The following is a 55,321-nucleotide window of genomic DNA, read 5'->3' on the forward strand; positions in this document are numbered from 1 at the left end:
TGACGTCAGCGGCGCCCTGGAGGCGGCGTTTGAGAGGGCCTGCCGCCTTGCGGCGGGCCCTTTGGGTGCGCGCCACAGTGAGGTGGGTTTAACAGGGCAGTGGCCGTGGCCTCGGGCGGGGCAGGCCAACGGAGGTGCGCGCCCTTCGACGGCTCCCCAAATCGAGGCGTGAAGCTCGCCAGCGCGGCGCTTTCGACATTCTTCGGCGCGAGTATTGGCGCAATGGCGGGCACAGCCGGATTTTCAGCCGTCCGCCTCTGGTCTGGCCCCGCCTCGCCAACCAGCGGCACGCGCCGCTGGTCGGGTTTAGGGAATTTGGGAGCGAAGATATTTGCCGATCAGCCTGAGGCCTTCGACAACGGTGACGGCGCCATACTCCGGGGCGGCCTTGAGCCACTGTAACGCCCAGGCCTTCGCGGCTTCGTCATCTCTCGCGCTAATATGTGTTGATCTGGGCGGGACCCAATCCGGGTCGTGCAGATGGATAGAGTAGTCCGGCAAGGCGTCGTCTCGAGCGAATAAACCATTTGATGATAAGCCCGCCGCCAGCAGGGGGGCAGAAAAGGCGGCGGGCTTACGCAGATGGGCACGCAACTCGAAGCGTTCGGCTTCGGTCCAGAAAAGCTGAGGCGGAACAAAGGTTCCCGCCGATTTTGCATGGTCGTGGAGTAATCTTCCTGTCAGCGTATTGAGATGTCGAAACATGCGCCCACCGCTGAGACCCCCGAAGAGCATTGGGATGAGCTTCAGGGGCCGCTCGGCATGCTGATGCGCGCAGCGGGCGAGGTTATGGCCAGTCGTCTCAAGGCGGACGCCAAGGGGCTCGACGCGCTGTCGGATGAGGAGATGCTCGACATGTTCTACAGCGCTGTCCGGCAGGCCGCGCCAGCGATCTACCCCCAGATCCCTCAGCACCGGATTGAGGCCATGCTGGACCGGATGTTCGCCGAGGCCCGGATGGATATGGCGGCGACCGCCGCTTCAACCGAAGCGGTGAACTAGGACGACCGCCCGCCGCTTCTGGAGAGATGCTCGGCCGGGGATGTGAAATCCGGATTACCGACCAGGCCACGCGTTACTGCCGCGGCGCCGTCTCCAGCGTGCGCGGGGGAGGGGAGCCTTCCACCCTGGTTGCCGCTTGTGGCCGCGAACCTGTCCCCGAATTCATTTGAGCCGTCGGGTCGTGATCGGCAGATGGGGACGGTCCCCGGAGAAGACCAGCATGACCCGCCTGCCGCTTGCCGCGATCCTTGTCTTCGCCGCGGCGCTATCCACCTCGGCCGTGGCGCAGGAAGCGGTCGCGCTATCGGATAACCCCCGCATGGCGCAGATTTTCCAGGAGGACCAGGCGATCCGCGAGGGGATTTCGGCCGCCCGGCGGCCGGATCGCGCGTTTGTCGAGCGCATGCATGCCGAGGATGCGGCGCGACGCGCCGAGGTCCGCACGCTGCTTGACCAGGGTGAGCTCCGGAGCGCCGAGGACTTCCGTAAGGCCGCCTTCGTCTTCCAGCACGGCGTCCAACCGGATGACTACCTGCTGGCGCACAGTCTGGCCGTGGTCGCGGCCTCCCTGGGAGCCGACGGCGCCGCCTGGATTGCGGCCGCCAGTCTGGACCGCTACCTCCAGATGAAGGGCGAGCCCCAGATCTACGGCACACAGACCATCGCCCGGTCTGGAGAGGCGCCGATCGCCGATCCCTACAATCGCGACCTCGTTCCCGACAGTCTGCGCACGGCCATGGGGGTTCCGACCCTGGCCGAACAACAGGCCAAACTCGACGCCGTTCGAGCGGCCGTCGAGGCGGCGCGGACCTCGCAATAGGGGGCGATCGCCCCGGCGCCTGGCCCCGGCGCTGGACGCTTCCCTCCGCCCGCGCAACCGACATGAGGGGGCGGTCGGGCGCGACGTGTCGCGCCGAACCCTGCCCGCGTCCGTCCGTTGCAGCCTTTTGCCGCATCGCAGCATTCTGTTGGGGTCGTCGGTTAAGCCAAGCTCCGATGACCGGCGGCCCGCCCCGAACCTCCACTGGCTCAGGACGGGCCGCTACCCCTGAAAAGCCGAGGGCCGATTGGAGATAAGCCCCTCGGGCCCGCCGCGTATGTCGATCTCGAATCCGGGCGGTGGACGCATGCCCGATCGAGGTGGCGAGCGCGGCAGCCCGGCTATGTCGATGGCGCGAAGCAGCCGACGCTGACCGTCGGCGACCTCAACCACGGCGGCGACGCCAAGGGGACTGTCGCACTCTGGATTGGACCAGGCGCCCTGACCCATTTCAGCGGCGTGCGGAGCACGCCCCGAGGCCCCAGCCCTGAGCAGGCGAACTGCGCGAGTTCTGCCATGAGGCAAGGGCGGGCTGAGCCGGGCGGTGCGACGCGGGCAGCGCGTAGAGCCGCCCGCGTCGATAGCCTAGGGGCGGCGCGACGTGTCAGAGCCGGCCTGCCGCGAGGAGATCGCGCGTCCGTGTCAGGGTCGACAGCAAGGCCGCCTTGTAGCCTTGCTCGCTGTCGAACCTGGCCTGCTCCGCCTGTTCCTCGGGGCCGCCCGGCGCGCCGTCACGCAAACCGAGATAGCCGTAGAAGCGCAGCTGGAGCGCGCCGGCCTCGTCCTCGAAAATCTCGTTGACGATGGCGCCTTCGCGCGGCCCCGTGGCTTGGAAGAAGGTGACCTTGTGTGCGGGCTCCAGGGTGATGATCTCGCGAAGGTCAGCGCCGCCGATAGTGGCCTCGCGCACGAGATGGGTCGCGCTCTCCTCGGTCACCTCGCAGCGGGTGCACAGACCCTCCGGGAGAAAGAGGCGGGCGTCACGCGCCTTCAGCTCTAGCCCGGCCCAGACCTGGGCGCGGGTGAGGGGCGTTTCGTCGGCGGGATTCACCGGCACGGTGGCGGTTGAATAGATCATGGTCGCTTCTCCGGTCGAAAGGGGTCAGCGGGCGGTGGGGCTGGATGCGGTGAGGGAGACGGTGGAGGCGGCGAGGCGGGCGGCGAAGTCGCGATAGGTGTGAAGCGGCCGGCCGAGCAGGGCCGTCAGCCGTTCCACGCCGCCCGGCTCGGGGATCATGCCGTCGCCGACATAGCGTTCGGCCATGAGCCGCATCTCATAGGCCATCCAGTCCGGCATCAGGTTCGCCAGGTTCTGTTCGAAGGCGGTGGGATCATCGCCGCCGTAGACGACGGGACGGTCGAGAACCTCGGACCAGATTTTGGCAAGCCCCAAGCCCGTAAGAGTGTCGGGACCGACGAGGTTCAAGGTGGTGAGGGGCAGCAGGACGTCGCTCGCGTCGCGGCGGATGAGCTCGATCGCGGCGACCTCAGCGATGTCGCGGGCGTCGATCATGGCGACGCCCTTGGCGCCAATCGGCATCGGGTAGACGCCGTGGTTCAGGATCACATCCTGGATCATGACCTCGTTGTCGATGAAATAGGCGGGTCGAAGAACGGTGGCGCTGAAGCCCATCTGCTCCAGCATGCGCTCGCCGCCCGCCTTGACCGCGAAATGCGGAACATTGACGGAGCGATCGGCTCCGAACACCGATAGATAGACGACCCGCTCGACGCCGGCTTCGCGGGCGATGTTGAGGGCGATGATGGCCTGGGTGAATTCGTCGGCGGCGACGGCGTTCAGCAGGAAGAGGGTGCGCACACCGCTCATGGCGGCGCGCAGGGCGTCGAGATCGAGCAGATCGCCTTGGGCGACCTCGATCTGGGCCGGAAAGTCGGCCCGGGCGGCGTCGCGCACGAACACGCGTACGGCGGCGCCGCGATCGATCAGGTTCTGGACGACGTGGCGGCCGACACGGCCGGTGGCGCCGGTGACGAGGATGGTCATGAGGTATCTCCGGTTTGGGGTGGTGGACAGGCCGCAAGATCAGTGATCCAAATCCGATCCGATAGGCGACGATTTGGAACGTGCCGTCTCGCAGGTGGAACAGATGGATTTGCTGGCTCTGGCGGACTTCACCCTCGTCGCCCGCAGCGGCGGCTTCGGCCGGGCGGCGCGCGCCGCGTCCCGCCCCAAGGCGACCCTGTCTCGCCGGGTCTCGGACCTGGAGGCGAGCCTGGGCCTGAGGTTGTTCGAGCGGGGCGGGCGCTCGCTCAAGCTCACCCAGGATGGGGAGCTTTTGTTCATGCGGACCTCCGCCCTGCTTACCGAGCTGGAGGAGACGACCGCCGCCGTGGCCTCGGGCGGGGAGGCGCCCCGCGGCCGGATGCGGATCAGCGCGCCTCTGCTCTTCTCCCAGATCGCCATGGGCCGGCTCGCCGCCGATTTCGCGGCGCGCTACCCGGAGGTCCGGCTGGAGGTCACGACCGAGGACCGGCCCGTGGACATGGTCGAGGAAGGCTACGACCTCGTCATCCGCGTCAATCCGGATCCGGACGCGGCGCTGGTCGGCCGGGTCATCCTGCGTGACCGCCTGGTCGTGGTCGCGGCGCCGGGACTTGCGCGCCCGGAGAAAGACCGGCCCGCGCAGGCCGTCGTTCGGGGCCCCTTGGAGCCGTCACCATCCTGGACGATGCTCACCCTTTCGGGCGAGCGATCCGTCGTTCCGATCACGCCGACGCTGAGCCTGTCGTCGATGATCATGGTCCGGGATGCGGCCCTGGGCGGCGCGGGCGTTGCGCGCCTGCCCATTTCCCTGGTCAGTAAGGACCTGTCGTCCGGACGGCTGGTGTCCTGGGGGGATGCCGATGCGCCGGAGATCGCCCTATGGGCCCTGTATCCCTCGCGCCGGCTTCTCAGCGCCAGAGTGACCGCCTTCCTGGATCATCTGAAGCGAGCCTTCCCCACCGGCGCCCCGGAAGAGCTGGCCGCCTACGCCGCCTAGTCGAGGGCCTGCGGGTCGGTCAGCGTGCCCACTCGGCCCGTTGCGCGAAGACCTGCTGGACCGTGTCCATATTCTCCGTCCCCCAGGTGCAAAGCGGCACGAGCGCCAACGACAGGCTCAGGCCCAGCGGCGTCAAGCTGTAGTCCACTCGCGGCGGGATCTCCTTGTAGTCCGTCCGTTTCACAAGGCCATCGCTCTCCAGCTCCTTGAGCTGCTGGATCAGGACCTTGTCGCTGACGTCGCGAATGGCGCGTCTCAGCTCGCCGTACCGCCTCGGCCCGTCCTGGGCGAGGAAGTAGAGGATCAATGGTTTCCACTTGCCGGAGATGACCCGCAGCGTCGCGTCCAGACCGCAGGTGAACCCGGGCAGGGTCGGAGTGCAGGCGGGGCCGGTGGGAAGGTCGTCAGAGTTCGAGGGCATCTCAGGTTTCACGAATTTAGGCACTTACCAAAAGGTGCATACTTGTCGAAAGGTAGGCGTCTCGCCAGCTTCCTGCAACTCAAGCAAGGAGCACGAGCATGATCAGACTTCAGGGCAAGACCGCCGTCATCACCGGAGGCGGCACCGGCATCGGCCTAGGGGCCGCGAGACGGTTCGTCGAGGAAGGCGCGTTCGTCTACCTCTTCGGACGACGGGAGACGCAGCTCCAGGCTGCCGCGGACGAACTGGGCGGCAACGCGCGCGCGGTGGTGGGATCGATTACCGAAGCGACCGATCTGGACCGCCTGTACGAGACGGTGAAGGCCGAACGCGGCGGGCTCGACATCCTGTTCGCCAACGCCGGCACGGGCGATTTCGCCAAACTGGGCGAGATCACGCCGGAGCACTACGACCAGATCTTCGACGTCAATGTGAAAGGCACGGTCTTCACGGTGCAGAAGGCACTGCCGCTGATGTCCGACGGCGGCTCCATCATCCTGACCGGCTCAAGCACGGGGGTCATGGGTACGCCGGCCTTCAGCATCTACAGCGCGACCAAGGCGGCCATCCGCAATCTCGCCCGGACCTGGGCTCTCGACCTCAAGGGCACCGGCATCCGGGTCAATGTTCTCTCGCCCGGACCGACGACGACCGAACTGGCCCGCGACGTCCTGGGCGAAGAGGGGCTCGCCGCGATCAGCGCCTCCACGGTTCTGGGCCGCATGGGCGATCCCGCGGAGACCGGCGCGGTCGCGGCCTTCCTGGCGTCTTCGGATTCCAGCTTTATGACCGGCGGAGAGGTCTTCGTGGACGGCGGTCTGGCGCAGGTCTGAGACCTCGGAGGCGCCGGCGGCCGCCGGCGCCTCCTGTCGTCGTGTCTGGGTGTGACCGAGGTCGTGGCTCTTGCCGGACGGGACGCCCGCCATCCGGGCGACGAATTGTCCGGATGTCGTGTCGAGATTCCGTCAACGCGCCGAGGTCGACCGGACACTAACAGCGGGGATCCGGTCGGCGGCTGACAGCTTGCCTGCCGTACACGCCGGGACGCCCGGCGCATGCGCCGGCGCCGGCCGTAGCCAGACAGGGGCTGGTTATGCCGCGAGGGGGCGGGACGGACCGGCGCGCCGGCTGTTTCGCCTCCGGCGGGCTGAGCGCATTGTCTGGAGCGGGGCGGCCTCTAGCCCGCTCCGCCGTTGTCCGGGGCAGGGCGGGCGGCGCCCGTCTTGCCGTCCTGGTCCCGCTGCCGGCGAGAGTCTCGCGGCGTCGCGATGCGCGGCGATCAGGCCGCTCGCTGCCGATCATACTCGGCGCTGGCGCCTTCCACGGTTTCGGCATTCTCCAGCGCCCAGGCGCAGAGGGCTTCGAAGGGCTGGCGCAGGGAATGGCCCAGGGGGGTAATGGTGTATTCCACCCCGATGGGGGCGGTCAGCAGGACCGTGCGTGTCACCAGACCGTTGCGCTCGAGGCGCTTCAGAGCGTCCGCAAGGGCCTTATGGGTGATGCCGTCAAGGCGCCGCTTGATCGCGTTGAAGCGGGCTGGCCGCGGACAGAGAACCGTCAGGATCAGGATCGTCCATTTGTCGGCGATCCGGTCAAGCACGGGGCGGACCACCTCCATGTTGGCGAAGGCGGCCTCGGACAGACAGTCGAGCTCGGTATCGTGGGGCATATCTAGGCTATCCCAGGTGCGTTCTTGCTACTTGATACACGAGGTATATCTGGCCTGCCATCACAGGATGAAGGACATCACGATGGTTCGCATGACAGGCAAGATCGCGTTGGTGGTCGGAGGCGCGAAAGGCATCGGACTGGCCACGGCTCAAGCGCTCGCGAACGAAGGCGCGACGGTGTTTCTGACCGGGCGCGACAAATCCGAAGTCGAAGCCGCCGCAGCCCTGGTGGGCCGCGGCGCACGGGGTCTGGTCGCGGACGCGGCCAGGCAGGAAGACCTCGATCAGGTTGTCGAAACAGTGGTTCAGGCCAAGGGCCGGATCGACGCCCTCGTCCTCAATGCCGGAATCTCCGAGCCCGGGTCGGTCGGCGAGGTGACGGCGGACCATTTCGACCGGCTCTTCTCGGTCAATGTGCGCGCGACTGTCCTCGGCCTGCAGAGCGCCCTGGGCGCGATGGGGCAGGGCGGTTCGATCGTGCTGATCGGATCCGTCGCCGGTTCATTGGGCGTCGCCGGCTACGGGACCTACGCCGCCACCAAGGCCGCGTTGCGATCCTACGCGCGCAGCTGGACGGTGGAGCTGGCTCCGCGCGGGATCCGGGTCAATGTCGTGGCGCCCGGGCCGACCGACACCGCAATGATGGCGGCCGTGCCTGCAGACGTCCGGGCCGCGTTGATTGCGCCGATCCCGCTCGGGCGCATGGCGCGCCCCGAAGAGGTCGCCGCGGCGACGGTCTTCCTGCTGAGCGACGAGGCGAGCTTCATCGCCGGGTCGGAGCTGCACGTCGACGGCGGGATGGGACAGGTCTGACCGATGGGCGGTCAAGCTGACGCGCCGGGAGGAGGCTTGGCCGGGGATTTTCAAGCCGCGGCCGCAAACGCTTGATCGCAGTGCCCCGGGGCCTGGCAGACGTCGTTGACGACCGTCCCGGATCGGACGACGCGGGTGCGTCATGTGCGCTTCCACGCCCGGACAAGCGTCAGCTGCCGGAGCGAAGCGGTTCTTGAGAACGTCTGCCCCGGCAGGCGGATACAGATGAAAGGCGCCCTCGCCGACGGCTGGCGGGCCATTCCCTAGATGCGCTGCGGAGGCGCAGGCCCGGCCCGGCGGCCGCTCCACGTGATCGTGGCGTGAGGAGACACTGTGAGCCGGAGCGGTTCGCTCTCTGAGGATAGAAGCTCCACATTCCGTCCCGTCTGACGCACCTGTCCGGCGGTCAGGCGGCGGCCCTCGATCGAGGCGGAGAGGACACGACCGCGGCGGATCCGCACCGTGAAATCTCCGGCCGCATCTCGCGCCTCGATCGAGACCGTCGGGCCGAAGGCGCTCGCGACGAACAGGCCGTTGACGATGGCGTCGCGCGAAACCGCATAGCTGGGAAGGATGAGCGCCAGGGCGACGGCTCCGTAGCGGAGGGTCCTGGCCACGACACACGGCGGGCGGGTCGCCACGATCCGCTCCGGGCGCGTCTCACGCGCCGCGACAAGCCGGCGGACCCGTCGCGCAACATCGCTCTGCGACAAGCCTGGCCCGTCCAGGGCCATGGCGCTGGAAGCGCGAGTGAAACCGGCCTGAGCGGCAAGCCCGACAAGCGCGCGGGCGAGCGCGGCGGGATCGGCGCCGGCGCGGACGGCCATCGCATCGCAACAGGCTTCACGGCTGTAACCGATCCGCCGATAGGCGAACCAGGCGACAGGCTGGAACCACAGGACCGCCATCAGCACGCGCTGCAGGAGGTTGGCGGCGAAGTCCCCACGGCGGATGTGCGCAATCTCGTGAAGCAGGATCGCATCGCGCTCGGGGGCTGCCAGGTCTTCGCCCCACCGGAGCGGGACCAGCATCACGGGTTGGAAGACGCCCGCCACCTGAGGCGATGCAATCGGCGCCGCCCTGATCACGATGGCCAGGTCCGGCGCGAGCCGGGCGACCGCGTGGCGCACAGACGTCGGAGCCGGCGACTTCGGCGTCGAGACGAGACCGAGGGCCTCGAACGCCAGCCGGCCGAGCATGAACGCGACCCCGGCGCTCCAGACGGCGGCGATCACCGCCGTCAGGCTCGGCAGCCCGCCGTGGGTGAGCAGCAGTTCAGGAAGATCCGGCGAACTTGCGCCCCGCGTCTGCGTCCCCACAGAGAGCATCATTATTTGGGCGACAGCCACGGTTGCGGCCGGGGCGAGGCCGAGGATCACGAGGCGCCGACAGGCCTGGCGATGATCGGTGCCCGGATTCTGCGCCGACGCCTGCGGCCTCCGGCGCCAGAGGGCGCCCAGCACCACCCCCTGGGCCGCGGCTCCGGCGACAGCCCAGGCCAACAGTTGCAAAGCATAGGCGAAGGTATGGCCGGTCATGCGGGGCTGTCGCGCTCCAGTCGTTCGATCAACGCCTTGAGCTCGGCGAGCTCTTCGGGCGGGACAGGGCGTGCGTCGAGCGCCTGCATGGCCAGCGCCGTCGAGGACCCCCGAAAGGCGACGTCGATCCATCCGCGCACCAGCCCGTTCAGGGTCGGTCGTTCGGCAACGGCCGCGGCGTAGATGTGGCGTTGGCCCTCGGACATCCGCGTCACCAACCCCTTGGCGAGCATGTTCTGCAACAGCTTTAGCGCCGTCGTATAGCCCGTCTCCGTGCCCCCGTATGCGTGTTCGTAGATCGCCCGCACGGTCGCAGGCCCGCGCGCCCACAGCACCCGAAGGAGCGCCAGTTCGGCGGCGGTGGGAGCAGGGGTGGTCATGATCACGGGTCCGTCGCCGGAAACAGCAAAGTCGGAACGATCCTACATCTTGACACCTACGATGGCCATCGTAAGTTGCTACGATAACTGTCGTAGGGTGGTGTTATGCAGGGATTTCGAGGGGCGGTCTTGGCTGCGGCGGCGCTGTCTCTGGGAGTCCCGGCCGGTGCGCGGGCAGAGCCTGACCGGGCGGAGGCCTTGCAGCTGTTTTCCGAGGCCGACCACATCTGTCGGCGCGACGACGGCGCGCTCTGGGGGCGTTCGATCTGCGGCCCGATGATCGTCGTCGATTACACCGACAGGCGCTTCATCGCCAACCGGCAGGCGCCGTCCGGGACGCTGCGACAAGAGGGTCCCATCTTCCACGGCGTGCTGCCGGAGGCGGTGATCGTCGCCAACACCCCGACGGACTGGGACGGCGAAAGGTGGACCCAGATCGTTGCGCCGGTCTCCGACGATCCGGCGGCGAGAGCAGTGCTCGTCGCTCACGAGCTGTTTCACCGCATCCAGCCGGCGCTGGGTTTGACGCGCAACGAAGTCGGCAATGCGCATCTGGATGAACTCGAAGGCCGCTACTGGCTGCAACTTGAGTGGCGCGCGCTGACCGCCGCCCTGGAGGCCCGGACGGCTCTCGTCCGACGCTCGGCCCTTGAGGACGCCTTGGCGTTTCGTCAGGCGCGATACGACCTGTTCCCGTTGGCCGCGGCTGAGGAGCATGCGCTCGAGATCAACGAAGGCGTGCCCGAATACACCGGGGTGCGGCTGGGCCTGTCCTCGGCCGAGGCGCGCCGCGCCTTCGCCGTGCATGATCTGTCGGCCTTTGTGACTGCGCCGAGCTTCGTGCGTTCGTTCGCCTATGCGACGGGTCCGGCTTACGGGCTGCTCCTGGACGAGCTGGATCCCGACTGGAAGAGCAAGATCGGGGAGCAGAGCTTCGACGCCCTGGTCAGGGCGGCCTTGCCCCAACCGACAGGCGTGGCCAGACGTCTGGAGGATCGCGCCCGGCTCTATGACGACGGCGCCCTGCGTCTCGCCGAGGTCCGCCGCGATGAGGAGCGGCGTGCGCGACTTTCTGCGATGAAGGACGCTCTGGTGGACGGGCCAGTGTTGGTGCTCCCGCTTCGGCACAGCAACTATCAGTTCAATCCGCAAACCCTTGTGCCTCTGGCCGGCTATGGCGTCGTCTATCCGACGATGCGGTTGACCGACGACTGGGGGTCTCTGGAGGTCGAGCACGGCGGGGCCCTGGTCTGGACCGAGGGAAGGCGAGCGACGGTCATTGCTCCCGCCGACGCGACAGGATCGTCGGGCGAGGGATGGCGTCTCACACTGGCCAAGGGATGGGCGGTCGCGCCCGGGGATCGCCAGGGCGATTATCAAGTGGTGTGCGCGGGAGAATGCGGTGACTGAGCCGGCGGCGTATCCTGACGCTTCCTGAACCGTTTGCGCGACGGCGGGGAGGGTGGGCGACACGCGGCAGCGCGTCACCTTTCGGTGCCTTTGGACGGGATCAAGCTCGACCTAGGAGAACGGTCACCAGTCTGGACGTCGTGGATCGAACCCAGTCGTGACGGCCGCCCGGCTGCGTCACTCCATGATGAGGCGCTTGATCCGCTTCCGCGTGATCTTGAGTGTCTGACTTGGGCTCTAAGCAGAACTTGCGAGCGTCCGCTTTGCGCAGTGAGGCGTGCTAGGACAAGCGCCGTGAAGTTGAACAGGCGTCCACCGCCGGGCACTAGATCGAACTAAGGCGACGCTTGTTCGAAGAAATGGATCGCTCTGCCGCCCGTCATGGACCGCAGACTGTGCCCACAGCATGCTTCCGCGCCCAGAGTTATGGCGTCGCGTCATCGCCGGAAGCCTCGGCTTCGGGGGCGGATTGCGGTTCAAGCACGCCCTCAAGCAGGGCGGCATGCCGTTCCTGAAGGTACTTGAGGGCTTGGCTGTCGTCCGCGCTGTGTTGCAGGTGCTCTTGGAAGAATTGGAGTCGCGCTCGGTTTTCCTCGATGATCTCGCCCCAAGTCTTGATCGCGACCGTGGTAGTGGCGGTCCGGGCGATCAGGCGGCGATCTGGATCCGGCCCGCTGTCGATTTCGCCTTGGGCGTAGGAATCGTAGGCGTTCGAAACGACGACGAAGTGCCAGCGGACGCCCGGCACCGTCGAGAAACGCTCATCGCCCACGACCGCCTGCTGATACTTCTTGGTCTGGACTATCTCGTCGGAGCCGATGACGACCCTAGGGGCCTTGAGCTCGACGATGAGGTTCTCAACGTCGTTGGTTCTGTGCCGCCGGGTGCTTCGGGAGAACATCAGATCGACGATCGCGGTCTTTTGGCCGTAGACGGCGACCGATCCCTCGATGTCGATTGCCGGGTCGAGCTTGTCGCGATGCTTCTCGAGCACCTTGCGCAGTCCCTTGTCGCTGACCCAGAGATTGAACTCCTCGCCGAAGATCCAGGTGTTCTCTGCCAGGATCTTGTGGAGCTGGGTGCGCTCCTTGAGACGCGCCTTCTTCTCCGGATCGAAGACGATTGCCTCCAGCGCATCTAGGAACTTCAGCCGGTCGCCCACCACCCGCGCCGCGGTGATGATCGCAGACAGCGTGGTCTCCTGCAGGAGGGCCGCCAGTTCCTTCTGCTTCTTGACCGGAAGGCCGAGGACCTCGCGCAGGATCGTCTGCAGCTCCTCCGGGCCGCGCTCGAGCGCGTTCTTGAGCATGCGCAGATGCAGCGCCTGTCCCTTGTGAGACGCGCCGCCGAGATCGGGCGCGAGCTGCTGGACCTGGGAGGCGACGATGTCGAAGACCTGACGCTCGGCGCGTTCGACCGACGAGGCGGGCTCGCCCTCGAAGGGGTAGACCCGCGCTTCCTTCCATTCGTCGACGATGGAGCGCGCCTGGGCTGCGGCCCTCTCACGGAAATAGTCCTTAATGGCGTGACGGGCCTGATCGACGACGGGCGTCAGACGGGCATCCAGTTCCGCCAGTCCGAGCCGACCGTCTGCCTGCAGCGCCTCGATGTAGGAGGACTTCAGATAGGCGGAGAAGGAGAAGCCCGGGATCTGGAAACGGGTCTCGACCTGATCGAGCGGGAAGCCGTCCCGGGAGCACAGGTAGAGGGTCTTGCGGGTCTCGGCCCGCCATTCGATGATCTGGAGCTCCGCCGGGTGTGAAACGCCTGCCTCGTCGGCGATCCCGGACAGTTGGACCGTGTGCTGGCTCGCCACCGCCGAGGCCGGGTCGAGCGCCCGCCCAGCGATCTCCACCGTCACATTGGCGTAGTTGATCAGATAGAGGGCGAAAATCTCCGCTAGGTCTTGGCGACCCTCATCCGTCTCGAAGACGCGGAAGTCGTGGTTCAGATCGTCGATCTCGACGGAGACGCCCCGCGGCTCCTCGGTCTCCACATCTTCGCTGATCAGGACATTGGTCAGATCCGCCTGACGGAGCCGGACATCGAACCTTCGCGCCGAGCCCGGCTCGCCGTGCACAACGGTCCAGGTGACCGCCTTTCCGAGTGCGAACGCCTTGTAGCGCCCTCGACCTTCTTGGCCATGGATACGCCGGTGTCCTTCGGCCGTCTCGCGCGTGAGGCGTTTCCAAGAACCGCCGAGATTGCCGAAAAGGGTCGCGGCTTCGTCCCGACGAATCCCGGTTCCGTTGTCATTGACCAGGATCCGCGACAGACCGCCTGCCAGATCTCCGTACATCAGCTCGACCTTGACCCGGGTCGCGTCCGCGTCCAGCGCGTTCCAGATCAGCTCCGCCAAGGCCGGCACAGGCTTGGCGCGCGTCTGCCGGGCGACGAAGTCGTCCCGCACCGCCACCGAAACCTGTTCTCTTCCCGCCATGGAGCGCCCCTCTCGCAGGCGTTGTGCGCTGGGCACGCACCGACAGCAACCCCTTCACTGACACAGGTCGAGGAGCGCGCCTAACGCCGTCGGCCGATCCAATGAGAGGTTTCAGAGGCGAGGCGCCAATCAACACTTTGCGAGAACATTGTGTGAACTACCGATTTGGGGGAGGATAACCGTCGAGAGATTTCGAGAGGGTCCCATGCGTCCTACGGTCTGGTACGGCACCGCCGAATTGATCGCAGATGACTTCCGCGCAGGCGCCGCCGATCGTGAGCGAGACGCGCTGTGGTGGGCGGCGGACGGTGAGCCGTTTGCCGAGGTGCTCGACAGGGCGGGGCGGGCGCGCATGGCGAACGGCAAGCGCCACCCTCACCAACGGCGCCTCACCCGCGAGGTGATCGATCAGTGCGCCGAGGCGCTCCTCGCCATCTCCGCAGACCTTGAGAAGACCACCCGGTTTCATGAGGTGTTCGACCTTGTGCACAAGGCGTTCGCGCGGATCCGCGGGGCCGGCGAGCTGGCGGTCTATGACGCCGCCGATCGCATCTGCCAACGACTGGGCCATGTCTCGGAGCACGTGATCTATCTGCATGCGGGCGCGCGCGTCGGGGCGCGCCGGTTGTTGGGCGGCCGTCTCCCGAACGGCGACGCATGGGGCATCATGTACCACCAGGTCCCGGACAGTTTTCGTGCCTTCTCCACCCACGAGATCGAGGACATCCTCTGCCGCTACAAGGACGACTTTGCGCTGGAGCCCGAGGCGCTTCGCGCAAAGTGGACGGCCGCATCGACGGCGGCGTGCGGGGGCGGTCGATCGCCGCTCTGCTAAAGGCCACTACGGCCAATCATAGGCGGCTGCAGCCGTCCGCCAGCGTTCAGCTCACGCGGAAGAAGGCGTGGAAGATTTCCGGAAACAGGAAGGCCACCCTACGTGGGCACGCCTCGCGCTGCGGTAGGTTTCGGTCGCAACGATTCAGCATGGCGAGGGGCCTCAACGGAGCCGACGTTCAGCAGATCAAGGTAAGCTTTCAATTCCGCCGTCGTCATTTGATGCATCGCCCGACGGGTTTCATGATCGATCTCGGACACTAGCATCGGGATCGCGGTAACAATGGGCACCTTCTTGGCAAACCCGTCCGGTTGAGTCGGAACTTGGTAGGCCCAGACGGAAAGGCCATACCGATCACGAGCGCCCAACGCGCCTATCAGCTTGATGTCGTTCCTCCGGAGCGCCTCGTTCGAGATCGAAACAACGACCGGGTTGCGCCCCCCGATCTGGTCGCCGAGCCAATACAGCGTCTCGCGCATCAAAAGTTCAGTGTCGAGATTCGCCTCGGCCTCCAGTAGCGCGAGGAACTGAGCCTTAGAGGCGAGGCGCCGGCTCATGCCGGACTTTACCATCTGGACGTAGGTCGACTGAATTATCTGGATCTCGTCGGTGTCATAGTCACCGAGGTGTGGCACGTCCCACACTAGGCCGAACTCGGCATCTTCTACGACCCGGTGGTTCAGGCTGGCGTTCTTCATCAGCTTGATGCTGTCAGCTCGCCAGGCGTCGCTGATCCTCCGCCGGCGGCGCGCAGGCCTTTGTAAGAAGGCGCGAGCGGACCAATCGCGCTGCCCTTCCAAGGGCTCACTGAGCGGAGAAAGGCCGACCTCGCTTAGGTCTGTCGCGAGGATCTGTTTAGCGCGCTCTACGCCTTCATGTCCGACCTCGCTGTTTCCCCAGCTGACGAAGAGCTCCCGCATAAAGTCGGACCAGAAGGTCTTGAAACACTTCACATCACCGTCGATCGCCGCGAGGACGAAGTAGAACTCCATGATCGAACGGTGGGAGAACTTCACGTTGCCCTCACTGTCGCGATTGAGGAGAGAGCGCGCCGACAGATGATCCCAACGATCCTCCGGAATGTTTATTCGCCTGAAAGCCCGGCCCGACGAGGCCGGACGACAGCAACCCCGGTTCGAGTGGGTATCGCGAGATCGTTCTTGAAGAATTGGGAGCGGCAGGTGACGATTGCGGTGCCAAACTCGGAAGCCGCGCTCAAAAGTTCAACATCGCGCTGGATGCCAAGCTCCGCGGCTGCGATCTCGTGAAGCTGCGTCTGTCCGACGTCATCCACGGCGGTGAAATCCGCCAGCGGTCCGTCGTTGTCCAACAGAAGACGGGCAGACCAGTGCCCTTCGAGATTACAGAGCCGGCGCGCGAGGCGCTTCGGGCTTGGATTGAACAGCGCGGAGCTCGCTCCAATGATTGGCTGTTCCCGAGCCGGAGCCGGGACGGGAGCCACATCGGGACACGGCAATACGCGCGTCTCGTTGACCAATGGGTTCAGGCAATATCGTTGGACCCTGCGGGATACGGAACTCACAGCCTGCGCCGTACCAAGGTCGCCCTGATCTACAAAAAGACCGGGAACTTGCGCGCATGTCAGTTGCTGCTCGGGCACGGCAAACTCGAAAGCACCGTGCGGTACTTGGGCATCGAAGTGGATGATGCGCTCGAGATTTCTGAGCAGATCGACCTCTGACGTCAGGCCCCTAGCGGACGTTCACTGTGGCCGAGACGGGTGGGGATCGTCGAGCGCTTCCGGCAGCAGGAAAACGCGCCGTGCGATATCCGAATTCAAGCGTTCTGGGGAATACCAACGCTTGAGCGCAGTCTTGTCCAGCAAGTCAGGGTTGGCGCGGGCGAAAGCATCGAAGTCAGCATGGGTAGCGCCCGCGGCGCGCTCGGCGATCAGGGCGAGGAACGCCAGGGTTATAGTCTGGTGATAGCCATCTGGACGTCCGGAGCGGATTGCGAGAGCCTTCAAGCCGCCGCTGAACAGATGGGCGGCCGTCGAGAAGTCGTGGGCGCGCAGAAGTTCAAACCCTACTTGCAGGTGATCTGCATGATGGAAATTCGTCGGGTAGAGCGTGCCTTCCAGGAACCTCTCCGTCAGCGACCGGTCAGGCGTCATCGGAGGCCTCCCGCAATCGGTGTGCGTCGGCGGCGGTCAGGTCGAGGCCATAGACCTCCTTCAAGCGGCCGATCTGCTTCAGCGTTTCATCCGAGAACGGGGGCATTCCTTCGAAGGCGTGCAGAACGATCCCTTCGAGCAGGTCGCCCAAGGACAGGTCGAGATACTCCGCCAACGACTTAAGGACTTTCAGCGTGCGCTTCTCGATGCGCACCCCTGTCTGTGAACGTTCAACCGGTTTCATACGGAGTATGGTACATTGGTACGCAGGTAACGTCAAGCTGTTGGGCGGCGGGTTGCGACCGTTTTCGCCGGTGACCACGAATAACGTGCAGCGCTGCCGCTAGGCGCGCTTCCATGGCGTCAGGGGAATATAGGTGGCCGGCTCGGTCGAGCCTGACCGGCTCACCGCCACCAATCCGCGTCGCTTCAGGCTCTCCACCGCATATTGCACCGTCCGGCGAGATTGCCCGGTGCGTTCGGCCAGTTCAGCATGGGAGAAGCTGGCTCGGCCGTCGCTGTGGGCTGCGCTGATGACCACATAGACCAGGAAGGCGGACGGCTTGCGGTCGTGTCCCACGAGATCTGCCATCAGCGTGTCCACGACATAGCGGTCGAAAAAATAGGTTTGCATACTTCCTGCTATAGCACTGTTTGCGCGGCTTCCCGGATGGCCGCCCCATGGCTACCGAATGGGTGCGGCGGCCAAGGAGACCTAGTCCATGAGCGTGATCAGCAAACTGAAGTTCGTCGGCATTCCCACGCGCGATCAGGACCGGGCGCTGGAGTTCTGGACCGAAAAGGTCGGGTTGCGTGTCGCAACCGACCAGCCAATGGGAGATCAACGCTGGATCGAGCTCAGCATTCCCGGGGCGGAGACGGGTCTGGTGCTGTTCACGCCCGAGGGGCACGAGAACCGTATCGGCAGCTTCTTCAACGGTTCACTGGCCTGCGCTGACGTTGATCATGCCTACCGCAAGCTCTCTGAAAACGGCGTGGTGTTTGAAGGTCCGCCGGAAAAGCAGCCGTGGGGAACATTCGCCAAATTCAGGGATCCGGACGGCAATACCTTCGTCCTTAGCAGCCGCTAGGTTTGGCCGGAGGCGGGCGCGTTGGCGCCGATGCTGCTGGAGTCGAGGCCGATTGGGGTATTTGCGCCAAGGCGATAGAGACCGTACCGACCGAGATTCGCAAACCCACGCCGCGCTCCGAAATATCCTGCGTGCCATGGTCGACGAAGGTCCGCAACGGGGCAGGTGCGGACGCAGCCGACACGCCTGAGAACTTACCTTCGCCATTCGTGGGCAGACCGGACCCTGTCAACGTCGGCCAAGGGTGGGAAGGCGACATCGCTGGCGGGAATTAGTCTAAGAAAGATCGTTGATCATAAGAACGACAACGCCGATGCCGTTCCAGACCGCATGAGACAGCGTTGGCAGCGCATAGGCATGGAAGCGTCCCAGCCTGCGTGCCCACCCCCAAGAGGCGTACGCTATCAGAGCGAACGCCATGGCTTGGCCTAAGGACCCCGCACTAGCGCCGTGGAGGAGCCAAGCGATCCCGAAAACGAATATGATCACAGCCGTGAGGCCAGTGCTCGGGGCGTCGGCGCGGGTGCGTCGTACAGCCCAGACAACAAAGGGCGTCTCGACAAGAGCGGGGAGTATGACGCCCCATAAAGTGGCGTTCAAAAGCCGGGAAACCTCATCGGGAGCGGCGATCACAGCGTCAGGAGCGCCTGGGCCTGCCGATACGCTGGCCGTAACTATGTCGGCCGTCACTCTGACCACCAACGAGACAGCGAACAGTATCCCGCCAAACAGCACGGCTTGAGCCCACGGATTCGCAGGACGCAGTTGCAGTAAAGTCGGTCCAGAAGTCATTCAGCCATTTGGGGTATCACGAAGAATGTCCGCAATGAGTCGGAAACGGGCTTTGTGCTGCGGCCGGAAAGCAGGCCCGTCGCACCAAGCAAAGATACGGTTTGTCCGATCAGATTTGGTTCCGCTTTGCTCGCACGGAAACCTGATTCAGCCCGCCGGTTTGAAGGTGCTAGAGGTTCAGGTCTAAGCTTGGACTGAAACTGAAAACTTGAAGCCCTACTGGTCATCTCGGTGGGGCTTTGTGCTGGCGTCATCGATAGATGATTGCGCACCACGCGAACCTCAGGTTACGCTGATCGAATGGAAACGCCTGCCCATAAAACGAAGCGTCAGCGAGGCCTTGTCGTTTGGCTTACCGCCATGCTGATCATGTCCGTCCCGTCACTTCAGGGCGTAGGCCATGACTGGTTCGGCTGGGCTGATTGGTCGAATAAAGTGGACTTCGCGATTATCTCAGCCGGCGTGATGTTGGCTATCCTCTCGGTGGCGCTGTTCAAGACACCGTTCGGGTCAAGCAACTAGTCCGTCGCGATTAGGACGCGTCCCACGGATAGAATTAACCTCAATCAGTCTTCAGCCTCGACGAAAGTCCGCAGCCTGTCGATTTGCGACGCTACCGTCAGGCCCTGAAGCAGACTTTGTCTGCCCCGTCCGCGATCGGACGTCCCGAACGTCGGCTAGGGGTGGTTAGCGGACGCTACTGTTGAGGGATCAAAAATAGCGGATCGAATGTCTGGGCGAATGCGACATCGACCAAGCGTGTGGTTCTAAGGACGCCATCGCGACCACGGTCCAGATAGACAGCGTAGGTCTTTCCGGGTTGAGGAGTCTCAATCCCATCCCCGCAACCACTGACGATGATCAGCTCACCGTCACTGGTCGTGAGGTCATCGTCCGGCGCCACCTGAATGATGGGAACCGCCTCACCCTTGAGAACGCGCAGCGTTCTAAGTTCCGCCGCCCATTGCCTGTTATGAGGATAGCTCGGTGGCTCGCCTGTCTCTCGATCGATCGGTGTGCCTGTCTCGTAGCTTAAGCGCCCCCAATCGTCGCGGCGCAATGCGACGGCAACGACCACGACCTCATGGACCTCACTCGCGGGATTAAAGCGATAGGGGACGCGACAGGCGAATGCAGGAGGCGCGAAGCTTCCCACAACAACGGCAAGCGCTCCAAGCACAATCCTGGTCAGATTGATGGGATTTGAGGTCGCGGCCATCCGGCGATGATGACAGGGTGTCGCAACGTCGGCAAAGGGTCGGAAGCGGTCCACGCGTGGTGTCCACTTTACAGACGCGAGCCAATGTCAGCTATTGGCGCTTCGCGGCCGTTTCTCGGCAAAGGTAGTTCTCGACTCCAAGCGGCTGTTCGGAGTGTCCGTTTGAGGGCATCACCCGGCGCTTTTCAGAATACGCTGTGCAGATCGCCAACGCCGGAGGCAAGGACCAGGGCAGTCGCCGCCTCGGGAACGTCGAGAGGCCGGATCAGACGCAGGCTGTCGCAGTCCTGCAGCCTTGCCACACGTATGGCCTCAGCGATCAAGGCGTCCGCGATCTCGCGCGGGCGCATCAGGTCAAAGGCGATCAGGCGGTCGACCTCCAGACTAGGGGGCGACTCGCCCCCGGGCGCGATGCGATAGATCAGCAGCCCGCAGGCGCGACCGGCCGGGCGGCGACCAATCAGGACTCCGCCGTGGGAGATATCGGCCACGCTGTCCAGCACCTCCAGCCGCCAGCGCTCAGCGTCCAGCTCGCTCGAGCCGAGGCGCGCGAGCACAAGGGCCTCGTCCAGCTCCTCCGGTCTCAGCGGGGTAACGCTCACGGCTTCCATGCACGACTATGACCACACCTGCTGCGCGAACGCCTTGATCCAGGTCAAACCCTCACTTGTTGCAATGCGGCACAAGGCGTAGCCTTGGGAGGCGGGATACGACCATGCTTGAGCTGAAAACCTTGCCAGTCGGCTGCGCGGAACGTCGGCGTGACAACGCCTGCGATCGCTGCGGCGCGCGCGCCTTCAGCGTCTGCGGCAGTCTCGATGACGCCGACCTGGGACGGCTCGACGCCCTCGCCGAACACATCGTTCTGGCTCCGGGTCAGGCCCTGATCCGCGAGGGCGATCCGGCCGACACGGTCTTCAACATCACCTCCGGTTCGGTGCGGGTCTACAAGCTGCTGGCCGACGGGCGCCGGCAGATCACTGGCTTCCTGTTCGCCGGCGACTTCCTGGGGCTGGCGACCGGGGACACCTTCGTCTTTTCGGCCGAGGCCATCGAACCGGCGACGGCCTGTCGCTTCCGCAAATCTGAGTACCGGACCCTGATCCGCGAGACGCCGTCGCTGGAAGCCAGCTTACTGGAGCGGGCCAACCACGAACTGGCCGCGGCCCAGAATCAGATGCTGCTGCTGGGCCGCAAGACGGCGCTGGAGCGGATCGCGACCTTTTTGCTGGAGCTGCCGTCGCACGATCCGGCCCGGACCGCGCCCGCCGGCGAGGTCTATCTGCCGATGACCCGCTCCGAGATCGCCGACTATCTGGGCCTGACCATAGAGACGGTCAGCCGGGTCCTGACGCGGTTGAAGACGCGGGGCGTGGTTCGCCTGACCTCGATGACGAACCTGGTGGTCGAGCAGCCCGAGGTGCTCAAGGCCCTGTCCGAAGGCGAGGCCTGACGCTCAGGCGGCGATGGCGTGCGCGGGGATCGGCGTCAGACGGCCGCCGTTCTCCACCCGGTACAGGATCTCGCACCGGGCGCGCGGCGTCTCGCGGTGGCTGATCAGGATCAGGCCTTGACCGGTTCGTTCCAGACGGCGCTGCAGGCGAGCCATGACCAGCGCCTCGGTGGCCGCGTCCAGGCCCTCGGTCGGCTCGTCCAGCACCAGCCAGGGGGCCTCGCGAAGGAGGGCACGGGCCAGGCCCAGCCGCCGCCGCTCGCCGCCGGACAGCCGCTCGCCATTCGGCCCGACGCGGGCGTCCAAGCCTTCAGGCGCCGAGCGGATGCGGTCGGCGAGGCCGGCGTCCTCAAGCGCGACCCAGAGTGCGGCGTCGTCAGCGGGACCTGCGAGCCGCAGGTTCTCGCGCACCGTGCCGTCCAGCAGGCGCACATCCTGGGCCGCGACGGCGAACAGGGCGCGGCGGTCGGCGGCGGCGATTTGCGAGGCATCGACGCCGCCCAGTCGGGCCTCACCGGGGGCGATCTCACGCAGGCCGATCAGCCGTTCGATCAGAGTCGTCTTGCCGGCGCCGGACGGGCCGAAGAGGCCGATGCGGGAAGGGGGCGAGGACCGGGACAGCGCGCCGTCGCCGATGACCGACAGGACGAGGCCGGCATCGCGCGGCGCGGCTCCATGGGCGGGCGCCTCGGTCAAGACGGCGTCCAGCCGGGTCAGGGCCTCCGAGGCCGCGCCGTTCTGCTGGAGAGCGGTTGCCAGACCGGCGGCGGAGTCGATCCCCATAACCGCCACCAGCGCCGCGAGCGCCGTCAGGGGCGGGGGGGCGCCGATCGTGGCCGGGATGCCGAGGCCGACGGCCAGGGCCGTGGCGACCGCCTGCCACACGCCGATCCAGCCACCGGCCCGGGCCAGCGCCATGCGGGCGCGGTCGTGGCGGGCGGCGGCGTCCTGAACTTCGCGCACGGCCCAGCCGTCAAGACCGTAGGCCTTGAGTTCGGGCGCGGCGGCCTCCAGCGCGGCCAGCCGGTCCTTGAGGGCGCCGACGGCGATCTGAACCTCGCGACCTGCCGGGGTGGCGAGGCGACGGGCGATCAGGACGCTGCCGAGGCAGGTCACAGCCATGACGGCCAGCAGGACGGCGCCCGCCCTCGGCGAGGCCAGGGTCGCCAGCAGCCCGGCGGAGACGGCGCCCGCGCCGAGGCTCCAGGGAGCCGAGCGTCGCACGAACAGCGTCTGGACCGCATCCACGTCCTGCACCAGCCGGCCGGAAAGGTCGCCGGACGACAGGGCGAGGGTCTGTGCGGGAGGGCCGAAGGCGACGGCGTCGAACAACTGGGGCCGCAGCCGGGCGAGGGCCTTGAGCGCCGCCTCATGGCCCGCAACCCGTTCGACGTAGCGGGCGCCGGTGCGCAGGATAGCCAGCAGTCGGATGATGGCGCTGGGCATCATATAGTTGAAGCTCTGGGCCGCGGCGGCGCCGGCCAGACCGGCGATGGCCGCGCCCGTGATGAACCATCCGGACAGGCCCAGAAGGCAGACGGCGGCGGCCGCGACGACCGCTCCGCCCAGCGCCGCCAGCCGCAGCCGGTCGCGTTGGGCCCGGGTCTGGGCGGCGATCAGGGCCGTGATCCGGTGAGGCGCGCTCACAGGCGCACCACCCGGTCGGCGAGGGCGGCGACAGCCGGCGAGTGGGTGGCGATCAGGGTGGTGCGGTCGCGCGCGATCTGGCGGATGGCGTCCAGCATCCCGGCCTCCGCCAACAGATCGAGGTTGGCGGTGGGCTCGTCCAGCAACAGGATCGGGGCCCGCTTCAGGAAGGCGCGGGCGAGGCCGAGACGGCGCCGCTCGCCGCCCGACAGCCCGCCGCCACGCTCGTCGATTTGGCGGGTCAAGTCGGGGGCGAAGCCGGCGGCCCGGGCCGCGAGCACCAGTCGGCCGGGACAGGCGCTCCGGTCGGCGAGGGCGATGTTGTCGCCGAGCGTGCCGGGTACGACGACGGGGTGCTGGCCCGCCCAGGCGACGCGACCGGCGAGGTCCTGGTCGATGGCGAGGCGGACGCCGTCGATCTCGATGTGCCCCTCGGTCAGGGGTGAGAGGCCGAGCAAGAGGTGCAGCAGGCTGGACTTGCCGGCCCCGCTGGCTCCGGTCAGGGCGACGATCTGACCGGGGCGGATGTCGAGGTCGAAGCCTTGAATGATCGGCGGACCGTCGTTGAAGGCGATGGCGACATCGGTGAAGCGGATGGCGGGGGCGGCATGGCCGATGTTGAGCGTGGTGGGCTGTGCGGCTTCGGGTGTGATCAGCGACGGCGCGGCGGCCTCGGCGGCCTGGCGGTCGTGATAGGCGGCGGCCAGACGGCGCAAGGGGGCGTAGACCTCCGGCGCCAGGGCGAGGACGAAGAAGGCGCGGCCCAGATCCAGCGTCTCCGGAACCGGGAAGGGCAGGAGGCGCAGCAGGTTGAAGCCGCAGTAGACGGCGATCAGGGCCACTGACAGGGCCGAGAAGAACTCCAGCACCCCGGACGACAGAAAGGCGATACGCATGAGCCGGGCGGTGCGGCGCTCCAGATCGTCGGAAGCGATGACAATCTCGCTCGTGGTCCGGTCGACAGCCTCGAAGGCCAGAAGCGCGGGCAGGGCGCGGATGCGGTCGAGGAAGAGGCCGGACAGTCGTTCAAGCGCCCGGAACTGGCGACGGCTCTCGCCCGCCGCCGCGGTGCCGGCGAGCGCCATGCCGAGGATGAAGGGGATGAGGGTGAACAGGAGAACGCCCGCCGCCATGGAGCTGGCGATCGCCGCCGCCGCGATCAGCAGAAGCGGCGACAGACCGGCGGCGAGGCGCAGGGGAGCGAAGCGGCCGAACCAGCCGTCCAAGGCCTCCACCCCCTCGACGACGGCGGTCATCCGGTCGCCGGAGCGGCCGCCGCGTCCGAACATATCCGTCAGCAGGTCGCCACGGACTTTGGCCTTCACCGCCCGGCCCAGCCGCGACCCGACGATGACGCTCGCCTGACCGGTCAAGCCGCGCAGGATCAGGCTGGTCACAGCCAGCAACAGGCCCGGGACAGCCGCGCCCGGCGACCGCTCCAGCCCGGTCAGGGCCAGGGTCAGGCCGGCGGCGAAGCCGACGGCGGGCAGGACGTCGGCGACCGTGATCAGCCCGGCGACCAGGCTCAACCGTCGCCACGGGCGCCCGACCGCCTTCAACCATTGAGCTGGCGAAGGCGCAGGGGAAGCGGCGTCGAGCGGCGCGGCGGTCATCGGCGGACTCCAGCGCCCGGCCGTCGCCGAACGCCATGGGACAAAACGCCGTTGGACCGAACGTCCAAGGGCGATCCGTCCAATACTGGCGGCCATCCGCGCGGGCTTTGATCCAGATCAAGGCGCCCGCCCCGCCACACTTCTAGGGCCAATGAAACGCGGGTCGTCGGGGCCGGCGTCCTGGAGCATCGCCATGATCGACCTCGCGGTCGTCGACCTGTCCCGGCTGCAGTTCGCGCTGACGGCCCTCTACCACTTCCTGTTCGTGCCCCTGACCCTGGGGCTCAGCTTCATGCTGGTCATCATAGAGTCGATCTATGTGATGACCCGCAGGCCGATCTGGCGGACCATCACGCGCTTCTGGGGCACGCTGTTCGGCATCAACTTCGTTCTGGGCGTCGCGACCGGGATCACCATGGAGTTCCAGTTCGGAATGAACTGGGCGTATTACAGCCACTACGTCGGCGACATCTTCGGCGCGCCCCTGGCCATCGAAGGGCTGATGGCCTTCTTCCTGGAGGCCACCTTCGTCGGGCTGATGTTCTTCGGCTGGGAAAAGCTGAAACCCTCGGCCCACCTGTTCGTCACCTTCATGGTCGCGCTGGGCACGAACCTGTCGGCGCTGTGGATCCTGATCGCCAACGGCTGGATGCAGAACCCCGTCGGCGCCGCTTTCAATCCCGACACCATGCGGATGGAGGTCACGGACTTCATGGCCGTGCTGTTCAATCCGGTGGCCCAGGCCAAGTTCGTGCACACCGTCTCGGCCGGTTATGTCTGCGCCTCGGTCTTCGTGCTGGGCGTTTCGGCCTTCTATCTGCTGAGGGGCAAGCACGTCGGCTTCGCCAAGCGGTCGATGACGGTGGCCTCGGCCTTCGGCCTGGCGGCGTCGCTGTCGGTCGTCGTGCTGGGCGACCAGTCGGGCTACGCCCTGACCGACAACCAGAAAATGAAGCTGGCCGCGCTGGAGGCCATGTGGCGCACCGAGCCCGCTCCGGCCGGCCTGACCCTGGTCGGCATCCCCAGCATGAAGGACCGCCAGACCCACTACGGCGTCCACATCCCTTGGGTCATGGGCCTGATCGCGACGCGCACGGTCAACAAGCCGGTCGAGGGCATCTTCGAACTGGTCGCCACCGCCGAGACCCGGATCGAGAGCGGCGTCATCGCCTGGGACGCCCTGCAGAAGGTCAAGGCCAACCCGGCCGATCCCGCCGCGCGGGGCGTCTTCGAACTGCACCGCCGCGACCTCGGCTACGCCCTGCTGCTCAGGCGTCACGTCGCCGATCCGCGCACGGCCTCGCCTGAGCTGATCCGACAGACGGCGTGGGAGACCGTGCCGAACGTGCCGGCTCTGTTCTGGAGCTTCCGCGTCATGGCCGGGATCGGGATGTTCATGATCGCCCTGTTCGGGACGGCCTTCGTCCTGTGCACGATGCGCAAGCACGAGACGAAGTGGTTCCTGCGCATCGCCGTCTTGGCCCTGCCCCTGCCGTGGGTGGCCATCGAGTTCGGCTGGATCCTGGCCGAGTTTGGGCGCCAGCCCTGGGCCGTCGACGGGGTCCTGCCGACCTTCCTCGGCGTTTCCAGCCTGACCGTGCCCCAGCTGTGGGCCACCATCGTCGGCTTCACCCTCCTGTACGGCGCGCTCGCCGTCGTCGAGGTCCGGCTGATGCTCCACGCCATCAAGAAGGGGCCGTTCCACGAACAGGAGACGTTCGGCGAACCGACCCCGGAGGCTCCCGACGTGCGCCCGCTCGCGCCCGCCGTCGCCTGACCCAGACCTTCCCAGGACATCCGACCATGGATCTTCCCATCGACTTCGCCACCCTCCGCCTGATCTGGTGGGCCCTGCTGGGCGTGCTGCTGATCGCCTTCGCCCTGACCGACGGTTTCGACCTCGGCGTCGGCGCCCTTCTGCCCTTTGTCGCGCGAAACGACGCCGAGCGCCGCATGGTGATCAACACCGTCGGCGCCACCTGGGAGGGCAACCAGGTGTGGTTCATCCTCGGAGGCGGCGCGATCTTCGCCGCCTGGCCCTTCGTCTACGCCGTCAGCTTCTCCGGCTTCTACCTGGCCATGTTCCTGGTGCTGTCCGCCCTGATCCTTCGGCCGGTGTCGTTCAAGTACCGGTCCAAGCGGCCGTCGCCGGCATGGCGGTCGTTCTGGGACTGGTGCCTGTTCATCGGCGGCTTCGTGCCCGCCCTGGTGTTCGGGGTGGCGGTCGGCAACGTCCTGCTGGGCGCGCCCTTCCATCTGGATAGCGACCTGCGCAGCTTCTACGACGGCAACCTGCTGGGCCTGTTCACCCCGTTCAGCCTGATCGCCGGCCTTCTGTCGGTGGCCATGCTGGTGCTGCACGGCGCGGCCTGGCTGTCGGTGAAGGCGGAAGCCGGGCCGGTGCTGGATCGTGCGCGCCGCTTTGGCACGGTCGCCGGCGTTCTGGCGCTGGTCCTGTTCGCCGCAGGCGGCCTCTATGTCGCCTTTGGCGGCCTCGGCTACCGGATCACGGGCCTGCCGGATCCCAACGGCTTCTCCAACCCGCTACGCACGGCGGTCGAGGCCGCGCCGGGCGCCTGGCTGGACAACTACGGCCGCTATCCGTGGATGATGATCGCCCCGGCGCTCGGCTTCCTCGGCGCCCTGACCGGTCTGACCGGGATGTGGCGGCGGTCGGCCCCGCTCGCCTTCGGCGGGTCGTCGCTCGCCACCGTGGGGATCATCTCGACGGTGGGCCTGTCGATGTTCCCCTTCATCCTGCCCAGCTCGGTGAATCCCCAGTCCAGCCTGACGGTGTGGAACGCCTCGTCCAGCCACCTGACCATGTTCATCATGCTGCTGGTCACCGCCGTCTTCGTGCCGCTGATCCTGATCTACACCGCCTGGGTCTACCGCGTGCTCTGGGGGCGGACCTCGACGGCCGCCCTCAAGACCAACCCCGACCTCTACTGAGCCATAGGAGCTTTGAGCGATGTGGTATTTCTCCTGGATCCTCGGCCTCGGCCTCGCTGTCGGCTTCGGCGTGCTGAACGGGCTGTGGCACGAGTTCCACCTGTTCGACGAAGGCGACGCCGGCCTGTCCGTTCCCGATGCGTCGAAAGAGGGCGATGTTCCCCTCTAGTCCCTCCGGCCTGACGACGCGCGACCTGATCGAGCGCTACGACGCCCACGCCCCGCGCTACACCTCCTATCCGACCGCGGCCCAGTTCACCCCGGCCGTCGGAGCGGGGCAGTGGGCGGAGTGGCTGAAGGCGGCGCCGCTGGACCGGGCGGTGTCCCTCTATCTGCACATCCCCTTCTGCAAGCGGCTGTGCTGGTACTGCGGCTGCAACACCCGGGCGATGAACCGGCCCGAGCTGATTTCCAGCTATGTCGACCTGCTGCTCCGGGAGGCCGATCTGGTTCTGGCCCAGGTGGGGCGGCCGGTGCGGGTGGGGTCGATCCATCTGGGCGGCGGCACGCCGAACATGCTGTCGCCCGAGGATCTGGAGCGCCTGTTCGAGGGGCTGAGCGCCCGCTTCGATCTGGGCGACTGCTTCGAGATCGCCGCCGAGCTGGACCCGGAAGTCCTGACGCCGGAGTGGGTCGAGGCCGCGGGCCGGATCGGGCTCAGCCGCGCCAGTCTGGGCGTTCAGGACCTGTCGCCGCGCGTGCAGGCGGCGGTCAACCGGCCCGAGAGTTTCGAGACCATCCGCTGGGCGGCGCAGGCCCTGCGTGAGCAGGGCGTGACCTCCATGAACCTCGACCTGATGTACGGCCTGCCGCTGCAGGCGGTGGAGCATGTGGTGACGACCCTGGGGCAGGTCACGACGCTGCAGCCCGAGCGGATCGCCCTGTTCGGATACGCCCACGTGCCGTGGATGAAGCCGCATCAGAAGCTGATCCACGACGAAGACCTGCCCGACGCCGAGACGCGGTTCGCGCAGAGCCAGGCTGCGGCGCGCTATCTGACGGCCAAGGGCTGGCAGGCGATCGGCCTGGATCACTTCGCCCTGCCGCACGATGGCCTTGCCGCCGCGGCGCGGGCCGGGCGGCTGCACCGCAACTTCCAGGGCTATACGACCGACGAGGCCGGGGTCCTGATCGGTCTGGGCGTCTCGGCCATCAGCCGCACGCCGGCGGGCTTTGTCCAGAACGCGGCCAATGAGCGCGACTGGCGCGCAGCCGTGGGGGAGGGGACGCTGCCCGTCGCCCGGGGCGTAGCCCTGACCGGGCGTGACGGCTTCATCGGCGAGATCATCGAGCGGCTGATGTGCGACTTTGCCGTGGACGTTGCCGAGGTCTCGCGGCGTCGCCGTCGGGATCTGTCCGAGGTCGCCGGCGCCTGGCCCCTGCTGCGCCGCTTCCGCGCCGACGGACTGGTCGCCGTCGAGGATGCGAGGGTCGAGGTCACGCCTCTCGGGCGGCCCTTCGTGCGGGCCGTCTGCGCCGCCTTCGATCCGGACGCGACCCGCTTCCGCGAGAGGCACGCCCGGGTCGTCTAGGGGGACAGCTCCGCAGGACAGATTGTCCACCCCCTCAAGGGTTTGCTCTGGATCAAGGCCGGTCGTTCGGGATGGGCGCATCATCCGGCCAAGGCGCTCGCCACCGGCCGCATGAGGCGGCCCCGGGCGTCGGGGATAAGACCATGACCCTCAAGACCCTGTTCCTGACCACCCTTGCCGCGACCGCCGTCGCGCTGCCCGCCATGGCCCAGACTGCTTCCGATGACGCCGCCTGGACCGCGCCCCGCAAGGGCGACTGGCTGGTCACCGGCCGCGTGACCGACGTCTTCTCCGGCGCCGACGACGCCATCCGGACCAGCGCCGGGGCGGACAGCAGCCTGCACGTCGATGTCGGCGACAGCGTCATGCCGACGCTCGGCTTCACATACTTCCTGACCGACCACTGGGCGGTCGAGGGCATTCTCGGGACGACGAAGCACGAGATCCGCGCCCAGGGCGGAACGACCGACGTCGCGGTGCACGAGACCTGGGTCCTGCCGCCCGTCGTGACCCTGCAGTACCGCCCGCTGACCGGGGGCCGCGTCAGCCCCTATGTCGGTGCGGGCGTGAACTATATGCTGTTCTACGGCGGCGACGATCAGAACGGCTTCAAGGTCCATCTGAAGGACGGCTTCGGCTATGCGGCCCAGGTCGGCGCCGACGTCGGTCTGAAGGGGCCGTGGAGCCTGAACCTCGACGTCAAGAAGGTCTGGTTCAACACCGACGCCCGCATCAACGACGGCGCCCTGAACAGCGATGTCGATCTGGATCCGTGGGTGGTGTCGGTGGGGGGGAGCCGGCGGTTCTGACAACGAAGGCCTGGCAGGCCTTTACGCCATACGGTCGTTTCGTCGCGACCGTGTGGCGTGTCCGACCAAGATTTGGAGCCTTCCACGGCCATGGCGGACCGCCAGGCCTCCTTCGGGCGTACTGGCTGGCCAGCTCGGAAGCGCTCGGCGCATCATGTCCAGTTTGCGGACACGAGCCGATGACCGCTGTTGGCGCCTTGCGGGCATCGGACGCCGGGACAATCTCGAGATCTTCGGATCGCTTCCGCTCGTGGCCAAGGATGCGACGACGAATCCATTGAGGACTTTGACGCGGTGTCCATCGTTGTCCCGAGGTCACAAGGCAAGATCACCCGGCTTGGCGTTCGCCCACCCGGCCAAAGCTATCGCAGGCCTTTGCAGGCGAAGCAGGCATCAGGCGTAGCTCATCAAATGACAACGTCATGCTGAGGGATGTCGTGAGGCGGATGGCGGAAACCCCTTCTGCCGTACCGGCTCCAAAACACGCGAGGGGAACAGTCAAGGTGGTCCAGCCTGGCTCCGCCTTCAGGGCCTCGCCGATCCGCACCCCGCGCGAGCCCAGCCAGAGGGTCGTGTCCTCCGCCGGAGCCCCATCGAGGTGATAGCGCAGCGTTAGGGCCAGACCCGCATCAAAGCGGGTCGGGGCACCTCCAATCACAGCTGAAGCCTCGCGACCGGCCGCAAACGTGAGGCGCCGCGCGGATTCCTGGGATTGGCCATCGACCGGCGTCAGGGTGACCCCGCCGCCGGGGCTCGACGCCGGACCGGGCGCTTCGACACGGAAGTTTCCGGTCTCGTCCCGCAACGTCAGGGCCCAGGGGGCGACGAAACGGCCGTTGGCGAAGAAGCGAGGCGGTCCTTCTGCATCGGGCGACAGGCCTGCATCTTCGGACAGGACGGGCGTGGGCGCAGAGGCGGCATAGGTCAGGCCATAGCCATAGGGGAACTGGGGGTCATAGTCGGGCTGGCCGACGTTCTGCGGCGGTTGGCCCGCGCTGCGGGGCCAGGAGAAGCCGAGGACGCCCTGGAAGTCGCGGCGGGGCTTGCCATTCCCGTCGCCGATCAGGACGTCGGCGACGCCCGCCCCCTCGGAACCGGGCAGCCAGGCGGCGACGAAGGCGTCCGAGGCGTTGATCTCCGGATTGGTCCAGAGCGGGCGGCCGGAGAGGAAGACCGAGACCGTCGGGATGCCCGCCGCCTTCAGCCGTTTCAGGGCCTCAAGCGAGCCCGTCGGACCAAAGTCGAGGGTGTCGAGGTCGCCGTAGGTCTCGGCATAGGGCGTTTCGCCGAAGACGACGATGGCGACATCAGGCTTCCCGGCGGGCGTGTCGGTGAAGGCGCCGTCGGGGCTGAGGGTCGCGGAACCGCCGCTCGCCGTGACCGCGTCGCGGACGCCCGCCCAGATCGAGGTCGCGCCAGGGAAGTCGGCGTTTGTGTTGCCCGTGCCCTGCCAGGAAATGGTCCAGCCGCCTGCCGCCTGACCGATGTTGTCGGCGGCCTCTCCGACGACCAACACACGGGCGTTGGCGCGGATCGGCAGGACGGCGTGGTTGTTCTTGAGCAGGACGAGGGATTCGGCGACGGCCTGTCGGGCCAGGGCGCGATGATCGGCTGAACCGATGACGGCGAAGTCGCCCTCGGCGGGGTTGGGAGCATCCAGGACGCCGACCGCGACCTTGACCCTCAGGATTCGGCTGACCGCCTCGTCGAGACGGGCGGCGCTGATCTCGCCGGATCGCGCCTCGGCCAGGGTGTTGTCGTACAGGGCCTTCCAGGCATTGGGGGCCATGAACATGTCGAGCCCGGCGTTGATCGCGGCGGGACAGCTATCGCGGCGACAGCCGGGGACGAAGGCATGGGCGTCCCAGTCCCCGATCAGCAGGCCGTCGAAGCCGAGCGGGCCACGGAGCACCTCCGTCAGCAGCGACCGGTTGCCCGTGTGCTTGACCCCGTTCCAGCCCGAGAAGGAGACCATGATCGACAGGACGCCCGCGTCGATGGCCTCGCGGTATCCTGACAGATGGATGTCGATCAGCTCGCGTTCGGAGATGACGGCGTCGCCCCGGTCGCGGCCGTCCAGCGTGCCGCCGTCTGCGAGGAAATGTTTGGCGGAGCCCATGACATGAGCGGGCGCGAGCGGCCCGCCGTCGGTCAACCGGCCTTGAAGGCCCTCGACGAAGGCACCGGCGTAGCTGCGCGCCACCTCCGGGTTTTCGGCAAAGCCTTCATAGGTGCGGCCCCAACGGTCGTCGCGGGGCACGGCGAGGGTGGGGCCGAAGGTCCAGTCTGCGCCGGTCGCGGCGACCTCGGCGGCGGTGGCCTTGGCGATCCGGCCGATGAGCTCCGGATCGCGAGTCGCGCCCAGGCCGATGTTGTGTGGAAACAGGGTCGCCCCGACGATGTTGTTGTGGCCGTGGACGGCGTCGACCCCGAACAACAGGGGGATGCGGGCGCCCGGCCGGGCCAGGGCGGCGGCGCGATAGGCGTGGGACAGATCGAGCCAGGCTTGGGGCGGGGATCGCTCGTCCCCGTTCGGTGAAGAACTGCCGCCCGCCAGGATCGACCCTATCGGGTATTGCGCAAGGTCGGCGGGCGTGATCGCTCCGATGTCGGCCTGGATCAGCTGCCCGACCTTCTCTTCGAGGGTCATGTGGGAAAGGATGTCGCGAACGCGGGTCTCGGTCGCGGGACCGGTCAGGGGCGCGGGGCTATGCGAGCGTGGCCAGAGGTCCCGATGGGCGGTCGCCCCGTCTGCAGTCTGGGCCTGGGCGGACTGGGCGGCCAACAGGGCCGCGGCCGCGAGCCCGGCCAGACATGTGAAGGAGCGAACTACCAATTGAACATCGTCCCGTCCTGAAGCCGGTTCACCGGCAGATAGGCGCGGCTGTAGGGATGGCGCGCGGCCAGGGCCTCGTCCAGATCGACGCCGAGGCCGGGCGCGTCGCCGGGGTGCAGCATCCCGTCCTCGAAGCCGTAGTTGTGCGGGAAGACGGCGTCCGTCTCGGGCGTCTGACGCATGTACTCCTGAATGCCGAAGTTCGGCGTCGACAGGCCGAAATGCAGGGCCGCCGCCATCGACACCGGCGACAGGTCGGTCGCCCCGTGACAGCCGGTCTTCACATGATAGAGGTCGGCCAGGGCCGCGATCCGGCGCAGATGGGTCAGGCCGCCCGCGTGCACGACCGTCGCCCGGATGAAGTCGATCAGCCCCTCCTCGATGAGGGTCTTGCAGTCCCAGATGGAGGAGAAGATCTCGCCCACGGCCAGAGGGGTGGTGGTGTGCTGGCGGATGGTGCGGAAGCCGGCCTGGTTCTCGGCGGTGACCGCGTCTTCCAGCCAGAACGGACGATACGGCTCCAGATCCTTGCCCAGCCGCCCGGCCTCGATGGGAGTCAGGCGATGGTGGACGTCGTGCAGCAGTTCAACGTCCCAGCCCAGGGCCTCGCGCGCCGCCTTGAACAGCTCCGGGACCATCCGCAGATAGCGCGGCGTCGACCATTCGTTCTCGGTCGGCAGGGCGGCGTCGGCGGGCTCATAGAACATCTTGTCGCGCGACACGCCGTAGGTGCTCTTCAGCCCCGGCACCCCCGATTGCAGCCGGATGGCGCGGTAGCCGAGGTCGCGGTAGCGCACCGCCTCCTGCACCGTCTCCTCGATCGTCGCCCCGTTGGCGTGGCCATAGACGGTTACCCCGTCGCGGCAGGCGCCGCCCAGCAGTTGGTACAGCGGCAGGCCCGCCACCTTGGCCTTGATGTCCCACAGCGCCACGTCGACGGCGGCAATGGCCGTCATCCCGACCGGCCCGCCGCGCCAGTAGGCGCCGCGGTACAGATACTGCCACATGTCCTCGATCCGGTGGGCGTCCTTGCCGATCAGCAGCGGGCAGACGTGCTCGGTCAGATAGGCCGCGACCGCCAGCTCGCGTCCGTTCAGGGTCGCGTCGCCGAGACCATAGGTCCCCTCGGCCGTGGTGATCTTCAGGGTGACGAAATTCCGCCCCGGCGAGGTGATCACCACCTTCGCATCGACGATCGTAGCGGCGGATCCCGTCCGCCGCGGCGTGATCTCGGTCGCTCTGGTGTGGACGGTCATCGGCAAGGCCCCTTGCAGTCTAACTTTGTCATTTCCGTCGAAGGGCGATCAGGCTGGACTCGAAGGTCGTCCACCGCCCTTGGGGTCACAGCGCCCGAACCGACTGCTCCGTCGCCCGTCACCGGGAAAAAGAGGAGGGCGACCGAAGTCGCCCTCCGTGCGCAGTCGGCAGGGGAGGCCTTCGTCAGAAGGTCGCGCGCAAGGTGACCTGGTAGGTCCGCCCGTCGTAATCGATACGCCGAGGCAGGTTGGGATCGGACTGGTACTCGGAGCGTGTTGCGTCGGTGAGGTTGAAGGCGTCCGCCGAGAGCGTGATCCGGTCGGTGATGTTGTAGGAGGCCGAGGCGTCGAGCTGGGACCGCGACTTCACCGTGCGGGCGTCACCGACGAAACTGTTGCCGGCGGCCAGGTCGTAATCGCCGCGCCAATTGTAGGTCAGGCGAATGCCGAACTTGTCGGTCTCGTAATAGCCGATCAGGTTCAGGTTCTTGCGCGAGACGCTCGGCAGGGTGATCGGAACCCCGGCCCCGGTCGTGCCCTCGATATCGATATAAGTGAAGTTGGCCGCGCCCCCGAAGTGGGACAGCCAGCCGGGCAGGAAGTCGAGGTTCTGCTGAACCGCCAGCTCCACGCCCCGCACGGTGATCGGGTCCTGGTTGGTGCTGCCGCTGGCCTGAACCTGGACGCCTGAGGCGGTCAGGCAGTTTGTGCCGGAGATGGTCAGCGGGCCGAGACCAAAATCGACGCCGTTGATCAGACCGTTCGACGGGCAGAGCACGGTCGGATCGACGATCGGCCCGATATAGCCGTCCACGTCCTTCTGATAGAGGGACACGGCGAACACCCCGCCCGGCCGGTTGTACCATTCCAGTGCCAGGTCATAGGCGTCGGAAGTGTAGGGCGACAGGTTCGTGGCCCCGATGGTGATCGTATAGGGCGAGTTGACGACCGCCGGGTCGGGCGTGAGGACCGAGGTGATCGGCACATTGTCGCGCGGCTGCGGCCGGACATAGGTTTTGTAGTAGGCGGCCCGCAGAACCAGGTCCTCGGTCAGACCGATCTTCACCATCGCCGACGGCAGCCAGTAGTCGTGATCGCTGCCGTAGCTGCGCTCGGTCACGGAGTGGTTCACCGCTCCGGCGGCGGTCGCCCGCACGGACGAACAGCCCTGGCAGTCCAGGGCGTCGATCGAGGTGTCCAGCCGCTCGTAGCGCAGGCCGGCATTCCCTGTGACGGTGAAGCCGAACAGATCGGTGTCGAACTTCGCCATCGCATAGGCCGAGAAGGTGTCGTTTGAGTTGGTGAAGTTGTTGTTCCAGTAGTTCGGATCCCAGTAGTTGTTGACCAGGCCGTAGGTCGTCAGGAAGACGCCGGTCGCGGGATCGAGAACGAACTGGTTGGTCACGCCGTTCGGATTGGCGGGTGTGCGCAGATTGGTGTTCACCGGCGTGATCGCGGCCAGAACCTGGGCGATATTCACCGCGCGCCAGGCCGAGGTGTAGCCGCCGGCCTGGCCGTTGAAGAAGTTGCCGATATAGGGATTGGCCTCCGACACCGACTGGGTCAGGCCCGCCAGATTGATGCCCATGGCGCTGTTGCGGGACCCGGAGGACTCGAACTTGGTGGACTCATAGCGCAGTCCGCCCGCGATCGACTTCAGGAAGGACCCGTGGAATTTGCGCTCCAGATCGAACTGGACGGCGTCCAGATCGCTGAGCGCCCGTCCATTGGTGCCCGTCACGCCGAAACGGTCGCCGGCGACAGTCGCCGCCTGGCCCGGCATGACCGCCCCCACCTGGGTCACCGAGTTGGCGGCGACCGGGATGGTATAGCCGCCCAACGGGATGTGGCTGGCGTTGGGCGTGATCAGATTGATCAGGAAGTTCGACAGGTCGGCCCCGCCGGTGAAGAGCGAGACCGTGTTTCCGTTCAGGCCCGCCGGCCCCAGGTTGCGGTTGGCGTTCTGGACGATGTCGAGCTCGATCTGATCAGCCTGGGCGTCTGCGCGCGAGATCGTGCCTTCCAGGGTCGCGTGCCAGTCGTCGTTGGTGAACTCCACCGTCGGATTGATGGCCCAGACCATCTGGGTGACGGGCTCGGACCGGACCGAGTCAAAGGTCTGGGCGTTCTCGGCCGAGAAGGTGTTGATGTAGGCCCTTCCATCGGAAGCGACATAGGGCGTGCCGAGGCTGGTGAAGTGGGTCACCGCGGACGTCGCGGTCAGCGCCGTGTTGGTGTTCGCCCCGGCGCCGGTCTCGATATAGAGAAGGTGGTTGGTGCCTTCGTCGAGCTGGCGCTTGGTATAGAAGCCCGTCAGGCCGAGCTTGAGCTCGTTTGTGGCCTGCCATTCGAAGCCCGCCGCCCCGGTGAAGACGTCGCCGCGGTTCTGGCGCACGAACTGACGCATCTGGCTGGGATAGTAGACCCCGCCCGGATACTGGGCGAGCAGGGCGTCATAGACCGGGTTCGAACCCGGCACGCCTTGGTTGCCGACCTGGATCGAACCCAGCCGGTTGGCCCAGGAGTTGACCGAGATCGAGTCCCGCCGGAAATTCTCTTCCTTGTAGGCCAGGGTGCCGAAGACGGCGAAGTCTTCCGTCAGATGGGCGTTGTAGCCGATCGTGTAGGACGGCGAGCCTTGGTCCCCGAGCTCATTGTACTCATAGGCCGCCTTGACGAAGCCACCGTCGCGACGCGACAGGGCCGGTGCGATCTTGAGGTCGATGAGCCCCGACAGGCCGCCCGCGACGTTGGACGCATCGGGCGACTTGATGATGGTGATGCCCGAGAAGATGTCGGAGTTGAACGCCCCGAGCGGCGTCGACCCCATGTTCGTCGATGTGCTCAGGATCGGGTCGGCGAAACCGGACCCGTTCAGGGTTGTCCGCGCGAAGGAGCCGGGAAGGCCTCGCAGGCTGATGGTGGCGTTGCGACTGTCGGCCTCGCGGTTGATCTGCACGCCCGGCAGTCGCTGGATAGCCTCGCCGACGTTGAGATCCGGAAAACGGCCCAGGCCGTCCGAAGAGATCGAGTCCGTGATCTGGTCTGAGCTGCGCTTGGTCTGCAAGGCGCTGGCATAGGCGCCCCGGAAGCCGGTGACGACGACTTCTCCCACCGTTGCAGGCTCGTCCGTCGAGGCGTCCGGCGCTGGGGAGGCGGTCTGCGGCGCCTGAGGCGTTCCGCTGATCTGGGCCGCCGCGCCGCCGGCGAAGCCGAGTGAGCCCACAAGCGCAAAGGCGCTGACGGCCCCCAGAAGGAGTGTCCGTTCTCTGATCATGTTTCCAACCCCGTACCGCTCTCAATCGACGGCTGATCGCGACCTTACGGTGTTCTTGGAAGTGGTCAAGCCAATTGCAAAACCGGTCTGCCAATTTGGTCAGGCCGATTGACCGAGCCCCTCGGCCTGAATACCGTCAGTCCGTTCGTGGCCCCGCCTTGAGTGCAAACATTCGCTGTCCACGGTCCTTCGTCGGTGAGCTCAGACAGGAAATCTCGGCAATGAAAGCGTCCCTGGCGGTCCTGGTGATCGGCCTTCTCGTCCCTACGCAGGCGCCCGCTGAGGACTATGCGATATTCAGCCCGCGAGATGTCGCTGCGCTTCCGGCAGAGCGCAGCTCACCGGCCGCTGGGGCGACGATCGCGAGCGCAGAGGCCGCGCTGGCGCGCACGCCCGGGCCGCTAGCCGTCGTGCATACCGAAGGGACGCTGCCGGGGCAGGGCATTCGCGACGAAAGCCTCGTCGCACGGCGCGACCTGCCGACGATGCTGGACTTTGCGCTCGCCTATCGCCTGACGGGCGATCGCAGGTACCTCGACGCCGCGAACCGGTTCCTGCGCGTCTGGGCCGACACCTATGTCGTGTCGCTGAACCCGATCGACGAAACCAACTTCGACGCCATGATTCTAGCCTATGACCTGACGGAACCAGACCTGCCGGCCGAAACGCGACAGGCCATGGACGGCTTCTTGCGAAACCTCGCATCGGGCTATCTCGACGCGATGGACGGGGCGCCCAAGCATTTCTACACCAACTGGCAGAGCCACCGCATCAAGATCGCCGCCTTGGCCGCCTTCCAGCTTGGTGACGCACGCCTAATCGAACGGACATTCGAAGACTACCAGAAGCATGTCGCGGCCAACGTCCTGGCCGACGGGACGGTGTTTGATTTCTACGAGCGCGATGCGATCCACTACGTCCTGTACAATGTCGACCCTATGATGATGGCCGGCCTGGCGGCCCAAGCGCATGGTCTTGACTGGTTCGACTGGAAGAACGCCTCGGGGACCGGCGTATCCTCGGTGATCGACTGGCTCGAACCCTACGTCGAGGGTGTCAGGAGCCATCAGGAGTTCGTTCATTCGCGGATCGAATTCGACGCCCAGCGCTTGGCGGCTGGCCAGGCCGAATATGCAGGCCCGTGGCGACCCGAGCGGGCCGTCAACACGCTCGCGCTCGCCAGCCTGCTCGACGACCGCTATTCGCCGCGGCTGCAGGCGCTGCTCGCCACCACGGACCGGCGCCCGCCAGCATGGGTGACGCTGTACCGGAACGCCCGCAGCCCTGAAGGCGCGGTCAGCTGATCGCCGCGTTGGGATGAAGCCGTGGAGAAGCCGCTCCGTGTAACTCACCGTAGCCTACAGAAATGTCCGCCCTCAAACCCCACGACGAGAAGCCGCCCCATCTCGTCGATGGAGCGGCCACTTCGGTCCTAGCCCTGGATGAAGGCGAGCAGGTCCGGGTTGATGACGTCGGCGTGGGTCGTCAGCATGCCGTGCGGATAGCCGGGATAGATCTTCAGCGTGCCGTTGGGCAGCAGGGCGGCGGCCTTTACCGAGGCGTCCCTGTAGGGGACGATCTGGTCGTCATCGCCCTGCAGGACCAGGGTCGGGACGGTCATGACCTTCAGCTCTTCCGTGAAGTCGGTTTCCGAGAAGGCCTTGATGCCGTCGTAGTGGGCCTTGGCGCCGCCATTCATGCCCTGACGCCACCAGTTGTCGACGACGCCCTGAAGCGTCGTCACGCCCGATCGATTGAAGCCGTAGAAGGGACCGGAGGCGACGGCCTTGTAGAACTCGGCCCGGTTGGCGGCGAGGCTGGCGCGGAAGCCGTCGAAGACCGCGATCGGGGTGCCCTCGGGATTGGCCGCCGTCTGGAGCATCAGGGGCGGCACGGCCGAGACCAGCACCGCCTTGGCCACCTTGCCGGCCCCGTGCTTGACCACATAGCGGACGACCTCGCCGCCGCCGGTCGAGTGACCGATGTGGATGGCGTTGGTCAGGCCGAGGTGTTCGTAAACAGCGGCGGCGTCGGCCGCGTAATGGTCCATGTCGTGGCCGTCGGAGACCTGGCTGGACCGGCCATGACCGCGCCGGTCATGGGCGACGACCCGGTAGCCCTTCAGCACGAAGAACATCATCTGCGCGTCCCAGTCGTCCGAGCTCAGCGGCCAGCCGTGGTGGAAGACGATGGGCTGGGCGTCCTTCGGGCCCCAGTCCTTGTAGAAGATCTCGACGCCGTCGGCGGTGGTGACATAGCTCATGGTCTTGTCCTCGGAGATGGGCCCGGAAGCGGGCCGTGGGGTGGGAGAGGTCGCCTCCGCTTTCGCGGCGGACAGGGTAAGGCCTGCGAGGGCCGCGCCGCCGATCAGGATCCGACGTCTGTCGGTGATCGCGATCGGGCGGGTATCGGGGGAAGGGGTCATGGGTTGTCGTCTTCCTGTTGATTGGAGGTGTGGACGGCGTAGCCGAGGCAGATCAGCAGCACGGCGGCGGGCAGCAGCGCGCCCCAGCCCGGATGGGCCGCCATGACCAGAGCCCCGGCCAGGGCGCCGGCGGGCAGGGCGAGGACGATCCAGACCCGGACCCACCGCTCGCCCCGGATCCCGTCGGCGATGTCCTGCATCAGGCCGGTCAGCGTGCCCGTGACGAAGGTGGTCGAGATGTTGCGATCGACCCCGGCGCGGCGGGCGGCGGCCGTCTGCACCGCCATGGCGGCCGAGGACACCGCGATCACGGCGATCTGCAGTCCGAAGGCCGGAGCGGCTCCGCCATGCACCCGCCAGACAAAGAAGGTGGCCAGTTGCAGACCGAAGGCGACCGTCAGCAGGGCCAGCACTCCACCATGCGGCGCCCGGCGCGGATCGCTGAACCGGAAGGCCAGCAACAGGGCGAGGGCGAAGGTCAGGATCGCCGTGGTCGCGCCGAGGAAGGTGTGCAGCCAGGTGCTGCGCTGGAACAGCGACAGCAGCACCAGATTGCCGGTCATGTTGGCGGTGAAGATGCCGCCCAGGGCCAGAAAGGCGAAGGCGTCGGTGGCGCCCGTCGCGAACGACAGCATGACCAGCACCGGTCCCGGCTCGCCGACCGGAAGGGGCGTCGCGGACCGGTTCACGAAACCGGATCCGCGGGGTTGAGCTTGGCGACGATCAGGGGATCGATGGCGGTGAATGGAAACTCGGGCAGGGCGTCGGGCGTGACCCCGAAGGTTGCCGCCAGCACCTGCGGCGACAGGGCCGAGGCCGCCAGCCGGTATCCGATGTCGCCGGGCGTCGCCTGATCGAAGAAGACGAGGAAGTGGATGTCGTCGCCCAGCACCTCGATCTGGTGCGGGTAGGCGCGCGGGATGAAATAGGCGTCGCCCGGCTGCAGCAGATAGGTGTCGGCGGAGCCGTCAGGATCGAGGATGGTCATCCGGGCATTGCCCTTGTGGACGTATCCCATCTCGGCCGTGTTCGGGTGCCAGTGCGGCTCGCGCATGCCCTCGTCGGGGATGCGGATCGAGTACATCGAGACGTCCTTCAGCGTCGGCCAGAACTGGGTGCGTGACACGCGGGCCTCGCCGTACGGGAAGTCGATCGAGGGCGTTTCGGCCTCGATGTCGAACTTGTGCGGATTGACGAAGCCGGCGGTCGAGGGGATTTCGGCGGGACCTTCCCGGCGCACCAGATACGAAGAGCTGGTGTCGCGACGCAGGTTCGAGAACTCCGCTGCCGGCAGGTCATAGGTGTTGCCCAGGACCGCGTCCGACATGGCCCCGAAGGCGCCGTGCAGCGAGAAATCCTCGGGCTTCTCGTGGGTGAAGACGATGATCAACTCGGCGTCGTCGTCGCCGACGTTTTCGATCGCGTGAAGGGATCCGCTATCGACATAGAACATCTGGCCGGCCGCGACGGTGAAGACGGAAACGGCGTCGGCGTTGTCGACGATGGTGATCAACACCGTACCCGACAGGCAGCAGGCCAACTCGTTGGCGTTGGCGTGCCAATGGGCCTCGCGGATGGCACCGCGCTTCATGACCAGCCGTTTCATCGACATGCGCTTCAGGATCGGAAAGCTGTCGACCGTGAGCCGACGGACCGAGCCCAGTTCGGCGTCATAGACGGCCTCGGCCTGGAGCAGGGAACGGACGTGGCGGGATGGGGACATGGCGGACACTCCTGTGAAGGGAGGCCGGGTTCGGTGGTGGAGCCCGGCGATGTCCTGACGCTAGGCCCCGCTCCGGGGGCGGCTCAATCAACCGAAGGTATGTCAAACCTTGGTATGACTTGGCCGGATCGACGGTGGGATTAGGTAGGGGGTCATGGCCGTCAACCGGCGACCACAGCCAATGGAGGAGCCGACCATGTCAGACCTGAAAGCCGCCGCCGAGACCCGCCAGCGCCCGCTGCGCACCCCGACCGACCTGAAGCCCGAAGCCACGCGCGATATCTCCGCCGCGCTCAGCGCCCTCCTTGCGGATGTCTTCGCCGTCTATCTGAAGACCAAGAATTTCCACTGGCACATGAGCGGCCCGAACTTCCGCGACTGGCATCTGCTGCTGGATGACCAGGGCGACCAGGTGTTCGCCATGACTGACCCGATCGCCGAGCGCGCCCGCAAGATCGGTGGCACGACCATCCGCTCGATCGGCCAGATCGCGCGCCAGAGCCGCATCCTCGACAACGACGCCGACTATGTCGATCCGAAGGACATGCTGTCGGAGCTGCGCGAGGACAATCAGCAACTGGTCGCGGCCATGCGCCAGGTTCACGACGTCTGCGATCAATACGGCGATGTCGCCACCGCCAGCCTGCTGGAGAACTGGATCGACGAGACCGAACGCCGGACCTGGTTCCTGTTCGAGATCACCCGCGCCGCGCCCGGCGTGAACTACTGATCCCGGCGAAGACGAAACAGGCGGGCGTCGGAAACGGCGCCCGCCTTTTGCTGTCCGGAGATCGGCTTTGAGGACGTCAGGGGGTGATCTGATGCTCGAGGCAGGTCAGGAAGTCGGCGCCGAGGGGCTTGGCGAAGAAGCCGACGGCGCCGCCCAGGAGCGCCATGTCGCGCACCGCGGGGGTGGGAAAACCCGTCACCACGATCACCGGGCAATCGGGCCTGAGGGCGCGCAGCCGGCCTTGGAGCTCCAGTCCGCTGATCTCGGGCATGTGGATGTCGGTGATCAGACAGGCGGTGGTCGAACTGGCCGGTGAGTCCAGAAAGGCGAGGGCGGACCCGAACGTCTCCACGGGCAAGCCCAGCGAGCGGACGAGACTGGCCGTGGCGCCGCGGCTGCCGGCGTCATCATCGACGATCGAAACTGAAATCCTGGACACGCGAACTCCTCGCGGCCGAAGCCGCAATCGGCCTTCCTTATCGGCCCGCTATCGGATGGGCGCGATCATACGGAGGTATAACGCGAGGCGTCCGTCGCCCGACCGCCCAACAGTTCGGCCATTCGCACCAGATCGGCGAGGGACTGGGCCTGCATCTTTCGCATGACGTGGCCGCGGTGGATCTTGACCGTGATCTCGCTGAGCCCGAGCTTGCCGGCGACCTGCTTGTTCATCAGGCCCGCGGTGACCAGACCCATGACCTCGCGCTCGCGATTGGTCAGGGCGGCGTAGCGCTGCTCCAGATCCTCGGACTGGGATCGGCTGGCCCGGCGTTCGGTATCGGCGGCGAGGGCGGCCTCCACCGCCGCGAGCAGGGCGCCGTCATCGGTGGGCTTGGCGAAGAAGTCGACGGCCCCGGCCTTCATGCCCCTGACCGTCATCGGGATATCGCCGTGGCCGGTCATCAGGATCACCGGTATGCCGATCTCGATATCCTTGAGCCGGGTCTGGAACTCCAGCCCGTCGTCGTGGCCCAGACGGATGTCGAGGAGGAGGCAGGAAGGGCGCGAGGTCGACACCTCTGAGAGAAAAGCCTCAGTGGTCTCGAAGGTCTGGACCTCGTGTCCGGCCGACCGCAGCAGGCTGGACAGGCCGCCGCGCACTTCGGCGTCGTCATCCAGCACATAGACGACGGGCGCTTCGAGAGGGGCGGTTGGAGCGGTCATGCGGCTTCCGGTGTGGCGACGGGCAGGAGGATGACGGCCGATGCGCCGCCGCCGGCATTGTTGGTCAGGCTGATCTGACCATGGTGGGCCTCGATGATCGAGCGGCAAATCGACAGTCCCATGCCCAGACCGTCGGCCCTGGTCGTGGCGAAGGACTGGAACAGGCGACCCGCCTGCTCGGGTGCGATTCCGGAACCAGTGTCGCGGACTTCCAGTCGGACGTGGCCGTCATCGACGGCCGAAACGGACAGGGTGAGGCTTCGTTCGCCCTCCGGTGTCGCCGCCATGGCCTGGACGCCGTTCATCAGCAGGTTGATGACGACCTGCTGGAGCTGCACCCGGTCGCCCGTGATCTCGGGTAGGTCGGCGGCGATGTTCTCCCGGTACAGGACGTCGCCGGCGCGCAGCTCGCGCTCCAGCAGGGCGCCGGCCTCGGCGGCCGTCGCGCCTAGCGACAGGCGGGCGGTTTGGCCCTGGCCCTGTTTGGCCAGGCTGCGCACCCGGCCGATCACCTCTGTGGCGCGGCGACCGTTGGCCATGATGTGTTCGATACAGTCGGAAATCTCGGCACGGTCCAGCGGTTCGCGCGACAGCCAGCGGCGGCCGGCCTCGCCATAGGTGACGACGGCGGCAAGCGGCTGGTTGACCTCATGGGCGATCGAGGCCGCCAGTTCACCCAGCATGGAGATGCGCGAGGCGTGCGACAGCTCCGCCAAGGTCTCGTTGAGCCGGGCCTGCATCCGGTTGCGCTCGGTCAGATCGAGGGCGGTGATCAGGACCCGGTCCCAATTGCCGTCACTGTCGGGAACGGTGACCCGGATCAGGACCTCGACGGGCTCGCCGGTCAGGGTCTGGTAGAGGGTTTCGAGTTCCACCTGCCGGGCTCCGGCGTCCACGGCGGCGAGAGCGCGGGCGAAGGCGGCTTCGGTGGCGGGGGTGAAGCTGCGGGCCAGGCTATGCCCAATCAGATCCTCCCGGCTTTCGGCCTTGAAGAGGCGGACGGCGACCGCATTGATGTCGAGGATGGTGACCTCCCTGACCATCTGGCGAACCAGATCCGGAGCGCCGGTCAGATGCGCCTCCAGATCGGTCACCCCCTCCTGCTTCAGCTTCAGGATCGCGCGGCGGATAACTGACCAGTCGGCCTCCCAGATGGCGAAGCCAGCGGCGTTGAAGATGCCCTGGTAGCGGCGATCCATCAGTCGCTGCTCGGTGACGTCAGCGCTGGTCTCGATGATCTCGCGTCCGCGCGTGCCCTGCCGGGCCGACCAGCGGCTGGACAGGATCAGACGTTCGCCGTCCTTGCGGGTCCGGACGATCTCACCGGACCAGGCCCCTTCGGCCGCGATGATCTCGTCGATACGGGCGCGGGGCAGGGGGAGTTCTGTCCTGAGCAGCTCCTGGCATCGCGCCCCCAACGCCTCCTCTCGCGAATAACCGAAGAGTGCGGCGGCGCCGTCGTTCCAGTAGCAGACGGTGTCCGAGTCATCGTTTCCCGCCTCGTGGATGATGACGGTGTCGTGGGTCAGGTCGAGAACACGGGCCTGCGCCGCAAAATTCGCCTCCGCCGAGCGCGTTCGAACGGCGAGGAAGGTGATGATGGCGATCGCCGACAGGCTGACGGTCAGCCGCACATGGCTGCTGCTCCACGGCTCGCCGAGATGATCGGGCAGGAAGGCGATCAGGGTCAGGGCCGCGCAGCCTGCGCCCGTCCAGAGGATGCGCGTCCGGCCGCTGCCGTTGGCAACCAGCAGGACAACCGCCGTGTAGAGGACCGCGACCGCGCCGCCGAGGCGCGTCAGCGAGTCGACCAGGAAGATGGCCACCGCGATCAGCACCGGTACTGCGAACCGAAGGACGGCGGACGATGACGCTCCGGGGCGATTGCTCAACGATGTGCCCTCCTGCACGCGATCCGAGGGGGCAGGCTTAGCCATTCCACCCCCCGTCGTCCACGGCTGCAGCTGCGGCGGGCACTATACCAAGGTATCCTTGGCGAGCCGCTCGGGACCGCGCATCCATAACCGTCACCACGACGCAGGTTCACAGGACGGGGAAGCGACATGCCGGCCCAGTATCAGATGACGAGAGGCCCAATGCCGCAGGTCGGCCGCGGTCCCGCGATGGGCTGGGAGCGTGACATTCATCTCAGCGAGGCGGCCCATGATCTGGCCAACCTGCTTCAGATCCTAAGCAGCAGTCTCAATCTGATGCGGCGCGAGATCGAACAGCCGGATCGGGTGCGGGCGCGGCTCGCGACCGCGATGAGCGGCGTCAGCCAGTGCATGTCCCTGAGCCGGACCCTGTTCGCCGCCGCACCGGTCGAGGCCGACGGCGCTGTGTTGCTGCAGTCCGTGATCGAGAGCCATCGGCCATTGTTCGAACTCGCGGCTGGACCCGATATCGATGTCGAGGTGAGGTCGCCCGCCGATCCGCTCTGGATCCATATCGACCGGACCCGCCTGGAGCGCGCCCTGCTCAACCTCGTCATCAATGCTGCACAGGCCATCGACGGGCCGGGGCATATCCGGGTCACGTGCCACGCCGAGGACGACAAGGTCGTCCTGTCGGTCGAGGATGACGGGCCGGGCTTCACCGTTCAGACCACGGTCCATGCGCTCGATCGCCGCTTCACCACCAAGGCCCGCGGTTCCGGGTTGGGTCTCGCCTCTGTGGATGCTCTGGCGAGGTCCGCAGGCGGCGAGGTCGCTCTGGACCGGTCGGATCTCGGCGGAGCCTGTGTTCGCATGACCCTGCCGCGCCGGCGGACCGTGGGCGGTCTCGAAAGGACGACGTCATGAGCGACGGATGTGGACACCTGTCGACGGTGCGAACGGTCACGCCCAGCGCCCGCGGCTGCGAGGACTGTCTGAAGACCGGCGATGTCTGGCTGCACCTGCGGCTGTGCCGGTATTGCGGCCACGTCGGGTGCTGTGACCAGTCGCCCAACCGACACGCCACCGCTCATTTCCACGCGACCGGCCATCCGATCATCGAAGCCTATGATCCGCCTGAGGGGTGGGGCTGGTGCTATGTCGATGAGGTTTTCGTCGACCTGCCTGACCAGACGCCCCAACTCGGCCCGATCCCCCGCTACTACTGAACGCCGCAGCGGTCTTTCCACCTCCCCCGAACCCAGACTGTGATCCCCATGGCCCAGGCCGATATCGACACATCCACCACGACGGGGCTGACGCGCGCCACCCTCTTCGCCATGGCTGTCGCGGCCGGGCTGGCGGTGGCGAACATCTATTACAACCAGCCGATGCTGGGTCTGATGGAGCGAGACCTGCCGGGCCAGCTCACTCGCTTCACCCCGACGGTGACCCAGCTCGGCTACGCCCTTGGCCTATTCCTGCTCCTGCCGCTGGGCGATCTCGTTGAGCGCAAACGGCTGATCGTGATCCAGTTCGCCGTTCTGGCCCTGGCGCTCGCGGCGGTGGCGATCGCGCCCGGCGCGGCGCTCGTGATCGCCGCCTCGCTCGTTGTGGGGATCGCTGCGACCGTTGCCCAGCAGATCGTGCCCTTCGCCGCCCATCTGTCCGCGCCCGAGAAGCGCGGCGCGACCGTCGGTACCGTCATGGCCGGGGTCCTGTGCGGCATCCTCCTCAGCCGCACGCTCGCGGGCTTTGTGGCGGCCCATGCCGGATGGCGCGAGATGTTCTGGCTGGGCGCGCCGCTGGCGGTGGTCGCCGGCGGCCTCATGCTGGTTGTTCTGCCGGTCAGTCGTCCCGAAACTCAAGCCGGGGGGCGCTTGTCCTATCCGGCTCTGCTCAGGACCCTGATCCATCTGTGGCGCGAGTTCCCGGCCCTGCGGCGGGCCGCTTTAACCCAGGCCCTGTTGTTCGGCGCCTTCACCGCCTTCTGGACTATTCTGGCGCTGCGGCTGCAGGAGCCTCGCTTCAACCTCGGCGCCGATATCGCGGGCCTGTTCGGCATCGTGGGCGCCGTCGGCATCCTGGCCGCGCCGATCGCCGGCCGGATCGCGGATCGCAGCGGCCCGAATCGGGTCATCGCTCTGGGCGCGGTCCTGGCTCTGGTCTCATGGGTCATCTTCGGTCTGTGGACCTCGATCCCCGGTCTGATCGTCGGCGTGATCCTGCTGGACTTCGCGGTGCAGAGCGCGCTCGTCTCCAATCAGCACGTCGTTTACGCGCTGCGGCCCGAGGCGCGGGCCCGGCTCAACACCCTGTTCATGGGGTCGATGTTCCTCGGCGGCTCTGCCGGTTCGGCTCTTGCGACCCTGGTCTGGGGCGCGGCGGGATGGACCGGTGTCAGCGTTCTGGGCGTTACCTTCACCGCTGTCGCCGCCGTTATCCAGATCATCGACCTCAGACGCCGCGCCTGACCGCGCTTACAGACCTCGCCCCAAAGGACCTGAGCCATGACCACTGTCGCCGACCTGATCGCAAAGACCCTCGGGGCGGCGGGGGTGAAACGCATCTGGGGTGTCACCGGCGACAGTCTGAACGGCCTGACCGACGCCTTGCGCCGGCATGATCAGATCGACTGGATGCACGTCCGCCACGAGGAAACCGCCGCCTTCGCCGCCGGCGCCGAGGCGGCCGTCACCGGCGAACTGGCCGTCTGCGCCGGCAGTTGCGGCCCGGGCAACCTGCATCTGATCAACGGCCTTTTCGACTGCCACCGCAACCGGGTTCCCGTGCTGGCCATCGCCGCCCACATCCCGTCGTCCGAGATCGGCTTGGGCTATTTTCAGGAGACCCATCCGCAGGAGCTGTTCCGGGAATGCAGCGATTATGTCGAGCTTGTCTCCAACCCGGCCCAGATCGCCGGCGTCCTGGCCCGCGCCCTGAACACCGCCATCGGGAAGGGCGGGGTGGCGGTCATCGTCCTGCCGGGCGACGTAGCCCTGTCGGAGGCTCCGGTCGATGCGCTCGACTGGCGCGCCCCTGCACGACCACGCACGGTTCCTGCGGCGGCGGATATCGCGCGAGCGGCGGACATCCTGAACGGCGCCGACAAGGTCGCCATCCTCGCCGGCAGCGGCTGCGCCGCCGCCCATGATGAGGTCCTGGCCCTGGCCGAGGCGCTGCAGGCGCCGGTGATCCACGCCCTGCGCGGCAAGGAGCATGTCGAATGGGACAATCCCTATGACGTCGGCATGACCGGGCTGATCGGCTTCCCGTCCGGCTATGCGGCCATGAAGGACTGCGACGCTCTCGTGATGCTGGGCACGGACTTTCCCTATCGCAACTTCTATCCGGCGAAGGCGAAGATCATCCAGATCGACCGCGATCCCGCCGCCCTGGGCAAGCGGGCGCCGCTGGCCCAGGGGGTGATCGGCGATGTGTCCGAGAGCGTCGCGGCCCTGTTGCCCCTGCTGAAAGGCGACCGCTCCTCGCGCTTTCTGGAGGCGAGCCGCAAACACTATGCGAAGGCCCGCGACGGGCTTGATGACCTTGCCCGGCCGTCAGCGCGCGGCAAGCCGATCCATCCGCAATTTCTGGCTGCAACGGTCAGCCGGCTGGCTTCCGACGATGCGATCTTCACCGCAGATGTCGGCACCCCGACCGTCTGGGCCGCCCGCTATCTGACCATGAACGGCCGCCGGCGCCTGCTGGGTTCGTTCAATCACGGCTCCATGGCCAATGCGATGCTTCAGGCCATCGGCGCCCAGGCGGCGGCCCCGGAGCGTCAGGTGGTCTCCCTGTCGGGCGACGGCGGCTTCACCATGATGATGGGCGACTTCATCAGCCTGACCCAGCTGGGTCTGCCGGTGAAAATCATCGTCTTCAACAACGGCTCTCTGGGCTTCGTGGCCATGGAGATGAAGGCCGCCGGCTTCATCGACACCGGCACGGACCTGAAAAACCCCGACTTCGCCGCCATGGCGTCCGCGATGGGCGTCACCAGCTTCCGCGTCGAGGACGCCGACGATCTGGAAGCCGCCCTCGCCGCAGCCCTCGCCCACCCCGGCCCCGCCCTGGTCGACGTCGTGGTCGCGAGCCAGGAACTTGTCATCCCGCCCAGCATCAAGATCGAACAGGCGAAGGGCTTCGGCCTCTATGTCCTGAAGGCGGTCATGAATGGCCGGGGCGACGAGGTTCTCGATCTGGCGCGGACGAACCTCTGAAGGCGGACAACCCATCCGGACCGTGTGGTCGAACCGCCTGGAGGTTCAGTCTGCCATCGGGCCAGCGCTGTCCGCTTTGAGCGCAAAAGGGCTCTCCTCGTGTCGACGGAGGCGCCTTCGCGCACGGCGAATGTCGTCTTTCCGGCGGGCTGATAAGGTCTGCTTCTGGCGCTCCCCAGATGTCCGGAATCGCAAACGCTCTGTATCGAGAGCGGGCTTTCTCCGTGCACTGGTAACCGGGTGCTCGCCCTTCATGTTCAGGGGGAGTGACCTTGATCAGTCTCGTTACAAAGAAGGCTCGTATCGTTCGACAGTGTCAGAGCATGGGCTTTGATTTCGAAATCCTCGGCCAGCTTGACGAGTTCGGCCTTGATATTGGGGTTGGATGACAGTGCCGCGGCCCTGCGGCACTTCTCGGCCTTGGCTCGGCATGAGTCCGGAGTCAGACGTTCACGCATAGGCGAATGATAAGGGAAACTACCTACTTCGCCACTCTCCGAAATGTAAAATCTCCCGACTTTTCAGCGCTGCGGGAAGCGGCGCGGAAGAGCGCGGGGGCAGACCAGACTGACGCTCCAAACGTGCGCCACGGATCGACAGCGGCTCACCGGCTGGACAGGAAGAACGTGTTCCCGTCGGGGTCCTGAAAGTAGACGTGAGGAAATGGCTTCGACACCGGTGGGCCGAGGAACTTCACGCCCCTCGCTCGAAGCCGCTCGTATTCGTGGTGGACGTTCTCACATCCGAAAGAGCCGTTGAAGAAGGTGCCCACCCTGTCTTCCTGGCCGCTGGGCGTGAACAGTAGCAGCCCGGTCTGCGCGCCCGGGATCGTGAGTTCGATCCACCGCCTGTCTTCAACGGGTCGATCCGTCGCGATGATGAAGCCCATGACGTCTGTCCAAAAGGCCAGCGCGAGATCCTGATCGCGGGTCGGAATGCCGACGTAGTTGAGCTTTCTGATCATGGCTGCACGGCTTGTCGCTTACGGTCGAAATTGCCGGCCAAGAGAGCTGTGCTAGAGGCTTTGGCATGAGCACCAAGCGATATGCCCTGGATCGATATGTTCTCGACACGCTCATGCGAGACTTGGTGGGGCATGACCGAAGAGCGTCCGCTTTTCTGGTTTACCTCGCCTTGTGGGCCGCCTCGGAAGACGGGGTTCCTCGACTTAGTCATGCGCAACTCGCCGAGCGAACGGGGCTGTCCAAACGTAGCGCACAGGAGGCCGTGCGGCATCTTATTGCAAGAAACCTCCTGCAAGCGTCCCGACCCGGTCACACCGAGGTGACACGCTACGAAGTTCTGAGCCCCTGGCAGGGACATCTCGTTGACCCCTCAAAGGCAGGATGAAGACTCAGCGGGGCTGCCACAACTCGATTTTCGTCCCATCGGGATCCTGGATCCACACGAACCTTCCGAACGCATCCTCATCATTCCGGTCGAGGATCGGCACCCCCATCGACTGAAGCCTTTCAATCATGGCGTCCATATCATCGACCGTGAAGTTGACCATGAACTCGCGCGTCGACGGCGCCATGTGATCGCTGGTCTCGGGAAAGGCCATCCAGGAGACCGCCGGAGGATGGCTGGAGTCGGTGTAGCCCAATGCGGCTCCGCCCCATGCCGCAACATCGACCCCCAATGCGTCCCGATACCAGCGCGCGAGCGCCGCAGGGTCCTTGCTCTTCACGAAGACGCCGCCAATGCCTGTCACATGACCGGGGGCTTCAGCCATGACGGGCGCCTGACAGGCGAGCGCGACGATCAATACCGCCGCCCTGAGCTTCCACAAAGACATGATACATCCCGAACGATCCGGATTGAGACTGTGGGCCAAGCCCTTGGCCAAGTGATAGAGGGGCCAAGCCGGATCGGCTACAATCGCAGCGATTGCTATAGCATCTGTTGTGCCCGCCAGGGCGTACGGCTTCGAAGCCGAACGCCCTGGATGTCACCGCGCCATCGTCAATCTCTCTTAGGGTCTTGGGCGCTGAAGGTTCAGGCGATGCCGGCGCCGCCCGTCACCCCATAGACCTCGCCGGTGGTGAAGCTCGATTCCTGCGACGCAAGCAGGACATACACCGGCGCGATCTCGACCGGCTGGCCCGGACGGCCGAAGGCGCTCTGCTCGCCGAAGGTCATGACCTTCTCCGGCGGCTGGCCGCCCGAGGACTGTAGCGCGGTCCAGAACGGGCCGGGCGCGACGACATTGGCGCGCACGCCCTTCTCGATCAGTTGTTTGGCGAGGGCCTTGGTATAGGCGACGATGCCGGCCTTGGTCGTGGCGTAGTCGAGCAGGATGGCTGACGGGTCATAGGCCTGGACCGAGGCCGTGGTGATCACCGCCGAACCGGGCTTCAGATGCGGAACCGCCGCCTGGGTGATCCAGAACATGGCGTAGAGATTGGTCTTCATCGTCACGTCGAAATCCTTCGAGGTGACCTCGGCGATCGACTCCCGAGCCTGCTGATGGCCGGCGTTGATGACGAGGATGTCGAGCCCGCCCAGCCCTTCGACCGCCTTTGAGACGAGATCGCGACACCAGGCCTCGTCGGTGATGTCGCCGGGCAGGGCTATCGCCTTGCGGCCCTCGGCCTCGATCAGGGCGATGACATCGTCGGCGTCGGTGCGTTCGCTCGGCAAATAGGCGATGGCGACATCGGCCCCTTCCCGGGCATAGGCGATGGCGGCGGCGCGACCGATGCCGGAATCGCCGCCCGTGATCAGCGCCTTGCGGCCGGCCAGCTTGCCCGAACCCTTGTAGCTGGTCTCGCCATGGTCGGGCTCGGGATCCATCTTCGCGGCGAGGCCGGGAACGGGCTGCGGCTGTTTGGGAAACGGCGGCTTGGGATACTGCTCGCGCGGATCCTGCATCGTCAGACGGTCGGCCATGGATTTTCCTTGAACACGGGGAGCCGTCTCAACGCCCGCGAGGCCATCGCGTTTCACAGGGCGCGTAGTAACCCGACGGCCGTTTGAAGCGTCTTCAGGTCTTGTGCGTTGGAAGGTCTCCGCCGGCCTGGCTTGCGTATCGATGGAGCCAGACATGGTCGACGCCCCCTTCATGACCGAGGTCACCCAGCCCATCCTGATCAAGGACGGGCCGTTGTTCCTCGGGACTTGTCCGGATGCCGGCGTCCCGGCCGGCAGTGACGCCGGGGTCGGGCTGTTCCATCGCGACACCCGCTATCTGAGCCGCTACGACCTGACGCTCGGCGGCCGTCCTCCGCTGGTCCTGATGTCCAGCGCCGCCCGGGGCGATGAGGCCGTTCATCAACTGACCAACGATGAGATCGCCCAGACCGACGGCCGCCCCCTCGACGCGCAGTGTCTGGGGCTGCGGCTGACCCGGCGCGTGTCCGGCGAGGGCCTGACCCTCGTCGATGCGATCGCGCTGCGCAACTTCACCCTGGAGCCGATCCGGTTCGAACTGGCCGTGACGATAGACGCCCTGTTCGAGGACGTCTTCGAACTCCGTGGATCGGAGGCGAGGGCGAGGGGACCCCTGAGAACGGTCGAGACGGCGGAGAAGAACCTCGTCTTCCGCTATGTCGGGGCTGATAAGGTCGAGCGGGTGCTGACGGTTGTCCTGGGTCGGGAGGCTCGGGTCACAGCGCGTGGCAGCGCCAGGACGATCGCCTTCGATCTCGTCCTGGAGCCGCAACAGGTCGAGACCTTCGATCTGACTTTCACGGTCGAGGAGGTCGGGGCTCCGAGCCGCGCCCGCCCGCCGTCTCCGCCGGTCTATGACGGGGTCAGGGTCACCAGCGACAACGCCAGTCTGGACCGGTTGCTCAAGCGGTCGTTCGCGGATCTGGCCATGCTGCTGACCGAACTGGAGGAGCCTTTCATCGCCGGCGGTCTGCCGTGGTTCATGGCCCCGTTCGGTCGGGACAGCCTTCTCGCGGCGCTGCAATCCCTGCCGTTCGATGCGCGCCCGGCCGAGGGAGTGTTGCGCCTGTTCGCCCGGCATCAGGGGCGTGAAACCGTCGCCGAAACCGGCGAGGAGCCCGGCAAGATTCCGCACGAGCACCGCGTCGGCGCGATGGCCAATCTGAAAGAGATCCCGCACCGGCCCAGCTATCTGTCGATCGATGCGACGCCCCTGTTCCTGATCCTGCTCGGGCGTCACGCCGAATGGACGGGATCTCTGGACCTGTTTCACGAGTTGCGGCCGTCCGTCGATGCGGCCCTGGACTGGATGAAGGTACGCAGCGCCGCCGATCCCAGCGGTTATCTGACCTACGACCGTGAGAACGACGACGGCGTGATCCACCAGGGCTGGAAGGATTCCATGTCCGGCGTACCCCGCGCCGACGGCAGTCCTTCCGAGGGACCCATCACCCTTAGCGAGGTGCAGGGCTACGCTTGGCGCGCACGGCTGCTGATGGCCGACCTCCTGTGTCAGGCGGGCGAACCCGCTTTGGCGAAAGGGCTCGAGACGGAAGCAGCCGCATTGCGCGAGGCCTTCAATCGCGACTTCTGGATGGAGGGCGAGGGCTGTTTCGCCCTCGGTCTCGAGATTGGCGGGCGACAGCTCGATGTGGTCTCTTCGAACGCCGGCCAGGTGCTGTGGTCGGGTATCGCCGACGACGACAAGGCAGCGCGCACGGCCGCACGGATGATGCGGCCGGACATGAACGGCGGCTGGGGCGTGCGCACCCTCTCGGCCGAGGCGGCGGCCTACAACCCTTTGAACTACCACCTCGGCAGCGTCTGGCCGTTCGACAACGGTCTGATCGCGGCGGGGATGAAGGGCTACGGTCTCGACGCGCCGGCCGTCGCCCTGTTCGACGCCCTGATCGAGGTCTCCGGCGCCTTCGCCATGGGGCGGCTGCCGGAGTTCTATATCGGCTTCGACCGGGAGCCCGGCGTGTTTCCCGCCCGTTGTCCGTTCGCCGAGCCGCTGCAGGCCTGGTCGGCGGGAGCCGCGCCCTATCTCCTGACCGAGCTGATCGGCCTGCGCGCCGGTGAGGACGGGCCTGAACTCGTCGAGCCGGCCCTGCCCACCGGCGTGAACGGGCTCGACATCAAGGGCATCCGGGTCGGAGCGCGCCGGTTCGACGTTCGGGTGATCCGGGACGACGGCGGCGTCGTATCGGGAACCGTCACAGCCTCGGAGGGCCTCGCATGAGCCAGAAACCGCTCGCCGGCCAGAGGGCCGTCGTCACCGGCGCCAGTTCCGGCATCGGCAAGGCCATCGCCCTGGCCTTCGCCGAAGCGGGCGCCGCCGTCGCGGTCAATCACCATAGCGACGCGGAAGGCGGCGAGGCCGTCACCGCCGAGATCATCGAAAAGGAGGGGAGGGCCGTCTCGGTGGGCGGCGACGTCTCCAAACCCCGTGACGTGCAGAAGCTGTTCGATGCGGCCGACGCCCATTTCGGCGGGGTGGACATCCTCGTCGCCAATGCGGGCGCCCAGGCCGATGCGCCCTTTCTGGAGATGACGCTGGAGGACTGGAGAAAGGTCATCGATCTCGACCTGACCGGCGCCTTCCTCTGCGCCCAGGAAGCGGTCAAACGCTTCCGGCGTCAGGGACTGGAGCCCAACCGGTCGAAGGCTCTGGGCAAGGTCCTCTTCGTCACCTCGGTCCATCAGCGCATCCCCTGGGCCGGCCACGCCAACTATGCGGCGGCCAAGGGCGGGGTGAAGATGTTGATGGAGACCATGGCCCAGGAGCTGGCGGACCAGAAGATCCGGGTCAACGCCATCGCGCCGGGCGCCATCAAGACCCCGATCAACAAGGCCGCCTGGGACACGCCCGCGGCGGCGCGGAAGCTTCTGAAGCTGATCCCGTATGGACGGATCGGCGAGGTCGAGGATGTCGCGCAAAGCGCGGTCTGGCTGACATCGGATGCGGCGGACTATGTCGTCGGGACCACCCTGTTCGTCGATGGCGGCATGAGCCTCTATCCAGACTTCCGCGGTGGCGGCTGACCTCAGGTGTGTCGCTGACCCGCCAGATCGCGCAGGGCGGTTCGGAAACTCTCCTCCATCGTTGGGTGATAGAAGGGCATCTCCAACACATCCCTGGCCGTCATCTTCAGCTGGACGGCCCAGGCCAGCAGATGGGCCAGATGCTCGACGTCGGGTCCAAACAGTTCGCCGCCGAGCAGGACCCCGCCCTTCGCGTCGGCGTATAGGCGCAACACGCCCGACAGCCTGCCATCGACACGCGCGCGTCCGACGTCGTCGCTGCAGCCGATGGTCCAGCCCTTGGCCGCCTCCTCGTCCCAGCGG

Annotated in this window: 53 protein-coding genes and 1 pseudogene (1 of these 54 running past the window's edge); 25 read left to right on the forward strand and 29 right to left on the reverse strand. The window is 66.6% G+C overall.

Annotation, left to right across the window (positions count from 1 at the left end; genetic code table 11):
- Positions 1-306 precede the first annotated feature (306 nt).
- On the reverse strand, positions 307-705 hold the full coding sequence (locus tag AC1ROD_RS07360; RefSeq protein WP_492947589.1) for a hypothetical protein: 399 nt from the start codon (positions 703-705) through the stop codon (positions 307-309).
- Positions 706-762: 57 nt separating this feature from the next.
- Between AC1ROD_RS07360 and AC1ROD_RS07365 the strand changes: the two genes are divergently transcribed.
- A complete protein-coding gene (locus AC1ROD_RS07365) occupies positions 763-1,002 on the forward strand; it encodes a hypothetical protein (protein ID WP_492947590.1) in 240 nt (79 codons plus the stop codon).
- A gap of 220 nt (positions 1,003-1,222) precedes the next feature.
- Positions 1,223-1,822 carry a hypothetical protein gene (locus tag AC1ROD_RS07370; RefSeq protein ID WP_492947591.1) on the forward strand — a complete coding sequence of 200 codons (600 nt, stop codon included), beginning with the start codon at positions 1,223-1,225 and terminating at the stop codon, positions 1,820-1,822.
- Between the two features lie 604 nt (positions 1,823-2,426).
- Here AC1ROD_RS07370 and AC1ROD_RS07375 read toward each other — a convergent pair.
- Both AC1ROD_RS07375 and AC1ROD_RS07380 read right to left on the reverse strand, forming a co-directional pair.
- A complete protein-coding gene (locus AC1ROD_RS07375; RefSeq protein ID WP_492947592.1) occupies positions 2,427-2,900 on the reverse strand; it encodes an SRPBCC family protein in 474 nt (157 codons plus the stop codon).
- Between the two features lie 24 nt (positions 2,901-2,924).
- Complete coding sequence (locus AC1ROD_RS07380; protein WP_492947593.1) at positions 2,925-3,827, reverse strand: SDR family oxidoreductase; 903 nt, start codon at positions 3,825-3,827, stop codon at positions 2,925-2,927.
- Between the two features lie 73 nt (positions 3,828-3,900).
- Here AC1ROD_RS07380 and AC1ROD_RS07385 point away from each other — a divergent pair, with 73 nt between their 5' ends.
- A complete protein-coding gene (locus AC1ROD_RS07385; RefSeq protein WP_492947594.1) occupies positions 3,901-4,824 on the forward strand; it encodes a LysR family transcriptional regulator in 924 nt (307 codons plus the stop codon).
- A 19-nt stretch (positions 4,825-4,843) separates the two neighbouring features.
- Here the strand turns inward: AC1ROD_RS07385 and AC1ROD_RS07390 are convergent, their stop codons facing one another.
- Complete coding sequence (locus AC1ROD_RS07390; RefSeq protein WP_492947595.1) at positions 4,844-5,245, reverse strand: winged helix-turn-helix transcriptional regulator; 402 nt, start codon at positions 5,243-5,245, stop codon at positions 4,844-4,846.
- Positions 5,246-5,343: 98 nt separating this feature from the next.
- On the opposite strand from AC1ROD_RS07390, the gene AC1ROD_RS07395 reads away from it, so the two are divergent.
- Positions 5,344-6,078 carry an SDR family NAD(P)-dependent oxidoreductase gene (locus AC1ROD_RS07395; RefSeq protein ID WP_492947596.1) on the forward strand — a complete coding sequence of 245 codons (735 nt, stop codon included), beginning with the start codon at positions 5,344-5,346 and terminating at the stop codon, positions 6,076-6,078.
- Between the two features lie 446 nt (positions 6,079-6,524).
- Here the strand turns inward: AC1ROD_RS07395 and AC1ROD_RS07400 are convergent, their stop codons facing one another.
- On the reverse strand, positions 6,525-6,914 hold the full coding sequence (locus tag AC1ROD_RS07400) for a winged helix-turn-helix transcriptional regulator (protein ID WP_492947597.1): 390 nt from the start codon (positions 6,912-6,914) through the stop codon (positions 6,525-6,527).
- Between the two features lie 67 nt (positions 6,915-6,981).
- Here AC1ROD_RS07400 and AC1ROD_RS07405 point away from each other — a divergent pair, with 67 nt between their 5' ends.
- Complete coding sequence (locus AC1ROD_RS07405; RefSeq protein WP_492947598.1) at positions 6,982-7,728, forward strand: SDR family NAD(P)-dependent oxidoreductase; 747 nt, start codon at positions 6,982-6,984, stop codon at positions 7,726-7,728.
- Between the two features lie 263 nt (positions 7,729-7,991).
- Here AC1ROD_RS07405 and AC1ROD_RS07410 read toward each other — a convergent pair whose 3' ends face one another.
- Both AC1ROD_RS07410 and AC1ROD_RS07415 read right to left on the reverse strand, forming a co-directional pair.
- Complete coding sequence (locus tag AC1ROD_RS07410; protein ID WP_492947599.1) at positions 7,992-9,266, reverse strand: M56 family metallopeptidase; 1,275 nt, start codon at positions 9,264-9,266, stop codon at positions 7,992-7,994.
- Complete coding sequence (locus AC1ROD_RS07415; RefSeq protein WP_492947600.1) at positions 9,263-9,646, reverse strand: BlaI/MecI/CopY family transcriptional regulator; 384 nt, start codon at positions 9,644-9,646, stop codon at positions 9,263-9,265. The genes AC1ROD_RS07410 and AC1ROD_RS07415 overlap by 4 nt, the downstream gene beginning before the upstream one ends.
- A 129-nt stretch (positions 9,647-9,775) precedes the next feature.
- On the opposite strand from AC1ROD_RS07415, the gene AC1ROD_RS07420 reads away from it, so the two are divergent.
- Positions 9,776-11,056, forward strand: coding sequence for a hypothetical protein (locus tag AC1ROD_RS07420; RefSeq protein WP_492947601.1), 1,281 nt, complete (start codon positions 9,776-9,778; stop codon positions 11,054-11,056).
- 424 nt (positions 11,057-11,480) lie between these two features.
- On the opposite strand, the gene AC1ROD_RS07425 is transcribed toward AC1ROD_RS07420, so the two are convergent.
- Positions 11,481-13,496 carry an ATP-binding protein gene (locus tag AC1ROD_RS07425; RefSeq protein WP_492947602.1) on the reverse strand — a complete coding sequence of 672 codons (2,016 nt, stop codon included), beginning with the start codon at positions 13,494-13,496 and terminating at the stop codon, positions 11,481-11,483.
- A 205-nt stretch (positions 13,497-13,701) separates the two neighbouring features.
- Here AC1ROD_RS07425 and AC1ROD_RS07430 point away from each other — a divergent pair, with 205 nt between their 5' ends.
- Entirely contained in the window at positions 13,702-14,331 is a 630-nt protein-coding gene (locus tag AC1ROD_RS07430; protein ID WP_492947603.1) for a hypothetical protein, read from the forward strand.
- Between the two features lie 98 nt (positions 14,332-14,429).
- Here AC1ROD_RS07430 and AC1ROD_RS07435 read toward each other — a convergent pair whose 3' ends face one another.
- Entirely contained in the window at positions 14,430-15,347 is a 918-nt protein-coding gene (locus tag AC1ROD_RS07435; protein WP_492947604.1) for a hypothetical protein, read from the reverse strand.
- Between the two features lie 206 nt (positions 15,348-15,553).
- On the opposite strand from AC1ROD_RS07435, the pseudogene AC1ROD_RS07440 reads away from it, so the two are divergent.
- Positions 15,554-16,033: pseudogene (locus tag AC1ROD_RS07440) on the forward strand (tyrosine-type recombinase/integrase); the annotation flags it as partial.
- A gap of 21 nt (positions 16,034-16,054) precedes the next feature.
- On the opposite strand, the gene AC1ROD_RS07445 reads toward AC1ROD_RS07440, so the two are convergent.
- The 3 genes from AC1ROD_RS07445 to AC1ROD_RS07455 form a co-directional block, all read right to left on the reverse strand.
- Positions 16,055-16,465, reverse strand: a complete 411-nt coding sequence (locus tag AC1ROD_RS07445; protein WP_492947605.1) for a hypothetical protein — start codon at positions 16,463-16,465, stop codon at positions 16,055-16,057.
- Positions 16,455-16,679 (reverse strand): hypothetical protein, encoded by a 225-nt coding sequence (locus tag AC1ROD_RS07450; protein WP_492947606.1) that lies wholly within the window; start codon positions 16,677-16,679, stop codon positions 16,455-16,457. The genes AC1ROD_RS07445 and AC1ROD_RS07450 overlap by 11 nt, the downstream gene beginning before the upstream one ends.
- A 129-nt stretch (positions 16,680-16,808) precedes the next feature.
- On the reverse strand, positions 16,809-17,099 hold the full coding sequence (locus AC1ROD_RS07455) for a helix-turn-helix domain-containing protein (protein ID WP_492947607.1): 291 nt from the start codon (positions 17,097-17,099) through the stop codon (positions 16,809-16,811).
- A gap of 88 nt (positions 17,100-17,187) precedes the next feature.
- On the opposite strand from AC1ROD_RS07455, the gene AC1ROD_RS07460 reads away from it, so the two are divergent.
- Positions 17,188-17,556 (forward strand): VOC family protein, encoded by a 369-nt coding sequence (locus AC1ROD_RS07460; protein ID WP_492947608.1) that lies wholly within the window; start codon positions 17,188-17,190, stop codon positions 17,554-17,556.
- Positions 17,557-18,708: 1,152 nt separating this feature from the next.
- Positions 18,709-18,870, forward strand: a complete 162-nt coding sequence (locus tag AC1ROD_RS07465; RefSeq protein WP_492947609.1) for a hypothetical protein — start codon at positions 18,709-18,711, stop codon at positions 18,868-18,870.
- 175 nt (positions 18,871-19,045) lie between these two features.
- On the opposite strand, the gene AC1ROD_RS07470 is transcribed toward AC1ROD_RS07465, so the two are convergent.
- Both AC1ROD_RS07470 and AC1ROD_RS07475 read right to left on the reverse strand, forming a co-directional pair.
- Positions 19,046-19,621 carry a hypothetical protein gene (locus AC1ROD_RS07470; RefSeq protein ID WP_492947610.1) on the reverse strand — a complete coding sequence of 192 codons (576 nt, stop codon included), beginning with the start codon at positions 19,619-19,621 and terminating at the stop codon, positions 19,046-19,048.
- A 131-nt stretch (positions 19,622-19,752) separates the two neighbouring features.
- Positions 19,753-20,169, reverse strand: a complete 417-nt coding sequence (locus tag AC1ROD_RS07475) for a hypothetical protein (RefSeq protein ID WP_492947611.1) — start codon at positions 20,167-20,169, stop codon at positions 19,753-19,755.
- Positions 20,170-20,282: 113 nt separating this feature from the next.
- Between AC1ROD_RS07475 and AC1ROD_RS07480 the strand changes: the two genes are divergently transcribed.
- Entirely contained in the window at positions 20,283-21,020 is a 738-nt protein-coding gene (locus AC1ROD_RS07480) for a helix-turn-helix domain-containing protein (protein ID WP_492947612.1), read from the forward strand.
- A gap of 3 nt (positions 21,021-21,023) precedes the next feature.
- Here the strand turns inward: AC1ROD_RS07480 and AC1ROD_RS07485 are convergent, their stop codons facing one another.
- Positions 21,024-22,667, reverse strand: a complete 1,644-nt coding sequence (locus AC1ROD_RS07485; protein ID WP_492947613.1) for an amino acid ABC transporter ATP-binding/permease protein — start codon at positions 22,665-22,667, stop codon at positions 21,024-21,026.
- A complete protein-coding gene (cydD, locus tag AC1ROD_RS07490) occupies positions 22,664-24,280 on the reverse strand; it encodes a thiol reductant ABC exporter subunit CydD (protein WP_492947614.1) in 1,617 nt (538 codons plus the stop codon). The genes AC1ROD_RS07485 and cydD overlap by 4 nt, the downstream gene beginning before the upstream one ends.
- A gap of 196 nt (positions 24,281-24,476) precedes the next feature.
- Between cydD and AC1ROD_RS07495 the strand changes: the two genes are divergently transcribed.
- The 5 genes from AC1ROD_RS07495 (at position 24,477) to AC1ROD_RS07515 (ending at position 29,573) form a co-directional block, all read left to right on the forward strand.
- Positions 24,477-26,057, forward strand: coding sequence for a cytochrome ubiquinol oxidase subunit I (locus AC1ROD_RS07495; RefSeq protein WP_492947748.1), 1,581 nt, complete (start codon positions 24,477-24,479; stop codon positions 26,055-26,057).
- Between the two features lie 26 nt (positions 26,058-26,083).
- Positions 26,084-27,232 carry a cytochrome d ubiquinol oxidase subunit II gene (gene cydB, locus AC1ROD_RS07500; protein WP_492947615.1) on the forward strand — a complete coding sequence of 383 codons (1,149 nt, stop codon included), beginning with the start codon at positions 26,084-26,086 and terminating at the stop codon, positions 27,230-27,232.
- A 19-nt stretch (positions 27,233-27,251) separates the two neighbouring features.
- Positions 27,252-27,401, forward strand: coding sequence for a cytochrome bd-I oxidase subunit CydX (cydX, locus tag AC1ROD_RS07505; protein WP_207931478.1), 150 nt, complete (start codon positions 27,252-27,254; stop codon positions 27,399-27,401).
- The gene (gene hemN / locus AC1ROD_RS07510; protein WP_492947616.1) at positions 27,388-28,764 is read left to right on the forward strand and encodes an oxygen-independent coproporphyrinogen III oxidase; all 1,377 of its coding nucleotides are present in this window, start codon (positions 27,388-27,390) and stop codon (positions 28,762-28,764) included. Before cydX ends, hemN begins: the two co-directional genes overlap by 14 nt.
- Positions 28,765-28,907: 143 nt before the next feature.
- Complete coding sequence (locus tag AC1ROD_RS07515) at positions 28,908-29,573, forward strand: OmpW/AlkL family protein (protein ID WP_492947617.1); 666 nt, start codon at positions 28,908-28,910, stop codon at positions 29,571-29,573.
- Positions 29,574-29,901: 328 nt separating this feature from the next.
- Here AC1ROD_RS07515 and AC1ROD_RS07520 read toward each other — a convergent pair whose 3' ends face one another.
- The 3 genes from AC1ROD_RS07520 to AC1ROD_RS07530 all read right to left on the reverse strand — a co-directional run bounded on the left by AC1ROD_RS07520 (position 29,902) and on the right by AC1ROD_RS07530 (position 36,942).
- Positions 29,902-32,409, reverse strand: a complete 2,508-nt coding sequence (locus tag AC1ROD_RS07520) for a glycoside hydrolase family 3 protein (RefSeq protein ID WP_492947618.1) — start codon at positions 32,407-32,409, stop codon at positions 29,902-29,904.
- Positions 32,403-33,665, reverse strand: coding sequence for a D-mannonate dehydratase ManD (manD, locus tag AC1ROD_RS07525; protein WP_492947619.1), 1,263 nt, complete (start codon positions 33,663-33,665; stop codon positions 32,403-32,405). Before manD ends, AC1ROD_RS07520 begins: the two co-directional genes overlap by 7 nt.
- Before the next feature lie 184 nt (positions 33,666-33,849).
- Entirely contained in the window at positions 33,850-36,942 is a 3,093-nt protein-coding gene (locus AC1ROD_RS07530; RefSeq protein ID WP_492947620.1) for a TonB-dependent receptor, read from the reverse strand.
- Positions 36,943-37,163: 221 nt separating this feature from the next.
- Here AC1ROD_RS07530 and AC1ROD_RS07535 point away from each other — a divergent pair, with 221 nt between their 5' ends.
- Positions 37,164-38,246 carry an alginate lyase family protein gene (locus AC1ROD_RS07535; protein WP_492947621.1) on the forward strand — a complete coding sequence of 361 codons (1,083 nt, stop codon included), beginning with the start codon at positions 37,164-37,166 and terminating at the stop codon, positions 38,244-38,246.
- Positions 38,247-38,374: 128 nt separating this feature from the next.
- On the opposite strand, the gene AC1ROD_RS07540 is transcribed toward AC1ROD_RS07535, so the two are convergent.
- The 3 genes from AC1ROD_RS07540 to AC1ROD_RS07550 form a co-directional block, all read right to left on the reverse strand.
- On the reverse strand, positions 38,375-39,205 hold the full coding sequence (locus AC1ROD_RS07540) for an alpha/beta fold hydrolase (protein ID WP_492947749.1): 831 nt from the start codon (positions 39,203-39,205) through the stop codon (positions 38,375-38,377).
- 158 nt (positions 39,206-39,363) lie between these two features.
- Entirely contained in the window at positions 39,364-40,056 is a 693-nt protein-coding gene (locus AC1ROD_RS07545) for a DUF1275 family protein (RefSeq protein ID WP_492947622.1), read from the reverse strand.
- Entirely contained in the window at positions 40,053-41,090 is a 1,038-nt protein-coding gene (locus tag AC1ROD_RS07550; protein ID WP_492947623.1) for a cupin domain-containing protein, read from the reverse strand. The genes AC1ROD_RS07545 and AC1ROD_RS07550 overlap by 4 nt, the downstream gene beginning before the upstream one ends.
- A 196-nt stretch (positions 41,091-41,286) precedes the next feature.
- Between AC1ROD_RS07550 and AC1ROD_RS07555 the strand changes: the two genes are divergently transcribed.
- Positions 41,287-41,820, forward strand: coding sequence for a Dps family protein (locus tag AC1ROD_RS07555; RefSeq protein ID WP_492947624.1), 534 nt, complete (start codon positions 41,287-41,289; stop codon positions 41,818-41,820).
- Positions 41,821-41,896: 76 nt separating this feature from the next.
- On the opposite strand, the gene AC1ROD_RS07560 is transcribed toward AC1ROD_RS07555, so the two are convergent.
- From AC1ROD_RS07560 to AC1ROD_RS07570, 3 genes are all read right to left on the reverse strand, one after another.
- Positions 41,897-42,259: a response regulator transcription factor gene (locus AC1ROD_RS07560; protein ID WP_492947625.1), complete on the reverse strand. Its 363-nt coding sequence runs from the start codon at positions 42,257-42,259 to the stop codon at positions 41,897-41,899.
- Between the two features lie 65 nt (positions 42,260-42,324).
- Entirely contained in the window at positions 42,325-42,984 is a 660-nt protein-coding gene (locus AC1ROD_RS07565) for a response regulator transcription factor (protein WP_492947626.1), read from the reverse strand.
- Positions 42,981-44,876 (reverse strand): PAS domain-containing sensor histidine kinase, encoded by a 1,896-nt coding sequence (locus AC1ROD_RS07570; RefSeq protein ID WP_492947627.1) that lies wholly within the window; start codon positions 44,874-44,876, stop codon positions 42,981-42,983. The genes AC1ROD_RS07565 and AC1ROD_RS07570 overlap by 4 nt, the downstream gene beginning before the upstream one ends.
- Before the next feature lie 204 nt (positions 44,877-45,080).
- Between AC1ROD_RS07570 and AC1ROD_RS07575 the strand changes: the two genes are divergently transcribed.
- The 4 genes from AC1ROD_RS07575 to poxB are packed head-to-tail and all read left to right on the forward strand — an operon-like array spanning position 45,081 to position 49,081.
- The gene (locus AC1ROD_RS07575; protein WP_492947628.1) at positions 45,081-45,785 is read left to right on the forward strand and encodes an ATP-binding protein; all 705 of its coding nucleotides are present in this window, start codon (positions 45,081-45,083) and stop codon (positions 45,783-45,785) included.
- Entirely contained in the window at positions 45,782-46,087 is a 306-nt protein-coding gene (locus AC1ROD_RS07580) for a UBP-type zinc finger domain-containing protein (protein ID WP_492947629.1), read from the forward strand. The genes AC1ROD_RS07575 and AC1ROD_RS07580 overlap by 4 nt, the downstream gene beginning before the upstream one ends.
- Before the next feature lie 48 nt (positions 46,088-46,135).
- Positions 46,136-47,332 (forward strand): MFS transporter, encoded by a 1,197-nt coding sequence (locus AC1ROD_RS07585; protein WP_492947630.1) that lies wholly within the window; start codon positions 46,136-46,138, stop codon positions 47,330-47,332.
- 36 nt (positions 47,333-47,368) lie between these two features.
- A complete protein-coding gene (poxB, locus tag AC1ROD_RS07590; protein WP_492947631.1) occupies positions 47,369-49,081 on the forward strand; it encodes a ubiquinone-dependent pyruvate dehydrogenase in 1,713 nt (570 codons plus the stop codon).
- A gap of 604 nt (positions 49,082-49,685) precedes the next feature.
- On the opposite strand, the gene AC1ROD_RS07595 is transcribed toward poxB, so the two are convergent.
- On the reverse strand, positions 49,686-50,045 hold the full coding sequence (locus tag AC1ROD_RS07595) for a VOC family protein (RefSeq protein ID WP_492947632.1): 360 nt from the start codon (positions 50,043-50,045) through the stop codon (positions 49,686-49,688).
- A 113-nt stretch (positions 50,046-50,158) separates the two neighbouring features.
- Between AC1ROD_RS07595 and AC1ROD_RS07600 the strand changes: the two genes are divergently transcribed.
- Positions 50,159-50,431 (forward strand): helix-turn-helix domain-containing protein, encoded by a 273-nt coding sequence (locus AC1ROD_RS07600; protein WP_492947750.1) that lies wholly within the window; start codon positions 50,159-50,161, stop codon positions 50,429-50,431.
- Positions 50,432-50,435: 4 nt separating this feature from the next.
- Here AC1ROD_RS07600 and AC1ROD_RS07605 read toward each other — a convergent pair whose 3' ends face one another.
- Both AC1ROD_RS07605 and AC1ROD_RS07610 read right to left on the reverse strand, forming a co-directional pair.
- The gene (locus AC1ROD_RS07605) at positions 50,436-50,879 is read right to left on the reverse strand and encodes a VOC family protein (RefSeq protein WP_492947633.1); all 444 of its coding nucleotides are present in this window, start codon (positions 50,877-50,879) and stop codon (positions 50,436-50,438) included.
- 200 nt (positions 50,880-51,079) lie between these two features.
- Positions 51,080-51,973: an SDR family oxidoreductase gene (locus tag AC1ROD_RS07610; protein ID WP_492947634.1), complete on the reverse strand. Its 894-nt coding sequence runs from the start codon at positions 51,971-51,973 to the stop codon at positions 51,080-51,082.
- A gap of 154 nt (positions 51,974-52,127) precedes the next feature.
- On the opposite strand from AC1ROD_RS07610, the gene AC1ROD_RS07615 reads away from it, so the two are divergent.
- Both AC1ROD_RS07615 and AC1ROD_RS07620 read left to right on the forward strand, forming a co-directional pair.
- Positions 52,128-54,215, forward strand: a complete 2,088-nt coding sequence (locus AC1ROD_RS07615) for an amylo-alpha-1,6-glucosidase (protein ID WP_492947635.1) — start codon at positions 52,128-52,130, stop codon at positions 54,213-54,215.
- On the forward strand, positions 54,212-55,018 hold the full coding sequence (locus tag AC1ROD_RS07620) for a glucose 1-dehydrogenase (protein WP_492947636.1): 807 nt from the start codon (positions 54,212-54,214) through the stop codon (positions 55,016-55,018). Before AC1ROD_RS07615 ends, AC1ROD_RS07620 begins: the two co-directional genes overlap by 4 nt.
- A 2-nt stretch (positions 55,019-55,020) precedes the next feature.
- Here AC1ROD_RS07620 and AC1ROD_RS07625 read toward each other — a convergent pair whose 3' ends face one another.
- Positions 55,021-55,321, reverse strand: partial view of a dihydrolipoyl dehydrogenase gene (locus AC1ROD_RS07625; protein WP_492947637.1) — the final stretch only. 1,088 nt of this gene lie beyond the right edge of the window; the window shows 301 of its 1,389 coding nt (coding positions 1,089-1,389); its start codon lies beyond the right edge, outside the window — the gene reads right to left on this strand; its stop codon occupies positions 55,021-55,023.

It is taken from the genome of Brevundimonas sp. GW821-FHT12E07, assembly GCF_058807035.1.

Bases quoted from the DNA above. Each gene is read 5' to 3' on its own strand.
- AC1ROD_RS07615 (WP_492947635.1), top strand. From the start codon at position 52,128: ATGGTCGACGCCCCCTTCATGACCGAGGTCACCCAGCCCATCCTGATC.
- AC1ROD_RS07425 (WP_492947602.1), bottom strand. From the start codon at position 13,496: ATGGCGGGAAGAGAACAGGTTTCGGTGGCGGTGCGGGACGACTTCGTC.
- AC1ROD_RS07415 (WP_492947600.1), bottom strand. From the start codon at position 9,646: ATGACCACCCCTGCTCCCACCGCCGCCGAACTGGCGCTCCTTCGGGTG.
- AC1ROD_RS07365 (WP_492947590.1), top strand. From the start codon at position 763: ATGCTGATGCGCGCAGCGGGCGAGGTTATGGCCAGTCGTCTCAAGGCG.
- AC1ROD_RS07375 (WP_492947592.1), bottom strand. From the start codon at position 2,900: ATGATCTATTCAACCGCCACCGTGCCGGTGAATCCCGCCGACGAAACG.
- AC1ROD_RS07595 (WP_492947632.1), bottom strand. From the start codon at position 50,045: ATGATCAGAAAGCTCAACTACGTCGGCATTCCGACCCGCGATCAGGAT.
- cydX (WP_207931478.1), top strand. From the start codon at position 27,252: ATGTGGTATTTCTCCTGGATCCTCGGCCTCGGCCTCGCTGTCGGCTTC.
- AC1ROD_RS07550 (WP_492947623.1), bottom strand. From the start codon at position 41,090: ATGTCCCCATCCCGCCACGTCCGTTCCCTGCTCCAGGCCGAGGCCGTC.
- cydD (WP_492947614.1), bottom strand. From the start codon at position 24,280: ATGACCGCCGCGCCGCTCGACGCCGCTTCCCCTGCGCCTTCGCCAGCT.
- AC1ROD_RS07405 (WP_492947598.1), top strand. From the start codon at position 6,982: ATGAAGGACATCACGATGGTTCGCATGACAGGCAAGATCGCGTTGGTG.
- AC1ROD_RS07465 (WP_492947609.1), top strand. From the start codon at position 18,709: ATGCTGATCATGTCCGTCCCGTCACTTCAGGGCGTAGGCCATGACTGG.
- AC1ROD_RS07540 (WP_492947749.1), bottom strand. From the start codon at position 39,205: ATGAGCTATGTCACCACCGCCGACGGCGTCGAGATCTTCTACAAGGAC.
- AC1ROD_RS07600 (WP_492947750.1), top strand. From the start codon at position 50,159: ATGCGAGACTTGGTGGGGCATGACCGAAGAGCGTCCGCTTTTCTGGTT.
- AC1ROD_RS07605 (WP_492947633.1), bottom strand. From the start codon at position 50,879: ATGTCTTTGTGGAAGCTCAGGGCGGCGGTATTGATCGTCGCGCTCGCC.
- AC1ROD_RS07575 (WP_492947628.1), top strand. From the start codon at position 45,081: ATGCCGCAGGTCGGCCGCGGTCCCGCGATGGGCTGGGAGCGTGACATT.
- AC1ROD_RS07620 (WP_492947636.1), top strand. From the start codon at position 54,212: ATGAGCCAGAAACCGCTCGCCGGCCAGAGGGCCGTCGTCACCGGCGCC.
- manD (WP_492947619.1), bottom strand. From the start codon at position 33,665: ATGACCGTCCACACCAGAGCGACCGAGATCACGCCGCGGCGGACGGGA.
- AC1ROD_RS07610 (WP_492947634.1), bottom strand. From the start codon at position 51,973: ATGGCCGACCGTCTGACGATGCAGGATCCGCGCGAGCAGTATCCCAAG.
- AC1ROD_RS07410 (WP_492947599.1), bottom strand. From the start codon at position 9,266: ATGACCGGCCATACCTTCGCCTATGCTTTGCAACTGTTGGCCTGGGCT.
- AC1ROD_RS07530 (WP_492947620.1), bottom strand. From the start codon at position 36,942: ATGATCAGAGAACGGACACTCCTTCTGGGGGCCGTCAGCGCCTTTGCG.
- AC1ROD_RS07535 (WP_492947621.1), top strand. From the start codon at position 37,164: ATGAAAGCGTCCCTGGCGGTCCTGGTGATCGGCCTTCTCGTCCCTACG.
- AC1ROD_RS07565 (WP_492947626.1), bottom strand. From the start codon at position 42,984: ATGACCGCTCCAACCGCCCCTCTCGAAGCGCCCGTCGTCTATGTGCTG.
- AC1ROD_RS07445 (WP_492947605.1), bottom strand. From the start codon at position 16,465: ATGACGCCTGACCGGTCGCTGACGGAGAGGTTCCTGGAAGGCACGCTC.
- AC1ROD_RS07390 (WP_492947595.1), bottom strand. From the start codon at position 5,245: ATGCCCTCGAACTCTGACGACCTTCCCACCGGCCCCGCCTGCACTCCG.
- hemN (WP_492947616.1), top strand. From the start codon at position 27,388: ATGTTCCCCTCTAGTCCCTCCGGCCTGACGACGCGCGACCTGATCGAG.
- AC1ROD_RS07455 (WP_492947607.1), bottom strand. From the start codon at position 17,099: ATGCAAACCTATTTTTTCGACCGCTATGTCGTGGACACGCTGATGGCA.
- AC1ROD_RS07430 (WP_492947603.1), top strand. From the start codon at position 13,702: ATGCGTCCTACGGTCTGGTACGGCACCGCCGAATTGATCGCAGATGAC.
- AC1ROD_RS07515 (WP_492947617.1), top strand. From the start codon at position 28,908: ATGACCCTCAAGACCCTGTTCCTGACCACCCTTGCCGCGACCGCCGTC.
- poxB (WP_492947631.1), top strand. From the start codon at position 47,369: ATGACCACTGTCGCCGACCTGATCGCAAAGACCCTCGGGGCGGCGGGG.
- AC1ROD_RS07555 (WP_492947624.1), top strand. From the start codon at position 41,287: ATGTCAGACCTGAAAGCCGCCGCCGAGACCCGCCAGCGCCCGCTGCGC.
- AC1ROD_RS07380 (WP_492947593.1), bottom strand. From the start codon at position 3,827: ATGACCATCCTCGTCACCGGCGCCACCGGCCGTGTCGGCCGCCACGTC.
- AC1ROD_RS07370 (WP_492947591.1), top strand. From the start codon at position 1,223: ATGACCCGCCTGCCGCTTGCCGCGATCCTTGTCTTCGCCGCGGCGCTA.
- AC1ROD_RS07360 (WP_492947589.1), bottom strand. From the start codon at position 705: ATGTTTCGACATCTCAATACGCTGACAGGAAGATTACTCCACGACCAT.
- AC1ROD_RS07480 (WP_492947612.1), top strand. From the start codon at position 20,283: ATGCTTGAGCTGAAAACCTTGCCAGTCGGCTGCGCGGAACGTCGGCGT.
- AC1ROD_RS07400 (WP_492947597.1), bottom strand. From the start codon at position 6,914: ATGCCCCACGATACCGAGCTCGACTGTCTGTCCGAGGCCGCCTTCGCC.
- cydB (WP_492947615.1), top strand. From the start codon at position 26,084: ATGGATCTTCCCATCGACTTCGCCACCCTCCGCCTGATCTGGTGGGCC.
- AC1ROD_RS07580 (WP_492947629.1), top strand. From the start codon at position 45,782: ATGAGCGACGGATGTGGACACCTGTCGACGGTGCGAACGGTCACGCCC.
- AC1ROD_RS07395 (WP_492947596.1), top strand. From the start codon at position 5,344: ATGATCAGACTTCAGGGCAAGACCGCCGTCATCACCGGAGGCGGCACC.
- AC1ROD_RS07460 (WP_492947608.1), top strand. From the start codon at position 17,188: ATGAGCGTGATCAGCAAACTGAAGTTCGTCGGCATTCCCACGCGCGAT.
- AC1ROD_RS07585 (WP_492947630.1), top strand. From the start codon at position 46,136: ATGGCCCAGGCCGATATCGACACATCCACCACGACGGGGCTGACGCGC.